Source organism: Streptomyces niger (genome assembly GCF_000718305.1).
GTDB lineage: Bacteria > Actinomycetota > Actinomycetes > Streptomycetales > Streptomycetaceae > Streptomyces > Streptomyces niger.
The window spans coordinates 113,949-171,403 of sequence record NZ_JOFQ01000007.1; the positions used below are offsets into that span (position 1 = coordinate 113,949).

Annotated in this window: 46 protein-coding genes, 1 other RNA gene, 1 pseudogene and 1 riboswitch (2 of these 49 cut by a window edge); of the genes and pseudogenes, 27 read left to right on the top strand and 21 right to left on the bottom strand. The window is 73.6% G+C overall.

The genetic code is table 11. From position 1 onward, the window contains the following. From IF20_RS14830 to IF20_RS14845, 4 genes are all read right to left on the bottom strand, one after another. Positions 1–282 carry the beginning of an energy-coupling factor transporter transmembrane component T gene (locus IF20_RS14830; protein ID WP_052865625.1) on the bottom strand. It extends 900 nt beyond the left edge of the window, so the window shows 282 of its 1,182 coding nt (coding positions 1–282); it begins with the start codon at positions 280–282; its stop codon lies off the left edge, out of view. Next, the gene (locus tag IF20_RS14835) at positions 279–983 is read right to left on the bottom strand and encodes an SCO2322 family protein (RefSeq protein WP_052865626.1); all 705 of its coding nucleotides are present in this window, start codon (positions 981–983) and stop codon (positions 279–281) included. The genes IF20_RS14830 and IF20_RS14835 overlap by 4 nt, the downstream gene beginning before the upstream one ends. Continuing rightward, entirely contained in the window at positions 980–2,233 is a 1,254-nt protein-coding gene (locus tag IF20_RS14840) for a prenyltransferase/squalene oxidase repeat-containing protein (protein WP_052865627.1), read from the bottom strand. Before IF20_RS14840 ends, IF20_RS14835 begins: the two co-directional genes overlap by 4 nt. 177 nt (positions 2,234–2,410) lie before the next feature. After that, positions 2,411–2,550, bottom strand: a riboswitch (cobalamin riboswitch). 80 nt (positions 2,551–2,630) lie between these two features. Then, positions 2,631–3,707: an MBL fold metallo-hydrolase gene (locus IF20_RS14845; RefSeq protein ID WP_052865628.1), complete on the bottom strand. Its 1,077-nt coding sequence runs from the start codon at positions 3,705–3,707 to the stop codon at positions 2,631–2,633. Between the two features lie 153 nt (positions 3,708–3,860). Here IF20_RS14845 and IF20_RS14850 point away from each other — a divergent pair, with 153 nt between their 5' ends. The 5 genes from IF20_RS14850 to IF20_RS39940 all read left to right on the top strand — a co-directional run bounded on the left by IF20_RS14850 (position 3,861) and on the right by IF20_RS39940 (position 14,309). After that, a complete protein-coding gene (locus IF20_RS14850; protein WP_052865629.1) occupies positions 3,861–5,312 on the top strand; it encodes an aldehyde dehydrogenase in 1,452 nt (483 codons plus the stop codon). 4 nt (positions 5,313–5,316) lie between these two features. Beyond that, the gene (locus IF20_RS14855; protein WP_052865630.1) at positions 5,317–5,550 is read left to right on the top strand and encodes a ferredoxin; all 234 of its coding nucleotides are present in this window, start codon (positions 5,317–5,319) and stop codon (positions 5,548–5,550) included. A gap of 142 nt (positions 5,551–5,692) precedes the next feature. Further along, a complete protein-coding gene (gene lanKC / locus IF20_RS14860; RefSeq protein ID WP_052865631.1) occupies positions 5,693–8,326 on the top strand; it encodes a class III lanthionine synthetase LanKC in 2,634 nt (877 codons plus the stop codon). Between the two features lie 410 nt (positions 8,327–8,736). Beyond that, complete coding sequence (locus IF20_RS40710; RefSeq protein WP_324605568.1) at positions 8,737–11,574, top strand: ATP-binding cassette domain-containing protein; 2,838 nt, start codon at positions 8,737–8,739, stop codon at positions 11,572–11,574. A 131-nt stretch (positions 11,575–11,705) separates the two neighbouring features. Beyond that, positions 11,706–14,309, top strand: a complete 2,604-nt coding sequence (locus IF20_RS39940; protein WP_234426658.1) for an ABC transporter ATP-binding protein — start codon at positions 11,706–11,708, stop codon at positions 14,307–14,309. 66 nt (positions 14,310–14,375) lie between these two features. Here the strand turns inward: IF20_RS39940 and IF20_RS14875 are convergent. Continuing rightward, a pseudogene (locus tag IF20_RS14875) lies at positions 14,376–14,759 on the bottom strand (response regulator transcription factor); the annotation flags it as partial. Between the two features lie 789 nt (positions 14,760–15,548). Next, positions 15,549–16,172, bottom strand: coding sequence for a TetR family transcriptional regulator (locus IF20_RS14880; RefSeq protein ID WP_052865632.1), 624 nt, complete (start codon positions 16,170–16,172; stop codon positions 15,549–15,551). A 237-nt stretch (positions 16,173–16,409) separates the two neighbouring features. On the opposite strand from IF20_RS14880, the gene IF20_RS14885 reads away from it, so the two are divergent. The 4 genes from IF20_RS14885 (at position 16,410) to IF20_RS14900 (ending at position 20,574) form a co-directional block, all read left to right on the top strand. Further along, the gene (locus IF20_RS14885; RefSeq protein ID WP_052865633.1) at positions 16,410–17,795 is read left to right on the top strand and encodes a glycosyltransferase family 4 protein; all 1,386 of its coding nucleotides are present in this window, start codon (positions 16,410–16,412) and stop codon (positions 17,793–17,795) included. Positions 17,796–17,894: 99 nt separating this feature from the next. Beyond that, positions 17,895–18,659: a class I SAM-dependent methyltransferase gene (locus tag IF20_RS14890; RefSeq protein ID WP_052865634.1), complete on the top strand. Its 765-nt coding sequence runs from the start codon at positions 17,895–17,897 to the stop codon at positions 18,657–18,659. Then, positions 18,656–19,726 (top strand): prenyltransferase/squalene oxidase repeat-containing protein, encoded by a 1,071-nt coding sequence (locus IF20_RS14895; RefSeq protein ID WP_052865635.1) that lies wholly within the window; start codon positions 18,656–18,658, stop codon positions 19,724–19,726. The genes IF20_RS14890 and IF20_RS14895 overlap by 4 nt, the downstream gene beginning before the upstream one ends. Positions 19,727–19,782: 56 nt before the next feature. Then, complete coding sequence (locus IF20_RS14900) at positions 19,783–20,574, top strand: maleylpyruvate isomerase family mycothiol-dependent enzyme (protein WP_052865636.1); 792 nt, start codon at positions 19,783–19,785, stop codon at positions 20,572–20,574. Between the two features lie 19 nt (positions 20,575–20,593). Here IF20_RS14900 and IF20_RS14905 read toward each other — a convergent pair whose 3' ends face one another. The 4 genes from IF20_RS14905 to IF20_RS14920 all read right to left on the bottom strand — a co-directional run bounded on the left by IF20_RS14905 (position 20,594) and on the right by IF20_RS14920 (position 24,469). After that, positions 20,594–21,604, bottom strand: a complete 1,011-nt coding sequence (locus IF20_RS14905) for an LLM class F420-dependent oxidoreductase (RefSeq protein WP_052865637.1) — start codon at positions 21,602–21,604, stop codon at positions 20,594–20,596. A 124-nt stretch (positions 21,605–21,728) separates the two neighbouring features. After that, positions 21,729–22,580, bottom strand: a complete 852-nt coding sequence (locus tag IF20_RS14910) for a hypothetical protein (protein WP_052865638.1) — start codon at positions 22,578–22,580, stop codon at positions 21,729–21,731. A gap of 193 nt (positions 22,581–22,773) precedes the next feature. Then, positions 22,774–23,709, bottom strand: coding sequence for an N-acetylmuramoyl-L-alanine amidase (locus tag IF20_RS14915; RefSeq protein ID WP_052865639.1), 936 nt, complete (start codon positions 23,707–23,709; stop codon positions 22,774–22,776). 109 nt (positions 23,710–23,818) lie between these two features. After that, positions 23,819–24,469: a class I SAM-dependent methyltransferase gene (locus IF20_RS14920; protein ID WP_052865640.1), complete on the bottom strand. Its 651-nt coding sequence runs from the start codon at positions 24,467–24,469 to the stop codon at positions 23,819–23,821. A gap of 226 nt (positions 24,470–24,695) precedes the next feature. On the opposite strand from IF20_RS14920, the gene IF20_RS14925 reads away from it, so the two are divergent. The 5 genes from IF20_RS14925 (at position 24,696) to gcvH (ending at position 31,268) form a co-directional block, all read left to right on the top strand. Continuing rightward, positions 24,696–26,885, top strand: a complete 2,190-nt coding sequence (locus tag IF20_RS14925) for an acyl-CoA dehydrogenase (protein WP_052865641.1) — start codon at positions 24,696–24,698, stop codon at positions 26,883–26,885. Positions 26,886–26,896: 11 nt separating this feature from the next. Further along, positions 26,897–28,111 carry a lipid-transfer protein gene (locus IF20_RS14930; RefSeq protein WP_052865642.1) on the top strand — a complete coding sequence of 405 codons (1,215 nt, stop codon included), beginning with the start codon at positions 26,897–26,899 and terminating at the stop codon, positions 28,109–28,111. Positions 28,112–28,213: 102 nt separating this feature from the next. Next, complete coding sequence (locus IF20_RS14935) at positions 28,214–29,677, top strand: MFS transporter (RefSeq protein ID WP_052865643.1); 1,464 nt, start codon at positions 28,214–28,216, stop codon at positions 29,675–29,677. 322 nt (positions 29,678–29,999) lie between these two features. Next, a complete protein-coding gene (locus IF20_RS14940) occupies positions 30,000–30,800 on the top strand; it encodes an SDR family NAD(P)-dependent oxidoreductase (RefSeq protein WP_052865644.1) in 801 nt (266 codons plus the stop codon). A gap of 87 nt (positions 30,801–30,887) precedes the next feature. Next, entirely contained in the window at positions 30,888–31,268 is a 381-nt protein-coding gene (gene gcvH, locus IF20_RS14945) for a glycine cleavage system protein GcvH (RefSeq protein ID WP_110944176.1), read from the top strand. A 241-nt stretch (positions 31,269–31,509) separates the two neighbouring features. Here the strand turns inward: gcvH and IF20_RS14950 are convergent, their stop codons facing one another. From IF20_RS14950 to IF20_RS14965, 4 genes are read right to left on the bottom strand one after another with little or no spacing between them, the layout of a single operon-like run. Then, positions 31,510–32,115: a response regulator transcription factor gene (locus IF20_RS14950; RefSeq protein ID WP_052865645.1), complete on the bottom strand. Its 606-nt coding sequence runs from the start codon at positions 32,113–32,115 to the stop codon at positions 31,510–31,512. Further along, positions 32,112–33,365, bottom strand: a complete 1,254-nt coding sequence (locus IF20_RS14955) for a sensor histidine kinase (protein ID WP_407702509.1) — start codon at positions 33,363–33,365, stop codon at positions 32,112–32,114. Before IF20_RS14955 ends, IF20_RS14950 begins: the two co-directional genes overlap by 4 nt. A 22-nt stretch (positions 33,366–33,387) precedes the next feature. Next, positions 33,388–34,116: an ABC transporter permease gene (locus IF20_RS14960; RefSeq protein ID WP_052865646.1), complete on the bottom strand. Its 729-nt coding sequence runs from the start codon at positions 34,114–34,116 to the stop codon at positions 33,388–33,390. Next, positions 34,113–35,066 carry an ABC transporter ATP-binding protein gene (locus IF20_RS14965; RefSeq protein ID WP_052865647.1) on the bottom strand — a complete coding sequence of 318 codons (954 nt, stop codon included), beginning with the start codon at positions 35,064–35,066 and terminating at the stop codon, positions 34,113–34,115. The genes IF20_RS14960 and IF20_RS14965 overlap by 4 nt, the downstream gene beginning before the upstream one ends. Before the next feature lie 528 nt (positions 35,067–35,594). Here IF20_RS14965 and IF20_RS14970 point away from each other — a divergent pair. The 3 genes from IF20_RS14970 to IF20_RS14980 all read left to right on the top strand — a co-directional run bounded on the left by IF20_RS14970 (position 35,595) and on the right by IF20_RS14980 (position 38,761). Further along, positions 35,595–36,479 (top strand): MaoC/PaaZ C-terminal domain-containing protein, encoded by an 885-nt coding sequence (locus IF20_RS14970; protein WP_052865648.1) that lies wholly within the window; start codon positions 35,595–35,597, stop codon positions 36,477–36,479. A gap of 216 nt (positions 36,480–36,695) precedes the next feature. Next, on the top strand, positions 36,696–37,772 hold the full coding sequence (locus IF20_RS14975; RefSeq protein WP_052865649.1) for a Zn-dependent alcohol dehydrogenase: 1,077 nt from the start codon (positions 36,696–36,698) through the stop codon (positions 37,770–37,772). Between the two features lie 53 nt (positions 37,773–37,825). Continuing rightward, entirely contained in the window at positions 37,826–38,761 is a 936-nt protein-coding gene (locus IF20_RS14980) for a 3-oxoacyl-ACP reductase (RefSeq protein WP_052865650.1), read from the top strand. A 133-nt stretch (positions 38,762–38,894) separates the two neighbouring features. Here IF20_RS14980 and IF20_RS39185 read toward each other — a convergent pair whose 3' ends face one another. Then, complete coding sequence (locus IF20_RS39185; RefSeq protein ID WP_199896604.1) at positions 38,895–39,053, bottom strand: hypothetical protein; 159 nt, start codon at positions 39,051–39,053, stop codon at positions 38,895–38,897. Between the two features lie 151 nt (positions 39,054–39,204). Further along, on the bottom strand, positions 39,205–40,605 hold the full coding sequence (locus IF20_RS14985) for a hypothetical protein (RefSeq protein ID WP_407702510.1): 1,401 nt from the start codon (positions 40,603–40,605) through the stop codon (positions 39,205–39,207). Between the two features lie 234 nt (positions 40,606–40,839). Between IF20_RS14985 and IF20_RS14990 the strand changes: the two genes are divergently transcribed. The 3 genes from IF20_RS14990 to IF20_RS15000 are packed head-to-tail and all read left to right on the top strand — an operon-like array spanning position 40,840 to position 43,782. Next, positions 40,840–41,721: a Nif3-like dinuclear metal center hexameric protein gene (locus tag IF20_RS14990; RefSeq protein WP_052865651.1), complete on the top strand. Its 882-nt coding sequence runs from the start codon at positions 40,840–40,842 to the stop codon at positions 41,719–41,721. A 15-nt stretch (positions 41,722–41,736) separates the two neighbouring features. Then, positions 41,737–42,480, top strand: coding sequence for a CT398-like coiled coil hairpin domain-containing protein (locus IF20_RS14995; RefSeq protein ID WP_110944177.1), 744 nt, complete (start codon positions 41,737–41,739; stop codon positions 42,478–42,480). Between the two features lie 6 nt (positions 42,481–42,486). Then, the gene (locus IF20_RS15000; RefSeq protein ID WP_052865653.1) at positions 42,487–43,782 is read left to right on the top strand and encodes a bifunctional RNase H/acid phosphatase; all 1,296 of its coding nucleotides are present in this window, start codon (positions 42,487–42,489) and stop codon (positions 43,780–43,782) included. A 100-nt stretch (positions 43,783–43,882) separates the two neighbouring features. Here IF20_RS15000 and eda read toward each other — a convergent pair whose 3' ends face one another. Next, a complete protein-coding gene (eda, locus tag IF20_RS15005) occupies positions 43,883–44,539 on the bottom strand; it encodes a bifunctional 4-hydroxy-2-oxoglutarate aldolase/2-dehydro-3-deoxy-phosphogluconate aldolase (protein WP_234426661.1) in 657 nt (218 codons plus the stop codon). Between the two features lie 75 nt (positions 44,540–44,614). Continuing rightward, a complete protein-coding gene (gene yaaA, locus IF20_RS15010; protein WP_052865655.1) occupies positions 44,615–45,415 on the bottom strand; it encodes a peroxide stress protein YaaA in 801 nt (266 codons plus the stop codon). Between the two features lie 145 nt (positions 45,416–45,560). On the opposite strand from yaaA, the gene IF20_RS15015 reads away from it, so the two are divergent. Beyond that, the gene (locus IF20_RS15015; protein ID WP_234426662.1) at positions 45,561–47,045 is read left to right on the top strand and encodes an RNB domain-containing ribonuclease; all 1,485 of its coding nucleotides are present in this window, start codon (positions 45,561–45,563) and stop codon (positions 47,043–47,045) included. A 13-nt stretch (positions 47,046–47,058) separates the two neighbouring features. Here IF20_RS15015 and IF20_RS15020 read toward each other — a convergent pair whose 3' ends face one another. Continuing rightward, the gene (locus IF20_RS15020) at positions 47,059–47,745 is read right to left on the bottom strand and encodes a hypothetical protein (RefSeq protein ID WP_199896605.1); all 687 of its coding nucleotides are present in this window, start codon (positions 47,743–47,745) and stop codon (positions 47,059–47,061) included. Then, a complete protein-coding gene (locus IF20_RS15025) occupies positions 47,742–48,551 on the bottom strand; it encodes a MerR family transcriptional regulator (protein WP_052865657.1) in 810 nt (269 codons plus the stop codon). The genes IF20_RS15020 and IF20_RS15025 overlap by 4 nt, the downstream gene beginning before the upstream one ends. A 145-nt stretch (positions 48,552–48,696) precedes the next feature. Between IF20_RS15025 and rnpB the strand changes: the two genes are divergently transcribed. Continuing rightward, positions 48,697–49,098, top strand: an RNA gene (rnpB, locus tag IF20_RS16485) — RNase P RNA component class A. A 456-nt stretch (positions 49,099–49,554) separates the two neighbouring features. Here the strand turns inward: rnpB and IF20_RS15030 are convergent. Beyond that, positions 49,555–49,842: a WXG100 family type VII secretion target gene (locus tag IF20_RS15030; protein WP_052865658.1), complete on the bottom strand. Its 288-nt coding sequence runs from the start codon at positions 49,840–49,842 to the stop codon at positions 49,555–49,557. 245 nt (positions 49,843–50,087) lie between these two features. Between IF20_RS15030 and IF20_RS15035 the strand changes: the two genes are divergently transcribed. The 5 genes in view from IF20_RS15035 to IF20_RS15055 are tightly spaced (at most 49 nt apart) and all read left to right on the top strand, a layout consistent with a single transcriptional unit that may run on beyond the window. Next, complete coding sequence (locus IF20_RS15035; protein ID WP_052865659.1) at positions 50,088–54,806, top strand: FtsK/SpoIIIE domain-containing protein; 4,719 nt, start codon at positions 50,088–50,090, stop codon at positions 54,804–54,806. Positions 54,807–54,855: 49 nt separating this feature from the next. Further along, positions 54,856–55,170 (top strand): hypothetical protein, encoded by a 315-nt coding sequence (locus tag IF20_RS15040; protein ID WP_052865660.1) that lies wholly within the window; start codon positions 54,856–54,858, stop codon positions 55,168–55,170. Positions 55,171–55,173: 3 nt separating this feature from the next. After that, positions 55,174–56,466: a putative T7SS-secreted protein gene (locus tag IF20_RS15045; protein WP_199896606.1), complete on the top strand. Its 1,293-nt coding sequence runs from the start codon at positions 55,174–55,176 to the stop codon at positions 56,464–56,466. A gap of 37 nt (positions 56,467–56,503) precedes the next feature. Continuing rightward, the gene (locus IF20_RS15050; protein ID WP_199896607.1) at positions 56,504–56,935 is read left to right on the top strand and encodes a hypothetical protein; all 432 of its coding nucleotides are present in this window, start codon (positions 56,504–56,506) and stop codon (positions 56,933–56,935) included. Continuing rightward, a protein-coding gene (locus IF20_RS15055) for a hypothetical protein (RefSeq protein WP_199896608.1) crosses the window boundary here: on the top strand, positions 56,932–57,455 show its 5' portion. The gene runs 160 nt beyond the window's last position; only the first 524 of its 684 coding nucleotides appear in the window; its start codon is at positions 56,932–56,934; its stop codon lies beyond the right edge, outside the window. The genes IF20_RS15050 and IF20_RS15055 overlap by 4 nt, the downstream gene beginning before the upstream one ends.

Sequence of the window (57,455 nt, forward strand, 5' to 3'; positions counted from 1 at the left end):
GCCGGGGACGGGCGAGCCGAGCACGAAGGCGAAGACCAGCCGGATGGCGAGCACGACCAGGCCGAGCTTGACGAAGGCGCCGTAGGAACGGGCCCAGGGCGCGTCGGTGCGGCGGGCCGCGACCACGTACCCGGCGACGCCGATGAGCAGCCCGAGGAGGAGCGGATCGGTGGTGCGGGACGCGGCCGTGGCCAGGCCCAGTGCCCACAGCCACCACGCGCCGGCGTGCAGCGTGCGCCCCCGCGTGGCGAGGGGCGCACGCAACCGGCCGGGGGCGGTCATCGGCGCCGGCGGCGGGCCTGCCAGACCGCGGCGGCGCCGAGCACGGCGACCGCGGCGATGCCGCCGATCAGGCCGGCTGAGGGCCCGCCGGCGTCGGTGTCCCCGTCGGACGCGTCGTCACCGGCCGCACCGGCGCCGGGCGAGGCCGGGTCGGCGGACGCCTTCCCCGGCCCGCCGGCCTGCTCGGCGCAGCCCTTCTGCGGGAAGCCGGAGATCGCGCACAGCAGCGCGGCGGAGTTGTACCGCAGGGGTGCGGCGACCGCGGCGAGGGCTTCGCCGGCGCTCGCGTCCGCGGGCACCCGCGCGCACTCCTTGCGCGTTGCGGGCGGTGTCTCGCCCTTCGGGGCGTCGGCCGCCGTGCCGAAGTCGATGACGACGGCGACCCGCTTGCGGCCGTCGGCCGCCTTCGTACCGCCGCAGACCGCGTCGAAGTCGACGGCGGCGCGCGGGGTCGCGGCGCGCGCGGAGTCGGCGCTGACGGTGAAGCGGAAGCCGACCGTGCCGCCGTCCTCGGGGCGGGCGGTCGAGGGCCCTTCGGTGGCGTACGACCAGGCGTGCTCGCCGTGCGCCGCGGCGTCCGCCGTCCAGAAGGACCAGTAGCGGTACTCCTCGGCGTGCGCGGGCGCGGCGGCCAGGCCCGTGGCCGTACCGGCCAGCAGCAGGGCGCCGGCGCCGCGGGCGATCCGGGCGGCGTGTCTCACAGCTGGTTCTGCTTCCTGCGGCCGCTCAGCAGGAAGCCGATGCCCGCGCCCACCGCGAGGCCGACGAGCACGACCCACCACACGGAGATGGAGCCGTCGTCCTGCTTCTTGTCCTCCTGGCTCTGCGCGTTCTGCTGCGCCGCCGGCTTCGGGCCGGTCGCGTTCAGCTTCGCCACGAGGTCGGTACCGCCGAAGTCGCGCGGGTCGGCGCCGGTGGCGTACGCGGCGAGGATCAGCTGGGCGTACGCGGCGGGGCCGCTCTGCTTCGCCCAGTCGACGGAGTGCGCGCGGAGCCACTCCAGCGGCTTCTTCGCGTCGTCCGGCCGGCCGGCGGCCGCCAGCGCGACCACGGTGTCGGCGGTGTTGCCGACGTCGGGCTGGTCCTCGGCGCCGGGCATGGCGGACATCAGGTGGTGGCCGTGCGCGTCCATGACGGAGACGAGGCGGTCGGCGCCGGAGTCCGCGGCTCCCTGCGCGTCCTCGGCCGCCTTCTCGCAGGACGTCTCCTGCGCGGCGGGCCCGCCCGGTTCGACGACGAAGCCCTTGCCCATGGCGCCGGTCACCGCGGCCGCCGTCGCGTCGTCGTTGGCGTCGAGCCTGCCGTCCTTGGGCTGGAACGCGAACGCGCCGCGGTCCGTCTTCTTCGCGTCGCAGCCGAGCCGGAAGGAGAGCAGCGCGTCGTACGGCGACTTGCCGCCCTTCTCCGGCATGGCCGACGTCTTCGTGCCGGTCGCGGCCAGCGCGCCGATGACCACGGAGGTGGAGTTGGCGTCGCTCGGGGCGCCGGCCGCCGAGCCCCAGCCGCCGTCGTCGTTCTGCGCGGACCTCAGCCAGGAGACGCCCTTGCGGACCGCGTCGGAGTGCCCGCCGACCGCGGCCAGCGCCTGGACGGCGGCGGACGTCTGGTTGGTGTCCCGCATCGTCTTCGCGTCACAGGCCTGCTTCGGGTCGGCCCGGTACGCGGTGAACGCGCCGTCGGCGCACTGCTGCCCCACGAGCCAGTCCACCGCCTCGTCCGCCGGGCGCACGCCCGTGGTGTCCTGGGCCAGCAGCGCCAGCGACTGCCGCCAGACGCCGTCCCACTTGGGGTCCGTACTGCCGTACAGCCCCTTCGGGAGCTTCGGGGAAGCGCTGGGGGAGGGCGCGTCGGCGAACGCGGCGGGGGCAGCGGCCGCGCACAGCACGGCGGCGGCCAGGGCCGCGGCGCAGCGGCGCGCCGGGGCGGCGAGGGAGCGGGCCGTGATGGCCATGGGGTCGGTGCCTCTCGGTCGGTTCGCGGGGTGCGCGAGGTGGGAGGTCTCGTAGCCGCACTCCGCCGCACCACGTCCGCGCGCACGCGCGGCGCGGTGGCACCGGGCTCAGCTCCGTATACCTCGACGGTGCCGCGCGCCGGGCGGCCGATGAAGGGCGGCCGTACGGTGCGCGGGAGCCTTGGGTGTGCCCCGCCGGGTGTTCCGGCTCGCTCCGGCGCGCTGCTGCGCGCCAGGGCTCACGGCTGCGGGTCAGCGCCGGATTTCCACCGGCTTCCCCCGGTCGGGCACGAATGAACTTGTCGCAACACTTTAACCGGCGGGTAGCGGCCGGCTCCCGGCACGTACGGGACGGGTACGGCGGCCCGTACGCCAGGCGTCCGGAAAGACGCCCGCCTCACACCGCCACGTACGCCACCGGGTCCGACCCCGGCACCGGCTCGGCCAGCCCCCGCTTCACCAGGCGCCGCAGATGAGCCTCGGCCTCGGAGAGCGCGATGGTGCGCGAGCCGTAGGGGATCCGCTCCCAGGGACGGTTCCACTCCATCGCCTCGGCGAGCTGCCACGGGGTGCGCTCCGTACGGAGCAGGGCGCGCAGCCCGCTGAGCCGTTCCTCGTGGTGGGCGAGGAGCTCGGTCACCCGCTCCGCCGCGCCGGTGAAGGCGTGCTGGTGCGCGGGCAGCACCTCGGCGGCGCCGAGCCGGCCGATCCGCTCCAGGGAGTCCAGGTAGTCGCCAATGGGGTCTCCCCTGCTCGAGCGAAGCCGAGAGCTTGGGGAAGGGGCGGCATGAAGCGCCTCGTCGGGGTCCTCGTAGAGGCCGACGTGCGGGCTGATGCCCGGCAGCAGGTGGTCGCCGGAGAAGAGGCGCCCGTTGCCGGGGTGCGCCGCCGGGTGCGCCTCCTCCAGGTGCAGGCAGACGTGGCCCGGGGTGTGGCCGGGTGTCCAGATCGCCCGCAGCCGCCGCCCCGCGAGGTCCAGCAGCTCGCCGGGGACGATCTCGCGGTCCGGGAGTGCGGGGCGGTTCTCGGGGAGCGCGCTGGTGCGCCCTTCGGCGCGGGCCGCGTACAGGGGCGCGAGGTGGTCCTCGGGCGCGCCCGCCGCGGTGAGCTTGTCGATGAGATACGACAGCCAGCTGCCCGGCTCGGCCTCACGAGTACGTCGGACGACCGCGGCGTCGGCGGCATGCATCGCGATCCAGGCGCCGGACGCCTCCCTGACCCGCGCGGAGAGCCCGTGGTGATCGGGGTGGTGGTGCGTGACGAGCACCCCGTGCAGGTCGGTGACGGCGGTGCCGCAGGCCTCCAGCCCGGTGGTGAGCGCGTCCCAGGAGTCCGGGTCGTCCCAGCCGGTGTCGATCAGCACCGGACCGCGGTCCGTCGCCAGCAGATGCACGAGGGTGTGCCCCAGCGGGTTGTCCGGTATGGGGACGGCGATGCTCCAGACTCCGCCCCGATGGTCGATCACGTGCGGCATGCCATCGCCCCTCTCGGCCCGCACGCCGTCGCGTGCATTGCTCACTATAACTAGAACTGGTATCAGTTCTGATGCAGCGTCAGGTAGTGGTGCCGGATTGCCGTGTCGAGGCGACGGGCGTCCGGTGACGGCGGCCCGCGGGAGGCGGAAACGATGACTGGCCTGATCGAGCACGGACAGCTCTACATAGGTGGTGAGCTGGTCGATCCGGCCGGCCGGGAGACCATCGAGGTGGTCTCCCCGCACACCGAGCAGGTCATCGGGCGGGTGCCGCACGCGTCCCGGGAGGACGTGGACCGCGCTGTCACGGCCGCCCGTGCCTCCTTCGACTCCGGGGTGTGGGCCGACGCCCCGCTCGACGAGCGGATCGCGGTCGTCACGCGGATCAAGGACGCGTTCGCCGTGCGCAGCGAGGAGTTCGCGCGGCTCATCAGCGCGCAGAACGGCACCCCGTACACCGCGGGCCTCATGGTGCAGTCGCTGGCCGCGATGATGGCCTGGGACGCGGCGATCACGGTCGCCCGCGACTTCTCGTACGAGGAGCGGCGGCAGGGCGTGCTCGGGCCGCTGCTGGTCCGCCGCGAGCCGGTCGGCGTGGTCGCGGCCGTGGTGCCGTGGAACGTCCCGCAGTTCACCGCCGCCGCCAAGCTCGCGCCCGCGCTGCTGGCGGGCTGCTCGGCGGTGCTGAAGGTGTCGCCGGAGACGCCCCTGGACGCCTATCTGCTGGCGGAGATCGCCGCCGAGGCCGGGGTGCCCGCAGGAGTGTTGTCGATCCTCCCGGCGGACCGCGAGGTCAGCGAGTACCTGGTCGGGCATCCGGGGGTGGACAAGGTCTCCTTCACCGGGTCGGTCGCGGCCGGTAAGCGGGTGATGGAGGTGGCGGCCCGCAACCTCACGCGCGTCACGCTGGAGTTGGGCGGCAAGTCGGCGGCGGTGATCCTGCCGGACGCGGACCTGGACGCGGCGGTCGCCGGGATCACCCCCTTCGCGTGGATGATCAACGGGCAGGCGTGCGTGGCGCAGACCCGCATCCTCGCGCCGCGCTCGCACTACGACGAGATCGCCGAACGCTTCGCCGCCGCGGCCTCCGCGCTGAAGGTCGGCGACCCGCTGGACGCGGCCACCGAGGTCGGCCCGCTGGTCGCCGAGCGGCAGCGGCGCCGCTCGCTGGAGTACATCGCGTCGGGGCAGCGGGAGGGCGCCAAGGTGCTGGCGGGCGGCGGCCGTCCGGCGGACCGACCCACGGGGTGGTACGTCGAGCCGACGCTCTTCGGCGACGTCACCCCCGGCATGCGCATCGCCCGCGAGGAGATCTTCGGGCCGGTGATCTGCCTGCTCCCCTACGAGGGCGAGGCGGAGGCGGTGCGGATCGCCGACGACTCCGACTACGGCCTGTCGGGCTCGGTGTGGACGGCGGACGTCGAGCGGGGCATCGAGGTGGCGCGCCGGGTGCGCACCGGTACGTACTCCGTGAACACCTTCAGCCTCGACATGCTCGGGCCCTTCGGCGGCTACAAGAACAGCGGCATCGGGCGGGAGTTCGGGCCCGAGGGGTACGGCGAGTACCTGGAGCACAAGATGATCCATCTCCCGGCGGGGGCGTGAGCGCATGGGCGACCGCTGGCAGGTGGCGGTGGACCGCGGCGTCTGCATCGGCTCCGGGCTGTGCGCGAGCACCGCGCCGGACGGATTCCGGCTGGACTCCGCGCGCCAGTCCCACCCGGTGACGGACGAAATGGCGGCCCAGGAGGCGGTGTTGGCCGCCGCCGAGGGCTGTCCGGTCGAGGCGATCGTGATTACGGAGGCCGACTCCGGGGAAGCACTCTTCCCGCCGGAGGAGTAACGCCGGGCGAACACGCGTGCGACCAGCAGGTTCGTACTTAGAGTTACTCATGCGTTCCTCACGGTGACCTCATGACGTCTGTGACTGTCCGCCCCTCTCCATACGTGGAAATCTCTGTTCCACGCCGCCGAGGGGGGAGACGATGGACAAGCGGTACGAGGTGTACTGCCTAGCCGGCAGGTATTTCTACGAAACCCCGGACCGTTTGTCCGTCGGGGAGGATGCCGCAGCGGACGACAGTGCGGTGTACGAAGCGGCGCAGCGCGCAGTCCCCGAAGGGTGGCGCTGTTTCCTCTCCGGGGACTGGCTCCACGTGAATCCCGTGGACAGCGAGGGGAACCCGCGTCCGGGCAGGCCGGCCCAGGGGTGGAAGGTACAGGTGTCGGCCTGCCCGGACAATGCGGAAAAGATCGCCTCCAAGGTCTGGGACTACTGCGTCTCCCATTCCATTCCCTTCAAATTCGTGCCCGGCCCGCGCCCGCTGCGGCTGCGCAATTCCCGCTACGCGGACCGGACGGCCGGCGGCAAATTCGCCACCATTTACCCGGCGGACGAGAAGGAATGCCACCGCATTCTGGAGGAGCTGGGCTCGCTGCTGGACGGCGAGCCGGGCCCCTACATCCTCAGCGACCTGCGGTGGCACGACGGCCCGCTGTACGTGCGGTACGGCGGGTTCACCAAGCGGTACTGCGTCGACGGCACCGGGGCGCTGGTGCCCGCCATCGAGAACGCCGAGGGCCGGCTGGTCCCCGACCGCCGCGAAGCCGCCTTCCGGCCGCCGGAGTGGGTCGAGCTGCCCGGCTTCCTGGCCCCGCACCTCAAGGCGCGCAACGCCACCACCGTCGCCGACCTGCCGTACGCCGTCGAATCGGCGCTGCGCTTCGCCAACGGAGGCGGCGTCTACGTCGGCCGCGACCGGAGCACCGGGGAACGGGTGCTCCTCAAGGAGGCCAGGCCGCACGCCGGGCTCGCCGCCGACGGCGCCGACGCGGTCACCCGGCTGGAGCGCGAACGCGCCGCGCTGCGGCGGCTCTCGGGCCTCGGCGTGGCCCCGGAGGTACGCGACTGGGTCACCGTCGGCGACCACCGCTTCCTGGTCGTGGACCACGTCCCCGGCAAGACGCTGCACGCCTGCCTCACCGAGCGGCACCCGCTGCTCACCGCCGACCCCGAGCCGGAGGCGCTGACCTCCTACACCGAGTGGGCGGTGGGCATGCACGCCGCCGTCGAGCAGGCCGTCGCCGCGGTGCACCGCCGCGGCCTGGTCCTCAACGACCTGCACCTGTTCAACGTGCTGGTCGCGCCCGACGAAATGAGCGTCACCCTGCTGGACCTGGAGTCCGCCACCGACGTCGACGACCCGGCCCGGCAGTCCCTCGCCCACCCGGCCTTCACCGCCCCGCGCGACCGCACCGGCTACGACATCGACCGGTACGCGCTGGCCTGCCTGCGCCTCGCGCTCTTCCTGCCGATGACGGAGCTGCTGGCGATCGAGCGGGACAAGGCGACCGACCTGGCCGAGACGATCGCCCGCGAATTCCCCGGCGTACCGCCCGGGTTCCTGGAGGACGCCGTGCGCACGATCTGCGCGCCCCAGCCCGTCAAGGCGCGGATCCGGCGCCCCGCGCAGGCCCGCCACCTCGTCGCGGTCGACACCCGCGAACCGTACGTCTGCGACCCGGCCGACTGGCCCCGCAGCCGCGAATCCATGGTCCGGGGCATCCTCGCCTCGGCCACGCCCGAGCGCACGGACCGCCTGTTCCCCGGCGACGTCGCCCAGTTCGCCGAGGGCGGCGGACTCGGCATCGCCCACGGGGCGGCCGGTGTCCTGTACGCGCTCTCCGAGACGGGTGCCGAGGGGTTCGAGGAGGGTGAGGAGTGGTTATTGCGGCAGACCACTCCGCCTCCCCTCGGCACCCCCCTCGGGTGCTACGACGGACTCGCCGGCATCGCCTACGTCCTGGACCGGCTCGGCCACCGCGAACGCGCCGACGAGCTGATCGAGCGGGTGCTCGCCGAGAAGTGGTACCGCCTCGGGCCCGACCTGTACGGCGGACTGGCCGGCATCGGCCTCACCCTGGACCACCTGGCGCGCGAGCGCGGCGCACGCGAACTGCGCGACCGGGCCCTGGAGGCGGCGGGGCACGCCGCCGACCGGCTGGAGAGCTGCGCGAACCGGGCCGGCCTGCTGCGCGGCGCGAGCGGCCCCGCGCTGCTCTTCCTGCGCCTGTACGAAGGCACCGGCGACCCCGGGCTGCTGGACCTCGCGGCGCAGGCGCTCCGCAGCGACCTCGCCCGGTGCGTCCGCAACGCACGCGGCACGCTGCTGGTGGACGAGGGCTGGCGCACCATGCCCTACCTCGGCGCTGGCTCGGTGGGCATCGCGATGGTCCTCGACGACTACCTCACGCACCGCGCCGACGCGGAGTTCGAGGAGGCGCGCATGGCGATGCTGCCGGCCGCGCAGGCCCGCTTCTACGCGCAGCCGGGCCTTTTCAGGGGCCGCGCCGGCATGGTCCTGCACCTGGCGCGCACCACGACGCCCGACCCCGAGGTCGAGGCCGCGCTGGCGTCGCAGATCGCCGACCTGAGCTGGTACACGATGCCCTACCGAGGTGAACTCGCCTTCCCCGGCGACCAGTTGATGCGGCTGTCGATGGACCTGTCCACCGGCACGGCCGGTTGCCTGCTCGCCCTCGGTTCGGCGCTGCACGAGGAGCCGGTGCAACTGCCGTTCCTCCCGGCGCTGCCCGAACCGAACGCGTTGCGCCACTGACCGGCGCACCGCCCCCGATCAGGTTCGTTCCGGAACCTGTCGGCCAGGGACCGTGAGGTGATACAGGCCGGCGACGGCACGGGAGGTGGCCGTACCCGTACCGGACCGTGAGGTCCGGTCCGGTGCGGCGCGGCACTCCGCCCGTGTCGGCCGGTCTGCTCCGGCAAGGCCGATCCGACCCGGTACGGACCGGTGTGCGTGCGGCTCACACGAGCCGCACGCACACCATTTCCCCGCATCACCCGCGTGGTCGGCGGCTGCGTATGGGGCTGTCAGGTACAGCTCAGCAGCTCGTCGGCGGCGCGGCATCCCAGCTCGTCCACTGCACCGCTCGCTCCGCTCCATCCGCTCGCTCCGCTCCAACTGCTCGTCAGCTCACCAGCTCGTCAGCTCGTCCGGGAGGAAGATCCGTGACCGCCAAACCCGCCGACCGGCTGCTGCTCGGCGCCCTGCGCCACAGCGCCCCCCGGGCCTCGGCAGTCCTGCTGCTCACCACCGGCGGCGCCGCGGTCGGTCTCGCCCTCCCCGTCACCCTCGGCCACACCCTGGACCTGCTGCTCGACGGCCGCCCCGCACAGTCCTGGCTGGCCGCCTGCGCCGGACTGTTCGCGCTGCTCGTCCTGCTCGGCGCGCTCGACGGCCTGCTCACCGGTACGACGGACGCCCGCGCCACCGTCTGGCTGCGCCGCCGGGCGCTCCGCGGCGTACTGGCCGCCGGGCCCACCGCCACCGAGCGGTACGAGAACGGCGATCTGGTCGCGCGGGTCGTGGGCAACGCCGCCACCGCCGGCACCGCGCCCACCGCGCTCGCCGCCACCGCGGCCACGGCGCTCACCCCGATCGGCGCGCTGGTGGGGCTGGCCCTGCTCGACCCGTGGACCGCGGCCGCTTTCGTCTTCGGGCTGCCACTGCTGGCGCTGCTGATGCGTGCGTTCGTCCGCGAGACGGGGGACTGCGTGGCGCAGTACCAGCGGATCCAGGGCGACATCGCCGGGCGGCTGCTGGAGGCCATTGGCGGCGCCCGCACCATCGCCGCCGCCGGCAGCCACGAACGCGAGGCCGCCCGCATCCTCACGCCGCTGCCCGCCCTCTCCCGCCAGGGCCACCGCATGTGGCGGGTGCAGGGCCGGTCCACCGCCCAGGCCGCGGCCCTGGTCCCGCTGCTCCAGCTGGCCGTGTTCGCGGTCGGCGGGCTGCGGCTGCTGACCGGCGCCCTCACCCTCGGCGACCTGCTCGCCGCCTCCCGGTACGCGGTGCTCGCGGCCGGCGTCGGCACGCTCGTCGGCCACCTCAACGGCCTGGTCCACAGCCGCGCCGCGGCCCGCCGCCTCACCGCGCTCCAGGACCTCCCCGCGATCGAATACGGCGACGTGGAGGCGACGGAAGGGCGCGCCGCGGAGACGGGCTCCTCGGCGGAGTCGGGCGCCGGGGTGGACGCCGGCGGTGAAGGGGGCGCCGCGGCGTGCACGGGGGCGCTGGAACTGCGCGGCATCACGGTACGGAAGGCCGGCCACACCGTCCTGGACGGCCTCGACCTGACCGTCCCCGGCGGCTGCACGATGGCCGTCGTCGGCCGCTCCGGCACCGGCAAGTCCGTCCTCGCCGCCGTCGCCGGGCGCCTGATCGAACCCGACGCCGGCGAAGTCCTGCTGGACGGCGAACCGCTGCGCCGGCTCAGCCACTACGCGCTGCGGCGCTCCGTCGGCTACGCCTTCGCACGGCCCGCGCTGCTGGGCGACACGGTCCACGACACCGTCGCGTACGGGGTGTACGAGCCGGGGCCGGGCGACGTGGAGGCGGCGGCGCACGCGGCGGGCGCGGCGTCCTTCATCCGGCGGCTGCCCGAGGGGTACGCCACGCCCTGCGCCGACGTGCCGCTGTCGGGCGGGGAGATCCAGCGGCTGGGGCTGGCCCGCGCGTTCGCGCACGCCGAGCGGCTGCTGATCCTCGACGACGCGACGTCCAGCCTCGACACGGTCACCGAACTGCGCGTCGGCCGTGCGCTGCTGCGGGACGTACGGGCCGGCACCCGGCTGATCATCGCGCACCGGGCCGCCACCGCCGCCCGCGCGGACCTGGTCGCCTGGCTCGACGCGGGCTTCATCCGGGCGCTGGCGCCGCACGCGACGCTCTGGGAGGACCCGCGCTACCGGGCCCTGTTCGGGCAGGACGAGCCGGCGCCGCCGGCGGAGGAGAGCGGGCAGCCGCCCCACCGGTGGCAGGTACCGGTCGCGGCGGAGGACGGGACGGCGGAGCAGGACCGGACGACGGCCAGGCTCCCGGTGCGCAGGCGCCCGGCGGACGGCCCGGCGGTGGAAAAGCCGCCGGCCGGCGGTCCCGGCCCCCGCCCGCGCCGGGCCATCGGCCACGGCGCGGCCACCGCCCAGCGGGAGGGGGCAGGAGCCGGCGCGCCGAACGGCGGCCCCGCGGACGCCGGGCCCGCGAACAACGGCCGGTCGGACGCGGGCGGTTCGGATGCGGGCGGTTCGGATGCGGGCCGACCGGGGCGCGGGGCCTCGCGCGGCGGCTCGTCGGGCCGGGACTTCCCGGGGCGGGGGGCCCGGCGGATCGGGGGGCCCGCCGGTGCGCGGCCGGCCGATGCACGAGGGGAGGGGCTGACGCCCGTGGAGGCGCAGTGGTCGCCCTCGTCGCCCGGCGCCGCGGACGTGCCGGACATCCCGAACGTGCCGGACATCCCGAACGTGCCGAGCTGGGCCCACGGCCGGCGGGCCCCGGGCGGCGAGGCGCAGGCACCCGAGGGGAGGCCGGCGTCGGAGGGGAGGCCGGTACCCGGCGGGTGGCCGGTGCCGGAGGGCATCCCGATACCGGAGGGCATGCCCGTCACGCAGCGCCGGCGCCGTGCCCTGGCGGACCTGCTCTCCCAGACCGGGCCTCAGCCGCCGGCACCGGCCCCACGGGTCGCACGCCCCGGACACCGCCCCTTGGGCCACGGACACCGGCCTGCGGGGGAGAGCCCGACCCCGACGCCGACCCCGAATCCGACTCCGCCCTCGGCCCCGGCCCCGCCCCCGACTCCGCCCTCGGCCCCGGCCCCGGGGCCGGACGTCTCGACCGCCGGTCCGAAGGGGCAGTCCGGCTCGGCGACTTCGTCCGGCCCGGCGGCACCGGGGCCGGAAGGGGGCGCCCCGGCGCCTTCCGGGCGGCCGGTGGCCGGGCCTGAGATGACCGCCGCCCGGGTCGTGGCGCTCGGCGAGCGGTGGGCCGTGCAGCGGCGGGGGAACCAGTGAGCGCGGACGGTGCGCGGGTCGCCGGTGAGGAGCGGTCCGCAGTGGGTTCCGCGGCGGACTCCGCGGCGGAATCCGCGGCGGAATCCGCGGTGGAAGAGATACGGACGGCAGTGACCGGTGGGAGAACGGCAGTGACCGGTACGAACGGGAGCGACAGCGGAGTGCGCGGCGAAGCGAGAAGAACGGACGGCGAGGAGCGGTTGCGGGACGGGGCGCGGCGGTTCCTGGGCCGGCGGCGGGCCGTCGTGGCGCGGCTGGCCGCCTGGTCCGTCGCCGAGGCGGCCCAGACGTTCCTGCTCGGCTTCGCACTGGCCAGGGCCGTCGACGACGGCTTCCTCGCCGGCCGATCGACCGTCGGGCTCGGCTGGCTGGCCGCCGCCGCGCTGGCCGTCGCGGTCGGCGCGTACGGTACGGGCCGGGTCTACCGTTCCGTCGCCGACCTCGTCGAACCGCTCCGCGACGAGCTGCTCCGACGGGTCGTCACCCGTGCGCTGCGGGAGGCCGACCACGGTGCGGTGTCCCGCGCCGCGCATCAGGTGGAGATCGCGCGCGACACCTTCGGCGGATTGGTCATGGTGGTCCGGGGCTTCGTCTTCACCGCCGCCGGCGCGCTGATCGGCCTGCTGTCGCTCGCCCCGGTACTGCTGCTCGTCGTCCTGCCGCCCCTCGTGCTCGGCCTGGGGCTCCACGCGTTGACGCTGCGTCCGGTGACGCGCGGCCAGGAGACGTACCTGGCGGCCGACGAGGCGATCGTCCACTCGGTGGGCGTAGCGGTCGGCGGCCTGCGCGACGTGACGGCGGGCGGTGCCGAGGAGCGGGTGGCGCGCGAGGTGGGGGAGCGGTTCGACGCCGAGTGGCGGGCGTCCCGCACCCTCGCCCGCTGGCACGTCTGCCGGCACCTCGCGCTCGGCGTGGGCGGGCGGCTGCCGGTGGTCCTGCTGCTGGTCACCGCGCCCTGGCTGCTGGGCAACGGGGCGACTCCCGGTGCGCTGGTCGGCGCGCTGGCGTACCTCACGCAGTCGCTGCTGCCCGCGTTGCACGCGCTGCTGCAGGGGCTGGGTACGTCCGGTACGCGGCTGGCCGTCGTCCTGCGCCGGCTGACCGGGGCCGGCCGGAGCGTGGCGGTGCCCGACCCCGCCGCCCCGGCCACCTCGGGGCAGCCGGCGGCCGGAGCGGCCGGGGTGATGGAGATGACGGAGGCGACGGCGGCGCCGGAGGCGGCCGATGCGCTTCCGGCCCCGCGGCCACCCGGCCCCGTCGGCCCCGGCCTCCCCGTCGTCGCGCGGCCCGCGCTGCCGAGCGGTACCGGTGCGCAGAGCTGGTTCGCGCTCCCGCCCGTACCCGAACTCCCCGCCCTCCCCCCGGTCCCGGGCGCGGGGGCCCAGGGCGTCCCGGCTCCGGGCGCTACGGCCTCGGGCTTCCCGGCCCCAGGGGCTCCAGCCCGGCCGCCCGTACCGCCGATGGCCGTACCCCCGGCGACCCCGCAGCCGCCGGCCGGCCCGGCGCCGGCGGCCCGCCCGTCCGCCGCCCCGCCCGCGACCGCTCAGCCGCTGGTCGGTTCCCCGCCGACCTCTCAGCTGCCGCCCGGCCTGGCGCCGATACCCCGCCCGCTGTCGAATCCGACGCCGCCCGCGCAACCTGCGGCCACCCGGCCGGCCGAGTCCTCGGTCGCCCCCGCGACCCGTGGTGGCGCGCGGCACGCCAAGCGGCCGCGGCACGCGCTGCCCGCCAAGCGACGGATGCTCCCCGGCGGGATCCCGGTACCGGGCCGCACGGCCGGCAACCGCACGACCCGTGCGGCGACCGAGCTCTCCGGGAGCGGGGCGCCCGCGCTGCCCGGTGGCGGGACGACCCGACACGCGCGGGGCGAGGCAACCGGGTACCTCGGATCCGAGGTACCCGGGTACGCCGCGTACTCCGCTCCTGAGGAGTCCGCCGCCCAGCACTCCCGGGCCGCGACCGATACCCCCGTCCCCCTCCCCGCCTGGGCGACGCCGCCCGCCGCCAGTGGGCTGGCGGTGGAGGCGCGGGGGGTGTCCTTCGCTTACGGGGAGCATGCGACGCCCGTGGTGCAGGGGTTGGAGCTGACCCTGCCGGTCGGCGGGCACCTGGCCGTCGTCGGGCCGAGCGGGATCGGCAAGTCGACCCTCGCGGCGCTGCTCGCGGGGGTGCTGGTCCCCGATCGGGGAGAGATCCGGCTGGGCGGGAACGGCGCGGGGTCCAGGCGCGTTCTCGTACCGCAGCAGGCCTACGTGTTCTCCGGGACGCTCCGGGAGAACCTGCTGTACCTCTGCCCGCGCCCCGAGTCGGTGCCGGACGCCGCCCTGCGGGCCTCGGCCGTGGCGGTGGGCGCCGCCGAACTGGTACAGCGGCTCGGCGGGTTCGGCGCGCGGGTCACGCCCGGCACGCTCTCCGCGGGGGAGCGCCAGCTGATCGCGCTCGCCCGTGCGCATCTCGCGCCCGCCCCGCTCGCCCTCCTCGACGAGGCCGGCTGCCATCTGGACGCCGCGACGGAGGCCCGTGCGGAACGGGCCTTCGCCGCCCGGCCGGGCGGCTCGCTGATCGTCGTCGCGCACCGCATCAGCTCGGCGCTCCGCGCGGACCGCGTGCTGGTGATGGACGGTACGTACGCGCTGTGCGGGCGCCACCGCGATCTGCTGCGGCGCTCCGCGCTCTACCGCGACCTCGTGGGGGAGTGGGCGGACGGCGGTGCGCGGCCGGCGCTCGCGCGCTGACCGGACCGGGCCCGGGCCGCGCCCCCCTGCGTGGGGCGCGGCCCGAGCCGTTGCCCGGTGCTCCGGTCACAGCCAGCCCTCCCCCTGGGAGATGCGGATGGCGTCGATCCTGTTGCGGGCGCCGGTCTTGCGGGTGATCGCGGACATGTAGTTGCGCACCGTGCCGTTGGACAGGTGCAGCGTGCCGGCGATCTCGGCGACCGAGGCCCCCTCCGCCGCGAGCGAGAGCACGCTCAGTTCCCGCTCGGTGAGCGGCATCTCGGCGGCCTGCAGGAAGCCGAAGCCGAGCGAGCCGTCGATGAAGCGCCGGCCCGCCGCGACCTGCCGGATTCCGGCGGTGAGCTGCCGGGGCGAGCCCTCCTTGTCGACGAAGCCGAGCGCGTCGGCCTCGAACGCCCGGCGCAGCGGCCCCGGCCGGCCGGCGGAGCCCAGTACCAGCAGCGCGGGCCCCCGGCGCGGTGCGGCCGCCGCCTCCCGAGCCCCGCCCGGCGCGCACTCGGCACCGCAGGGCGCGGTGTCGGCCGCCCCGTGCGCCGGGTGTTCGCGGCATCTGGTGGCCTGCTGCGGGATGTGCGCGATGGGGCCGCGGCCGGGCACGCCGTGCCCCGGGAGGGGGTGGTCGCCGTACGCGTCCGGCACCACCTGCGTGGTGCCGGCCGGGGCGCCCCTCCCGTTCGCCCCTCTGCCGTTCACCGCGCCGTGCGCGCCGGCCGTGGTTCTCGCCGCCCGGCCGTTCCGGTGCGGCTCGACGGTTCGATACGCACCGTCACCCCAACCGGAGTCCTCCCTCGAATATTTACCTTCGGCATGTGCCGTTGGCGCGCCCCCACTGTCCGATAGCTTTCGCAACGCATTCAGTCCGATCGGCACGGCGGAGTCCACATCGACCACGCAGACGTCCGGCTGCAACGCGCGCACCCGGCTCACCGCGCCATCCGGCGTGGACACCGCCACCTCTATGTCGTTTTCCCTGCTGAGCACCTCGGCCAACGCCCATCGAAACAGGCAGACGTCGTGCACCAGCAGCACCCGGATCACTTCAGTCCCCCTCCAGACCCCCGTGTACCGGCATATTTGTCAACCACCCCGAATTCATACCTGTAATGCGCGCTTCGTGGGGCCGCAGATCAGGCCAAGAGGGGGCAAGGGGGCGCACGGGTGCACGGCAGGATGCATGTATGCACGCCGTGAGGGGGTGCGGTCGGCCGCGGGAGAAGGGAACTGCCGGTACGAAAGAGGTTATTCCGGGCGCTGGGGCGACGTCAGCTCGATGAGTCGGCACACCGTCTCGATGTCGATCTTCACTTGCGCAATCGAAGCCCGCCCCGACAGCCAGGTGATCAACGCGGAGTGCCACGTGTGCTCGATCACTCGCACGGCCGAGAGCTGCTCGGGCGTGGCGGCCGAATCCAGCCCCATGGCGTCCAGGATGATCGCCGTCGTCAGCCGGGAGACGGTGTCCACCTCGGGGCTCACCGACCGGTCGGCGAAGGTGAGTGCGCGCACCATGGCGTCCGCGAGGTGCGGCTCGCGCTGCATCGCACGGAAGGCCCGCATCAGCGTCTGGGCCACCCTCGCCCCGGGATCACTCTCCGTCGGCGGGCGTTTGCGCAACGTCGCGTGCATGTGCTGCAGCTGGTCCTGCATGGTCGCCACCAGCAGATGGATCTTGGAGGGGAAGTAGCGGTACAGCGTCCCCAGGGCGACGTTCGACAGCTCCGCGACCTCGCGCATCTGCACGGCGTCGAAGCCGCCGCGCCCGGCAAGCTGCGCGCTGGCGTGCAGGATGCGGCGGCGGCGCGCTTCCTGGCGCTCGGTCAGCGCGTGACTGGCGGGAAGCGCCGGCCGGTGTTCGGAAGTCATGTGTCCCATTCCGTGGCGGTCCGTCCGTGCTGCGGGGTACGTCGAGCTGCTGATCGGGTCAGCATGGCAGGGGGTGGGTCGTGGTGCGAATCACCTGGTGCGGCTCTTTTCGTCGGTGCCCCGCCCGGTAGATTCGAGCTGTGTGAACTCGTCGGTAACCGATCCGTTCTGTAACTTGTTCTAGATTAGCGCCAGCGGTTACGCTCCGGCGAAAGTCCAGTGAGAGAGGGGCCGAGAGTGTCCGCTGAGGCCGTCCAGGCAGCCGCCGCTCGCCCCGCCGAGGCCACCGGCGACCGCCCCCTTCGGATCGCCCTGCTCACCTACAAAGGGAATCCGTTCTGCGGCGGCCAGGGCGTCTACGTACGCCACCTCTCCCGCGAACTGGCCGGGCTCGGCCACTCCGTCGAGGTCATCGGCGCCCAGCCCTACCCCGTCCTCGACGGCGCGGACGCCTCCCGGACGGGGGCCGGGGAAGTGTCGCTGACCGAGCTGCCCAGCCTGGACCTCTACCGGCAGCCGGACCCCTTCCGCACGCCCGGACGCGACGAGTACCGCGACTGGATCGACGCCCTCGAAGTGGGCACGATGTGGACCGGCGGCTTCCCCGAGCCGCTCACCTTCTCCCTGCGGGCCCGCCGCCATCTCGCCGCGCGCCGCGGCGACTTCGACGTCGTCCACGACAACCAGACGCTCGGCTACGGCCTGCTCGGCGACCTCGGCGCGCCGCTGGTCACCACGATCCACCACCCCATCACCGTCGACCGGCAGCTGGACCTGGCCGCCGCCGACGGCTGGAAGCGGCGCGCCTCGGTCCGCCGCTGGTACGGCTTCACCCGCATGCAGAAGCGCGTCGCGCGCCGGCTGCCCTCGGTCCTCACCGTCTCCGGCTCCTCGGCCCAGGAGATCACCGACCACCTGGGCGTCCGTCAGGACCGCATCCACGTCGTGCACATCGGCGCCGACACCGACCTCTTCTCGCCCGACCCCGCCGTCCCCGAGGTGCCAGGGCGCATCGTCACGACCTCCAGCGCCGACGTGCCGCTCAAGGGCCTGATCCACCTGGTCGAGGCGCTCGCCAAGGTCCGCACCGAGAACCCCGAGGCGCACCTCGTCGTGGTCGGCAAGCGCGCCGACGACGGCCCTGTCGCCGCCGCCATCGAGCGGTACGGGCTCGGCAGCGCCATCGAGTTCGTCAAGGGCATCAGCGACGCCGAGCTGGTCGACCTCGTACGCGGCGCCCAGGTCGCCTGCGTGCCCTCCCTCTACGAAGGCTTCTCACTGCCCGCCGCCGAGGCCATGGCCACCGGCACCCCGCTGCTGGCCACCACCGGCGGCGCGATCCCCGAGGTCGCCGGGCCCGACGGCGAGACCTGCCTCGCCGTGCCGCCGGGCGACGCGGGCGCGCTGGCCGCCGGCCTGAACCGGCTGCTGGGCGACGCCGACCTGCGCCGCCGGCTCGGTGCCGCGGGGCGCGAGCGGGTGCTCGCCCGCTTCACCTGGCGGCAGGCGGCCATCGGCACCGCCGAGCGTTACCGCGAGGCCATCGCCCGCCAGGCGGAGCGCCGCCCGCAGACCGCACGCCCCGCCGCCGTCCCGGCCGCCGAGCCCGCCGCACGCGCCTAGACCAGCTCCACCCCTGCCCGCCGAGACCGCCGTGACCGCCATACCGTCCCCGCCGTCCCCGTGCGGCCGGGACACCCCCAGGACGAAAGCTGAGAGGCCGTGCTGACCGTCGACTTTTCCCGATTCCCGCTCGCACCGGGCGACCGCGTGCTCGATCTGGGGTGCGGCGCGGGCCGGCACGCCTTCGAGTGCTACCGGCGCGGCGCGCAGGTCGTCGCCCTGGACCAGAACGCCGAGGAGATCCGCGAGGTCGCCAAGTGGTTCGCGGCGATGGAGGAGGCCGGCGAGGCCCCGGCCGGCGCCACCGCGACCGCCATGGAGGGCGACGCGCTCGCGCTGCCCTTCCCCGACGACTCCTTCGACGTCGTGATCATCTCCGAGGTCATGGAGCACATCCCCGACGACAAGGGCGTGCTCGCCGAGATGGTCCGGGTCCTCAAGCCCGGTGGCCGGATCGCCGTCACCGTCCCGCGCTACGGCCCCGAGAAGGTCTGCTGGGCGCTCAGCGACGCGTACCACGAGGTCGAGGGCGGCCACATCCGCATCTACAAGGCCGACGAACTGCTCGGCAAGATGCGCGAGGCGGGCCTGCGCCCGTACGGCAGCCACCACGCGCACGCGCTGCACAGCCCCTACTGGTGGCTGAAGTGCGCGTTCGGCGTGGACAACGACAAGGCGCTGCCGGTCAAGGCGTACCACAAGCTCCTGGTCTGGGACATCATGAAGAAGCCGCTGGCCACGCGGCTCGCCGAGAACGCGCTGAACCCGCTCATCGGCAAGAGCTTCGTCGCCTACGCCACCAAGCCGCACGAGCCGAAGGCCGCCGCCGCGCCGCACGACGAGCCCGCGCGAGCCGCCCTGTGACGAGCCCCGGGCGCACCGAACGACTCGTCCTGCCCGGAGTGCTCACCGCCGAGCAGGCCGCCCGTACCGTCGCCGGCATCCTCGCGGCCCAGCGCGCGGACGGCGCCATCCCGTGGTTCCGGGGCCACCACCTCGACCCCTGGGACCACACCGAGGCCGCGATGGCGCTGGACGCGGCCGGCGAGCACGAGCGCGCGGAAGCGGCGTACCTGTGGCTCGCCGAGCACCAGCTCCCCGACGGCTCCTGGTACGCCGCGTACGCCGACGGGGACGCGGAGCGGCCCACCGACCGGGGCCGGGAGACCAACTTCGTCGCGTACCTCGCCGTCGGCGTCTGGCACCACTACCTCTCCACCGGCGACGACACCTTCCTGGACCGGATGTGGCCCACCGTCTACGCCGCGATCGAGTTCGTGCTCGCGCTCCAGCAGCCGGGCGGCGAGATCGGCTGGAAGCGCGAGGACGACGGCACGCCCGTCGCCGACGCGCTGCTGACCGGCTCCTCCTCCGTCCACCAGGCGCTGCGCTGCGCCCTGGCGATGGCCGAGCAGCGCGGTGAACCGCAGCCGGACTGGGAGCTGGCGACCGGCCGGCTGGGCCACGCCATCCGGCACCACCCCGAGCGGTTCCTCGACAAGTCCCGCTACTCGATGGACTGGTACTACCCCGTGCTCGGCGGCGCGCTGCGCGGCCAGGCCGCCAAGGAGCGCATCGAGGCGCAGTGGGACGACTTCGTCGTGCCGGGGCTCGGCGTCCGCTGCGTGCTGCCCAACCCCTGGGTCACCGGCGGCGAGAGCGCGGAACTGGCCCTGGCCCTCTGGGCGATGGGCGAGTCCGACCGGGCCGTGGAGATCCTCCGCTCGATCCGGCACCTGCGCGCCGAGGACGGCATGTACTGGACCGGCTACGTCTTCGACGACGACGCCATCTGGCCGCGCGAGCTGACGACGTGGACGGCGGGCTCCCTGCTGCTGGCGGTCGCCGCGCTCGGCGGCGACGAGGCGACCACGGCCGTCTTCGGCGCCGAACGCCTCCCGACGGGGCTGGAACCGGACTGCTGCCGTTGACCGTCCCGCCCCCGAATTCGGGGGCGGGCGCCAGGAAAGCGCACTAGTGTGCGGGTATGACACGCCTTGGGCACGAGAGGTACTGCGAAGAGATTCTGGTGCAGACCGGACTGTTCCGGGAGGTACTGCGGGGGGCGGACCTGAAGGCGACGGTTCCCACCTGCCCGGAATGGACGATCGGCGAGCTGACCCGGCACCTCGGCGGAGCGCTCCGCTGGATGGGGACGACGGTACGCACCCGGGCACAGGACATGGTGCCCGACGAGGCCGTACCGGACTTCAAGGGGCCGGGGGACGAGGACCCGGCGGCGCTGGACGCCTGGTTCGGTGCGGGCGCGGCGGCGACCGCCGCCGCGCTGCGGGAGGCCGGCCCCGACGCCCGGGTGTGGACCTGGACCGACGCACGGGCCGCGGGGTTCTGGGCGCGGCGCGCCGTGCACGAGACCGTGATCCACCGGGCGGACGCGGCGATCGCGGCGGGGGCCGAGTACCGACTCGCTCCGGACGTCGCGGTGGACACGCTGGAGGAGTGGCTGGAGATCGGCACCGCGCCGCAGGCCCTGGAACTCCGGCCGGAGCTGAGGCGGTTGCTCGGCCCGGGCCGCACCCTCTGTCTGCACGCCACGGACATCGGGCAGGGCGGCTCCCGCTGGATCATCGACATGACCGGCGACCGGCTCACCTGGCGGCGGGCCGGCGCGGACGAGCGGGCCGCCGCCACGCTCAGCGGCCCGCTGACGGACGTCCTGCTGGTCTTCTACCGGCGCCTCCCGCCGGAGCACCCGACGGTCACCGTCCAGGGCGACCGCGACCTGTTCGACGAGTGGATCGGCCTGGTGTCCTGGTGACGGGCGACGGCCCGGCGCGCTAGGAGTTGAGCTCGGCGAGTACGCGCAGGGTGTGCGGGTCGGGCGCGGTGACCAGCAGGTCGGTGACCGGCCCGGCGCGCCACGCCGCCAGCCGCTCGGCGATGCGGGCGCGCGGCCCGACGAGGGAGATCTCGTCGGCGAAGGCGTCGGGGACGGCCAGGACGGCGTCCTCCCGCCGCCCCTGCCGGAAGAGGTCCTGGATCCGCCGGGCCTCCTCCGCGTACCCCATGCGGGCCATCAGGTCCGCGTGGAAGTTCTTGGTGGCGTGGCCCATCCCGCCGATGTAGAAGCCCAGCATCGCCTTGACCGGCCACAGCCCCTCGGCGACGTCGTCGCAGACCGCGGCGCGGGCCATGGGCGCGATGCGGAAGCCGGCCGGCGTCCCGTCGAGCGAGGCCCGGTAGACGTCGGTGCGCTCCGGTGACCAGTACAGCGGCAGCCAGCCGTCCGCGATACGGGCGGTCTGGGCGATGTTCTTCGGCCCCTCGGCGGCGAGGAGGACGGGCAGGTCGGCGCGGAGCGGATGGGTGATCGGCTTGAGCGGCTTGCCGAGGCCGGTGCCGTCCGGGCCGCGGTACGGATGGGTGTGGAAGCGGCCGTCCAGCGTCACCGGCCCCTCGCGGCGCAGCACTTGGCGTACCACGTCGACGTACTCGCGGGTCGCGGTCAGCGGGCTCTTGGGGAACGGCCTGCCGTACCACCCCTCGACGACCTGCGGGCCCGACAGCCCCAGCCCCAACAACACCCGGCCGCCGCTCAGATGGTCCAGGGTGAGCGCGTGCATCGCGGTGGCGGTGGGGGTGCGCGCCGCCATCTGCGCGATGCCGGTGCCCAGCTTGATCCGGGAGGTGTGGGCGGCGATCCAGGTGAGCGCGGTGAACGCGTCCGAGCCCCAGGACTCGGCCGTCCACACCGAGTCGTAGCCCAGCGCCTCGGCGGTGCGGGCCAGTTCGAGGTGGCGTGGGTCGGGGCCGCGGCCCCAGTAGCCGAGCGCGAGTCCGAGCCGCATGCCGATCCTTCCTGACGTACCGTCAGAGCCGGGTGCGGCGACTGTACGAGGCGGGTGCGGACATGGCAACGGCCCCGCACCCACTCGTGGGTGCGGGGCCGCGTGCCGCCGTCGGCGCGCGGACTCAGCCGCGCTGGATGCCGGTCGTGTCCTGCAGGACGCCGCGGCGGCCGTCCTGGGTCTGCGCGATCAGCGCCTGACCGCGCTGCTCGACCGCGAGGTACCAGGTGCCGGGCGCCAGTTCGGCGATCGGCGTCGGGCTGCCGTCCTCGCCGTACAGCGGGCGGGCGACCGGGACCGCGAACCAGAACGGGGCGAACTCGGCCGCCGGCGCGCCGGCCTGCTGGTCGGTCGCGGCGGGCGCGGGCTGCGCCGCCTGGCCGCCCTGCGTGTGCTGCGGCTGGCCGCCGTACGAGGGCTGGCCGCCCTGCTGCGGGCCGCCCGGGTAGCCGTAGCCCTGGCCCGGCGCCTGCTGCGCACCCGGGTAGCCGTACCCGGCGTTGACGCCGGTGTTGTACGGCGACGGCGAGGCGGCGGGGGCGGTGATGAGCTTGGCCTGCAGCGCGGGGACGAGCGGCGTGGCGAGGGCCGCGCCGGCGAGGATCAGCGTGGCGATGAGGCCGATGATGATGCCGGGGCCCGCGCTGCCGACGCTGATGATGGTCCAGAACGCCGTCCAGGCCGCGAAGAGGGTGAGCGCGACACCGAACTGGCCCAGGTCCAGGCCGGCGATCTTGCGCGGCTGCGGCAGTGCGCGGCTCACGATGATGAGCACGGCGGCGATGACACCGGCCAGGTAGATGCTCATGACGACGGAGAGCGTGTCCCAGGCGTTCACGGTGTCGGCCTCGGCGCAGTATTTGGCCAGCTCACCCGAGCAGTTGGCGCCGGTGAAATCGAGGAACGAGGCGATGAACAGCAACACCGCTGCTCCGATCACCACGCCGTCGCCTCGTGTGAGGGATCGGATGTTCACGTAAGGAGTCCTTTGCCGTTTTTCGTCGTAGGTCGTGCTGTCGCCGATTGCGCACGGTGCGAGGCGCGGGGGTGGCCCCTATCGTAAGGGGGAACTTACCGCCCCATCCGCTGGGTCGTCTCGTCCCCTTATGAACGCGGTCCGGGCCGCCGGACGGGCCGGTCAGGCGCGTGCTGCCGACGCGGGCCGGCCGTCAGCGGCGCAGGAAGCCCGTGAGGCCCTCGGCGATGCCGGCGGCCGCCTTCTGGCGCCACGCGGGGTCGGTGAGGTGCGCCGCGTCCTGCGCGTCGCGCATGTTGCCGCACTCCAGGAACACCTTCGGCACCCGGGAGAGGTTGAGCCCGCCGAGGTCGGTACGGGTGTCCAGGCCCTTGCCGTCGTTGATGTAGTTGGCCGGCGCGCTGCCGGTCGCCGCGACGAAGCGGCCCACGATGTGGTCGGCGAGGTCGCGCGACGGACCGGTGATCTTCCGGGTGTCCGCGCCGCCGGCGTGCACCACGCCCGGACGGATCACGTGGAAACCGCGGTTCCCCGCGCCGGCGCCGTCCGCGTGGATCGAGATCGCGGCGTCCGCGTGCGCCGTGTTGCCGATCTCGGCGCGCTCGTCCACGCACGGCCCGTACGGCTTGTCACCGTCCTGGGTGAAGACGACCCGCACGCCTTCCTTCCGCAGCAGCGTGCGGGCGCGGCGCGCCACGTCGAGGGTGAAGTCGGCCTCCGCGTACCCGGCATCGGTGGACGTGCCGGTCGTGTCGCACTCCTTGCGGGCGTTACCGACGTCGACCTGGCGCGCGATTTCCGCGGTGTGGTCGCGGTTGGTGGGGTTGTGGCCGGGGTCGATCACCACGACCTTGCCCTTGAGCGGGCCGCCGCCGGCCGCCGTGCCGCGCTCCCGGCTCCCGTCCTTGCTCGCCGTGTCGTCGTCCGGCCCCGCCTTCGGGGTGTGCTGCCCGGCAGCGGCGGGCCGGTCCGGGCCCGACCCGCCCTCGGACGCCGTACCGCCACCGAGGGCGCCGCAGCCGGCGCAGCCGAGAGCGGCCAGCACGGCGAGCACGGCCGGTGCGGTCGGCGCGGGGCGGAACGTACGGGCACGGCGGCGGGACGCGGGGGGAGTACTGCCGTTCGACACGACGCGATCGTAACGTCCGACGGCCGGAAGCCGACGTTCCCGCCCGTGGCGCGTCCGGCACCGGGCCCGATCGGGCCCCGCCCGCCTCCCCTCGTCGGTCGGTCGTCCCTCAGATGCCCTCGCCCGTCCGCCGCAGGACGCGCAGCGACCCGTGCGCCGAGACCTCCGTGAACGCGCCGGACTCCAGCGCGCGCAGGTAGATGCGGTACGGGGCCTGGCCCGTCCACTCGTCGACCGGGTCGGGGAACACGTCGTGGATCACCAGCAGGCCGCCCGGCGCCACGTGCGGCGCCCAGCCCTCGTAGTCCGCCGTGGCGTGCTCGTCGGTGTGGCCGCCGTCGATGAAGACCAGGCCGGCCGGGGCCCGCCACAGCGCCGCGGCCTGCGGGGAGCGCCCGACGAGCGCGAGGACGTGGTCCTCCAGCCCGGCCGCGTGCAGCGTGCGGCGGAAGGCGGGCAGGGTGTCCATCCGCCCGACCTCGGCGTCGACGACCTCCGGGTCGTGGTAGTCCCAGCCGGGCTGCTGCTCCTCGCTGCCGCGGTGGTGGTCCACGGTGACGGCCGGCACCCCGGCCGCCCGCGCCGCGTCGGCCAGCAGCAGCGTGGAGCGCCCGCAGTACGTGCCGATCTCGATCAGCGGCAGCCCGAGCGCGCCCGCGTCGGCGGCCGCCGCGTAGAGCGCCAGCCCCTCGTCGACGGGCATGAACCCCTTGGCCGCCTCGAACGCGGCGAGCGTCTCCGGCGGGGGAGCGGCGGTCATCGGATACCTCCTGGTGGCGGGCGCCGGAGACCCGTTACCGGCGCGTACATCCCGCTCATCGTGGCGCACCCCGCCCGCCTCGGCGCGCGCGGGGGTCCACCGACGCCCGCGTGTCCGGTGCGGGACCGGTGCCGGGCGCCAGGCCATCGGCCCGGCGGCGCCCGCCCCCGATAGAATTGACTAACCGTCAGTTCTGGTCTTCCGCCCGACTGAAACCTGTTCTACCGTGCCCGGCACGGGCATCGGAATCACGCGGGACCACCACGAGTTGGCCGCTGCGGTGCGCGGGTGGGCGACCCGCGCCGTGCCGCCCGAGGACCGGCGGAAGCTGCTCGACGCGGCGCCGGCACGGGCCGGCCGGCCCGCCTGGTGGCAGGAGGCTGCCGCACAGGGACTGCTCGGCCCGCAGCTCCCGGCCGAGTACGGCGGCGGCGACGGGGAGCTGCTGGATCTCGCGGTCGTCCTGGAGGAGACCGGCCGGGCCGCGCTCCCCGGGCCGTACCTGCCGAGCGTGCTCGCCGCCGAACTGCTGCGGCGCGGCGCCCGCAGCGAAGCGGTACGCACCCTCGTACGGGAACTCGCGGCGGGGGAGCGCGTCGGAGCCGTGGCGTTGGCGCCCGACGGGCTGACCGCGACCGCGTCCGGAGGCGGGTACGTCCTGGACGGCACGGCCCCGCCGGTCCTCGGCGGCGGGGAAGCGGACGTGCTCGTGCTGGGGGCCGCCGCGGAGACCGGGCCGGTCTGGCTGGCCGTCGACGCCGGGGCGCTGGACATCCGGGTACCGGCCGGGGCCGACCCCACCCGACCGGCCGCCGAGGTCACCGCCGCCGGGACCCGCGTCCCCGCCGACCGCGTGCTCGCGCTCGACCCCGGACTCGTACCGGACCTGGCCGGGACCCTCTTCGCCGCCGAGGCGTGCGGCACCGCCGCCTGGGCGCTGCACACCGCCACCGCACACGCCACGGTCCGCGAGCAGTTCGGGCGGCCCATCGGACAGTTCCAGGCGGTCAAGCACCTGTGCGCCGAGATGCTCGTACGGCTCGAACAGGCGCGGGCGCTCGCCTGGGACGCCGCGCGGGCCATGGACGAACCCGCCGAGGTACGCGGCCTGGTGGCCGCGCTGGCCACGGCGACCGCCCTGGAGACCGCTTTCACCTGCGCCAAGGACTGCATCCAGATACTCGGCGGCACCGGCTTCACCTGGGAACACGACGCGCACCTGTACCTGCGCCGGGCGATCGTGGCCCGGCAGCTGCTGGGCGGCCCGGCCGGGCACCGGCAGCGCGCGGCCCGGTACGGCGCCGCGGGCGCCCGGCGCGAGCTGCGCATGGAGCTGCCGGCCGCGGCGGACGCCTACCGCGCCGCGGCCCGGGAGGCGATCCGGCAGGCCGTGGGGCTCGACCCGGCCGCCGCGCGCAGGAAGCTGGCGCCCACCGGATACGCGGCGCCGCACCTCCCCGAGCCGTACGGCCTCGGCGCCGGCCCGCTGCACCAGCTCGCCGTGCAGGAGGAACTGCGGGCCGCCGGGGTGAAGGTGAGCGAGCTGGGGATCGCCACGTGGGTGGTGCCGTCGCTGATCAGCTACGGCACGCCCGCGCAGCGCGACCGTCACCTGCCGCCCACCCTCCGCGGCGAACAGCTGTGGTGCCAGCTGTTCTCCGAGCCGGAGGCCGGATCCGACCTGGCCTCCCTGCGGACCCGCGCCGAGCGGACGGCGGACGGCGGCTGGCGGGTCAACGGGCAGAAGGTGTGGACGTCGGCGGCGCAGTGGGCGCGGTACGGCATCCTGCTCGCCCGTACCGACCCGGAAGCGCCCAAGCACAAGGGGCTCAGCTACTTCCTCGTCGACATGCGGACACCGGGCATCGAGGTCCGGCCGCTGACGGAGATCACCGGGGACGCGCTCTTCAACGAGGTGTACTTCGACGACGTGCTGCTGCCGGCCGACGCGGTGGTGGGGGAGCCCGGGGACGGCTGGCGGGTCGCCCGGCACACCCTCGGCAACGAACGCGTGCACATGGCCGACCAGATGACCTTCGACACCGGCCTCGAAGCGCTGATCACACGGGCGGGCACGGCCGAGGCCGACGGTGCCCTGTGCGCCCGCGTCGGCGAGCTGGCGGCCGAGGCGCACGCGCTCGGCTGCATCGGACTGCGCACCACCCTCCAGCAGGTCGACGGCTTGGAACCGGGTGCCGGGGCCAGCGTCCGCAAGCTCGTCCAGACCCGCCACCAGCAGGCCGTCGCCGAGCTCGCACTCGAACTGCTCGGCCCGGCGGGCGCCGTGCGCGAGGGCGCGGGGGAGCGGGCGCTGCACGGCTTCCTGATGTCCCGCTGCCTGACCATCGCGGGCGGCACCACACAGGTGCAGCTCAACGTCGTCGCGGAACGGCTGCTCGGGCTGCCCCGCGACTGAAGGGACCCCCCATGAAGGCGTACGTCATCGGTGTCGGCATGACCAAGTTCGAGAAGCCGGAGACGCGGGACCAGCAGTACTGGGACATGGCGAAGGAGGCGGGCGGCGCGGCGCTCGCGGACGCCGGGGTCCGGTACGAGCAGGTCGAGCAGGTGGCCGTGGGCTACTGCTACCAGGCGTCCACCGCCGGGCAGCGGGCCGCGTACGAACTGGGTCTGACCGGCGTCCCCGTCTACAACGTCAACAACAACTGCGCCACGGGGGCGACCGCGCTGATGATGGCGCGGCAGTTCGTCGAGGGCGGGGCCAGCGACTGCGTGCTCGCGCTCGGCTTCGAGAAGATGAAGCGCGGCGCGCTCGGCGGCGGCGCGGACGGCGGGGCCCGTGGCGGAACCACTGATGAGCACCTCGCCACGTCCCCCGTGGCCCGGCACTACGGGGTGATGGCCGCCCGGCACGGCTTCGAGCGGACCCCGCCCACCGCCCAGATCTTCGGCAACGCGGCCCGCGAGCACATGCAGCGGTACGGCACGACGGCCCGTCAGTTCGCGGCGGTCGGCGCGAAGAACCACCGGCACTCGGCGGACAACCCGTACGCCCAGTTCCAGGACGTCTACACCGTCGAGGAGATCCTCGCGGCCAGGACCGTCCACCGGCCCCTCACCAAGCTCCAGTGCTCGCCGACCTCCGACGGGGCCGCCGCGGCCGTCGTCGTCTCCGAGCGATTCGTCCGCGCACACGGCCTCCGGAACCGCGCCGTGGAGATCGTCGCGCAGGCCATGACCACCGACACCGAGGAGTCCTTCGCCTCCGGCTCCTGCATCGACGTCGTCGGCCGGCCGATGTCGCGCGCCGCGGCCCGGCAGGCGTACGAGGCGAGCGGGCTGGGCATCGAGGACGTCGACGTCGTCGAGCTGCACGACTGCTTCTCCGTCAACGAACTGCTCACCTACGAGGCGCTGGGCATGTGCGCGGACGGCGCGTCCGGCGAGCTCGCCGAGGAAGGGGCGACCACGCACGGCGGGCGGTGGGTGGTGAACCCCTCCGGCGGCCTCATCTCCAAGGGCCACCCGCTCGGCGCCACCGGCCTGGCCCAGTGCGCCGAGCTGACCTGGCAGCTGCGCGGCGAGGCGGGCGCCCGGCAGGTACCAGGCGCGCGGGTGGGGCTGGCGCACAACATCGGGCTGGGCGGCGCCGCGGTGGTGACGCTGCTGCGCCGGGCGTAGCGCGCACGCCTGCCGTCCCCGTACGTCCCATGGTCCTAGGCCCTTCGGACCGGGATCGCTGGGCCGATAATCCGATGCCCAGGGCATCCATCTGATGACACGATGACCACCATGCCCCCGCTCATGACCACTGACCAGCCCTCGTCCGGCACCACAGCGCGCAAGGCACCGCCCGCCTGGGCGGTGATGCTCGCGGTCTGCGCGGGACAGTTCCTCGTGGTCCTCGACGTCTCCGTGGTGAACGTCGCGATGCCGTCGATGCGGTCCTCGCTCGGCCTGAGCGAGCTGGGCCTGCAGTGGGTGGTCAACGCCTACGTGATCACCTTCGCCGGGTTCCTGATGCTGGGCGGCCGCGCCGCCGACCTCTTCGGACGCAAGCGGATCTTCCTCCTCGGCCTCGCGCTGTTCACCGCGGCCAGCCTGGGCGGCGGACTCGCCCAGGAGTCCTGGCAGCTGATCGCCGCGCGGACGGTGCAGGGCGTCGGCGCCGCCGTGCTCGCCCCCGCCACGCTCACCATCCTCACCACCTCCTTTCCGCAGGGCCCCGCGCGCACCCGGGCCGTGGCCACCTGGACCGCGGTCGGTGCGGGCGGCGGCGCGGCGGGCGGCCTGGTCGGCGGGCTGCTCACCCAGTTCCTGTCCTGGCGCTGGGTGCTGCTGATCAACGTGCCGATCGGCGCACTGGTCCTGGCCGGCGCCGCGTACTGCCTCACCGAGAGCCGGCAGGAGGGGCGCCGCCGGCTGGACGTACCGGGTGCGCTGCTGGTCACCGGCGGCCTCGCGCTCGTCGCCTACGGCATCGTGCAGACCGGCGAGCGCGGCTGGACGGCCGCCGGCGCACTGCTGCCGCTGCTCGCCGGGCTGGTCGTGCTCGGCGCCTTCGTGCTGGTCGAGGCCCGCTCGGCGGCGCCGCTGATGCCGCTGGGCGTCTTCCGGCCGCGGTCGGTCTGGGCGACGACGTCGGCGATGGTCGTGGTCGGCGCCGGGATGTTCTCCATGTGGTACTTCCTCTCGCTCTACACGCAGAACGTCCTCGGCTACAGCGCGCTCCAGGCGGGCCTGGCCTTCCTCCCGCACTCCTTCTCCATCGTGCTCGGCTCCAAGGTCGCGCCCCGGCTGATGGCGCTGCCCCGCATCGGCGCCAAGACCGTGGCCGTGGTGGGCGTACTGCTCGCCACCGTCGGCATGGCCTGGCAGTCGACCATGGGCGTGCACGGGACGTACCTCGGCACGATCCTCGGCCCCGGCATCACCATGGCGCTGGGCGCCGGGCTCTCGGCCACCCCGATCGCCGCGATCTGCACGGCGGGTGCGGCGGCCGGCGACGCCGGGCTGGTCTCCGGGCTGATCAACACCTCGCGGCAGATGGGCGGCGCGCTCGGCCTGTCGATCCTCTCGACGGCGGCGGCCGGGGTCGCGGGCAGTGGCCGGGTCGCCCTGGCCGACGGATACGCGTTCGCCTTCCGCGTCGCCGCGGTGGTCCTGCTGGCCGGTGTCCTGCTGATGCTCTTCTCCCTGCCGGGCCGCACGAAGGAGACCGGCGCGGAGAACGGGGCTCAGTCCTGAGGTCCTGAGGTCTTGAGGTCCGTGGGGGAGCGGGGCCGGGAGTTGGGGTTGGTACCTCCGATGCGGGCTGACGTCGGCCGGCTGGCGCCTTCGGTCGGGCTGACGCCGACCGGCTGGTGCCTCCGATGCCGGCTGGCGCCTCCAATGCCGGCTGGCGCCTCCGATGCGGGCTGGCGCCGGCCGGGGTGCGGCGAGCAGCCGTTCGGATGTGGGCTGACGCCGGGCGGTTGGTGCTTTCGGTGCGGGCTGACGTCGGCCGGGGCAGCGGGCAACCGCCGACGCCCGGTCCGCCACCGCGCAGGCCGTGCGAGAGGATGTGATCATGGCTGACACCGCAGCGACCGCGCCCGCAGCGACCGCGTTTCCCGCCACCGGCCGTCGCGTCCTGGTCAGCGGGGCCTCCCGCGGCCTCGGCCGGGCCGTCGCACTCGCCTTCGCGGAGAACGGCGACCGGGTCGCCGTGCACTACGGCTCGCGCCGGGCGGACGCCGAGGCGACCCTCGCCGCGCTGCCCGGCGACGGCCACGCCCTGCTGCACGCCGACATCGGCAGCCCCGAAGGCGCCGCCGAGCTGGTCGCCGCGGCGGACGCCGCACTCGGCGGCATCGACGTCCTGGTGAACAACGCCGCGGTCAACACCCCGCACCCGCCCGCCACCACCTCCTACGCCGACTGGACCGCCGCCTGGCAGCAGCACGTCGCGGTCAACCTGCTCGGCACGGCGCACCTGAGCCACGGCGCGGCCCAGCGCATGATCGAGCAGGGCACCGGCGGGCGCATCGTCAACGTCGGCTCGCGCGGCGCCTTCCGCGGCGAACCGGACCATCCCGCGTACGGCGCGACCAAGGCAGCGGTGCACGCTCTCGGCCAGTCCCTCGCGGTCGCGCTCGCGCCGCACGGCATCGCGGTGGCGTCCGTGGCGCCCGGCTTCATCGACACCGAGCGGGTCGGCGACCGGCTGGCCGGCGCGCAGGGTGCCGCGATCCGCGCCCAGAGCCCGTTCGGCCGGGTCGCCGAGCCGGCCGAGATCGCGGCCGCCGTCCGCTGGCTGGCCTCTCCCGAGGCGCAGTGGAGCTCGGGCACCGTGCTCGACGTCAACGGCGCCTCCTACCTGCGGACCTGAGCCCCCGCGCCCGGCCTGCCACGGCCGGGGCCGGCAGCCCGGTTTCCGCCTTGTCGGTCCGCCGGCGGGAGTGCCACCGTCATCGGCATGGTGAAAATCCCCGCGGACCTGTCGTACAGCAAGGACCACGAGTGGCTCCGCCTGGACGGCGACCGGGCCACGATCGGCATCACCGACCACGCCCAGCGGCAGCTCGGCGACATCGTCTACGTCGAACTGCCCAAGACGGGCGAACGCTTCGACGCGGGCGACCCCTTCGGCTCGCTGGAGTCGGTCAAGGCCGTCAGCGAGGTCTATCTGCCCCTGGCGGGCACGGTGGTGGCGGTCAACACCTCGCTCATCGACTCCCCCGAGCAGGTCAACGAGGATCCCTACGGGGACGGCTGGCTGGTCACCTGCCGGTTCAGCGGCAGCACCGACGACCTGCTCACCGCGGAACAGTACGAGGCGTACCTGCGGGAGGAGTGACGACCGGCCCACCCCGCATCCGGCCGTCGCGGGGCCTGTACCTGCAGTCGGCCGTCGCGCCGGGCCGTACCTGCAGTCGGTCGGCGCGTGATGCCCCGCCCAGCGGTCGGTCGTTGTGCTGGTTGTTCCCGCAGATGGTTGGTGCGTCGGGACGCCTTGAAGACAGCCGTTGCGTCGGGTCGCTACTACACCGGTCGGTGTGTCGGGCCGCTGTTACAGCCGGTCGGGGTGTCGGGCCGGCCTACAGCCAGCCGTTGCGGCGGGCCGCGCGTACCGCTTCCATGCGGTTGCGCGTACCGGTCTTGCCGATCGCCGCTGAGAGGTAGTTGCGCACGGTCGCCTGCGAGAGGTGCAGCTTGCCCGCGATGTCGGCCACCGTCGCGCCGTCCACCGCGGCGGTCAGCACCTCCTGCTCGCGCGGCGTCAGCGGATTCGGCCCGGCGCTCAGCGCGGCCGCCGCCAGCCCGGGGTCGATCACCCGCTCTCCGGCCAGCACCCGCCGGATCGCCGCGGCCAGCTCCTCCACCGGCCCGTCCTTGACCAGGAAACCGCAGGCCCCGGCCTCCATCGCGCGGCGCAGGTACCCCGGCCGCCCGAACGTGGTCACGATCAGCACCTTGCACTCCGGCAGCGCCTCGCGCAGATCCGCCGCCGCGTCCAGGCCGCTGCGCCCGGGCAGTTCGATGTCCAGCAGCGCGATGTCCGGGGAGGTCTCCAGCGCGGCGTCGACGATCCGATCCCCGGCCGGTACCTGGGCCACCACCTCCATGTCCGTCTCCAGGTTCAGCAGCAGCGCCAGTGCGCCGCGCATCATCCCCTGGTCCTCGGCCAGCAGGACCTTGATCACTCGGGTCTCTCCTCCGCGTCCGCCAGTACGCCGTCCTCGGGCAGTTCGGCCACCAGCCGGAAGCCGCGCCGGCCGTCGGGCCCCGCGTCCAGCGTGCCGCCGGCCGCGGCCAGTCGCTCGGCGAGCCCGGTCAGCCCCGTGCCGCCGCTGCCCCCGGCGAGCGCCTCGGAGCTTACGGGACCGCGGCCGTCGTCGGTGATTGTCAGCCGGGCCCGACCGCCGTCGACGCGGACCTCGATCTCGCAGCGGGCGGCGCCGCTGTGCCGTACCGCGTTGGTGACGCCCTCCCGCACGACCCAGCCCAGCAGCGCCCCCGCCTGCGGGGAGAGCGGCGGGCCCGACTGGCGCACGACCGGCTCGATACCGCCCGCCTCCAGCGCCGAGCGGGCCCGGTCCAGCTCGGTGGCCAGGCTGCCCTGGCGGTACCCGGTGACGGCCTCACGGATCTCGGTGAGCGCCTGCCGCCCCACCGCCTCGATGTCCGCGGCCTGGGCCAGCGCCGCGTCCACGTCCCGGGGCGCCAGCCGGCGCACCGCCTCCGCCTTCACCACGACCACCGAGAGGGTGTGCCCCAGCAGGTCGTGCAGGTCGCGCGAGAACCGCAGCCGCTCCTTCTCCACCGCCGTACGGGCCAGTTCGCCCTCGGTGGCCCGCAGCCGCCGGTTGGCCTCGAAGAGGCCGAGGACGGCCGAGGTGACCATGCCGGAGATGAAGGTGCCGTAGCCGATGGTCGAGGCGTCCCACGGGTCACCGCTGCCGTGGCCGGCGAGCGAGCCGGCCGAGGCGCTGGCGATGAACAGCGCCACGAACAGCGGCCGTCCGCGCAGCAAGGTGCCCGCGGCCAGCGTCATCAGGGGGAAGAACATCGTCCAGGCCCCGCCGTAGGCGATCGCCAGCGTGTAGGTCACGGCCGCCAGCGCGGCCAGCAGGCCGTAGGGCACCCAGGTCTCGCGGGCCCGGGGGTTGAAGGCGGTGCGCACGACTCCGACGTAGAGCGAGTTGAAGACCAGCAGAGCGGCCCCGGCCACCCAGGGGTTGCCGGCCTTCCCGTTGATCGTGTTGGAGATCGCGCCCACGCCCAGAACCAGCCAAGGCATGAACGTGGCGGGCGTGGGGCCCTTCCCGAAGGTGATGGGCCCACCCTTCCGCGTCCCCCCGTTCACCCAGAAGCGCCGTCCGCTGTCGCAGCCCTTCGTCGGGGCCTCGTCCCGCTCCGCCATCTCGTCCTCGAACTCCGGGACCCGCGCCATCGCGGCACCGCCTCGTCCCACCTCAGGCCGTCCGCGCCGCGCGCCGGTACGCGTACACCGCGTAGGCGCCGAACGCCGCCAGCCACGCCACCAGCACCAGGACCGTACCCGCCGACGGGCCGTGCCCCGCGGTGACGCTCCAGCCGAGGTCCGCGAAGCGGTTCGACGGCGTCCAGCGGGATATTTCCTGCAGCCAGCCGGGGAACGCGGCGGCCGGGAACCACAGACCGCCGATGATCGCCAGCACCATCATGCAGCCGGCGTTCACCATGCCGGCGGCCTGCGCCGAGAGGCGGTAGCCGTTGCCCAGGCCCAGCAGCGTGAACGGCGTGGTGCCCAGCCACAGCAGTACCACCAGGCCGATCCACTGCCAGGCCGCCAGGTGTATGCCGTTGACCAGCGCGCCCAGCAGCAGCACCACGATGATCGCGGGCAGCACCGTCACCGAGGCGCTGAGCCCGCGGCCCACCACCACTCGGGCCGGGGACAGCGGCGTGATCCGCAGCTGCCGTAGCCAGCCGAGCTTCTTGTCCTCGGCGAGGCCGTTGCCGGTGCCGAGCGCCGCGCCCAAGGCGCCGTACGACGCCATGCCGACCATGGCGGTGACCTTCCAGGCCTCGGCTTCCTTGCCCGAACTCCCGGCGAGGTTGGTCAGGAGCAGGTACATCACCACCGGCATCCCGATGCCGAAGACGACGAAGCCCTTGTCGCGGAGGGTCCTGCGGACTTCGAGACGGATGTAGTCGATCATCGCAGGGCTCCTTCGCCGACCGCCGCGGCGCCTTCCGAGGCACCGGTACCGCTGACCGCAGGGCCGCCGTCCGCGGCGTCCGTACGGGAGGAAGTGAGGGTGAGGAACGCGTCCTCCAGGCTGGCCGGGGCCACCTGCAGGCCCCGTACGAGGCCCAGCCGTGCCAGTTCGAGCACGGTCGCGTCGGAGTCGGCGGACCGCAGCAGCGCCCGGTCGCCCCGTATCTCCAGGGAGGTGACCCCCGGCAGCTCGGTCAGCCCGTCACTGGGCCCGCCCGCCAGGTCGAAGGAGACCAGCGCGCCGCCGACGGCGCGCTTGATCGTCTCGCCGCTGCCGTCGGCCACCACCCGGCCGTGGTCCACGACCACGATCCGGTCGGCGTTCTCATCGGCCTCGGTGAGGTAGTGCGTGGAGAACACCACGGTGTTGCCGCGGCGCGCGTACGCCCGCATCGCCTGCCAGAAGTCCCGGCGGCCCTCGACGTCCAGCGCGGTGGTCGGCTCGTCCAGCACGACCAGGTCCGGATCGCCGGCCAGCGCCACCGCGAAGCGGACCCGCTGCGCCTGGCCGCCGGAGAGCCGGTCCACCCGCTGCCCGGCCAGCTCCTCCAGGCCGGCCAGCGCCAGCGCTTCCGACACCGCCATCGGCTTCGGATACGTGGCCGCGACGAAGGTGATCAGCTCCCGCACCGTCACGCGCGGTATCGGCCGGCCGTCCTGCAGCATCGCGCCGATCCGCCCCTGGCGTACCGCCTGTTCCGGCGTGCCGCCGAACAACCGCACCTCGCCGGACGTGGGCGGCAGCAGGCCGAGCAGCATGCTGATCGTGGTCGATTTGCCGGCGCCGTTCCGCCCCAGCAGCGCGACGGTCTCGCCGCGGTCGACCGTGAGGTCCAGCCCGTCGACGGCCCGCACCTCACCGTAGGTCTTCACCACGCCCGAGAACGCCACCGCTGTGGCATCCCGCGCGCTCCCACTTGACCCCGTCGTCCCCGTCGTTCCCGCCGTCTTCGTCGTTCCCGCCGTCTTCGTCGTCCCCGTCGTCTCCGTCGCCCCCGTTGTCCCCGTTGTCCCCGTTGTCCCCGTTGTTTTCCTCATGCCCATGAATCTACGGAGAACGGGGGCGTTCCGGGTAGAAGAGAATGTCGTCGGCCGGGCAGGACAAATGTCACGGGTGCGACGGCCGGGGTGTGCGAGGCCGAATCCGACGGCTCACCTGACGGTGCGTCAGGGGGTTCCGGGTCGAGCGTGGATCGGCTATACATGGCCCATCGGTAGAACGCGTTCTAGTGCGGGTGCGCGGGGTGTGCTGCGCCGTGTCGCGCGGTGTCGCGCGTCGCCCGCCCCGGCGCGTCACCGACCGCTGACGACCCCGGCCGGCCGACGGTGCGGACGCCCGGCCGGGGTCTTGCCGACCGCTGCTTCCGCCCTCCGCACGCCCCGTACGACACCCGCACCACGGCGAAGGAGCCCCGCCCCATGCCCATCGACGCCGCCAAGGCCGTTGCCGCCGAGCCGCGCACCTCCGACCTCGCCTGGGACCACAAGGACGTCCAGCTCTACCACCTCGGCATCGGCGCGGGCGCCGCCACGGAGGAGCGGCCCGGCGCCGCCACCGACCCCGACGAGCTGCGCTACACCCTGGAGAGCCGGCTGCACGTCCTGCCCAGCTTCGCGACCGTCGCCGGCGGTGGCATGGCCGTGGTCGGCGGGCTCTCGTCCCCCGGCATCGACGTGGACCTCGCGGCCGTCCTGCACGGCGCCCAGAAGATCACCCTGCACCGGCCGATCCCCGTCAAGGGCGCGGCGCACCAGACCTCGACCGTCCCCGCCGTCTACGACAAGGGCAAGGCCGCGGTCATCGTGCTGCGTTCGGAGACCGCCGACGAGGACGGACCGCTCTGGACCAGCGACACCCAGATCTTCGTCCGGGGCGAGGGCGGCTGGGGCGGCGACCGCGGCCCGTCCAGCCGCCTGGAGCTGCCGGAGCGCGCCCCGGACCACACGGTGACCCGGCTGATCCGGCCCGACCAGGCGCTGCTGTACCGGCTCTCCGGCGACTGGAACCCGCTCCACGCCGACCCGGAGTTCGCCGCGCTCGCCGGCTTCGACAAGCCGATCCTGCACGGCCTGTGCTCGTACGGCGTGACGCTCAAGGCGGTGGTCGACACGGCGCTGGACGGCGACGTCGGCCGGGTCCGCAGCTACGCCACCCGGTTCGCCGGCGTGGTCTTCCCCGGCGAGCCGCTGCGCATCCGTATGTGGCGCGACGCCCCCGGCCCCGGGAGCGTCCAGGTGTCGGTGACCGCGCCGGACCGGGAGGAGGCGCCCGTACTGGCCGACACCGTGGTCGAACACGCCTGATCGGCACCGTGGCCGGTCACGTCTGTTCCCGCTCATCGTGGTCGGACACGTCTGATCCGGCTCACCGTGGCCGAACACGCCTGTTCCCGCTCGCCGTGGTCGGACACGTCTGTTCCCGCTCACCGTGTCCCGCGCCCGAGCGAGCCGCACGAGCCACCCCACGAGCCACCCGCACCACCGCACCTTCCGTACCGACCGTACGCAGAGGAGCCGCAGATGCGCGCAGCCGTACAGCACGAGACAGGGCAGGACAAGCTCGAAGTCCTCGACGACGTGGAGGCCGTCGGGTTCGGGCCGGGGAAGGTGCGGATCCGGATCAGGGCCACCGGGCTGTGCCACTCCGACCTCTCCGCGATGAGCGGCGTGCTGCCCCAGCCCGCGCCGTTCGTCCCCGGGCACGAGGGCGCGGGCGAGATCCTCGACGTCGGGGACGGCGTCACCGGGCTCGCACCGGGCGACCGGGTACTGATGTGCTGGCTGCCCGCCTGCGGCAGCTGTCCGTCCTGCCGGCGCGGCCAGACCCATCTGTGCCTGGCCGGCTTCATGAGCGCCGGCACGCCCAACTTCAAGCGGCCCGGCGGTGACGTCTTCGGCTTCGCGGGCACCGGCACCTTCGCCGAGGAGGTCGTGGTCGCGGCCAACTGCGCCGTGCCGGTGCCCGACGACGTGCCGTACGACATCGCCGCGCTCATCGGCTGCGGCGTGACCACCGGGCTCGGCGCCGCGCTGAACACCGCCGAGGTGGTGGCCGGTTCGTCGGTCGCCGTCATCGGGTGCGGCGGCGTCGGCATCTCCACCATCCAGGGCGCGCGGGCGAGCGGCGCCGCGCAGATCGTCGCCGTGGACCCGGTGGCGGCGCGCCGCGAGGCCGCGCTGCGCTTCGGGGCGACGGAGGCGATCGCCCCCGACGAACTGGGCGACGCCAAGCAGCGGATCACGGCAGGAGAGGGCTTCGACTACGTCTTCGAGGTCGTCGGCAAGTCCGCCACCGCCCGCACCGCCTACGAGGCGACCCGGCGCGGCGGCACGCTGTGCATCGTCGGCGCGGGCGCGATGGACGACTTCTTCCAGGTCAACATGTTCGAGCTGTTCTTCGATGAGAAGCGCATCCTGCCCTCGCTCTACGGGGGCGGCGACGTGGTCCGGTCGTACGAGCGCGCCATCGCCCTCTGGCGGGCCGGCCGCATCGACCTGGAGAACCTCATCACCCACCGGGTGCCGCTCGCCGGCATCAACGACGCGCTGGAGCAGATGCGCACCGGCACCGCGCTGCGCACCTGCATCGAACTGTGAGGCGCCCGGCCGGGGAGCGGACCGACGGGAACCACGGACAACGGGAGGCACGGATGGTGCTGCACGGTAGGACGGCCGTCGTCACCGGCGCGGGCCGCGGCCTGGGGCGGGTCGAGGCGCTCGAACTCGCCCGGCTCGGCGCCAACGTGATCGTCAACGACTACGGGCAGCCGGGCCGGGACGGTTCCGGCGAGGCGTCGGCGGCACCGGCCGAACAGGTGGCGGCCGAGATCAGGGCCGCGGGCGGAGAGGCCACGGCCCACCTCGGGGACGTCGCCGACTTCGACACCGCACGCGCCCTCGTGGAGCTGGCCGTCGAGCGCTACGGAACGCTGGACATCCTGGTCAACAACGCGGGCATCCTGCGGGACCGGATGGTCTTCTCGATGTCCGAGGACGAGTGGGACGCGGTCCTCCGTGTGCACCTCAAGGGGCACTTCAACATGACGCGCTTCGCCGCCGCCCACTGGCGCGAGCGGTCCAAGGCGGCCGGCGCCCCGGTCCACGGCCGGATCGTCAACACCTCTTCCGAGGCGTTCCTCGCGGGCTCGGCCGGGCAGCCCAACTACGCGGCTGCCAAGGGCGGCATCGTGGGCCTGACCACCTCCACGGCGGCGGCGCTGGGCAAGTACGGCGTGACCGCCAACGCGATCTGCCCGCGGGCCCGCACCCGGATGACCGAGGACGTCTTCGCGGGCTTCGGAGAGCCGGGCGAGGGCGAGCCGGACCCGCTGGCGCCCGAGCACGTCGCGCCGCTGGTGGGCTACCTCGCCGGGCCCGCCGCCGAACGCGTCAACGGGCAGGTCTTCGTGGTGCACGGCGGCTTCGTCGCGCTGCTCGAACGGCCCAAGGTGGCCGCGCAGTTCGACACCGCCAAGGACGTCTTCACGTACGAGGAGCTGGACGCGGTGCTGTCGCCGTACTTCGCCGCCCGGGCGCCGGGGGACAACTTCGCGGCGACGGAGGTGCTGGGCCTCAAGAAGCGCTGAGTCCCTGCCCTTCTCTATGCACCGGGTGTCTGCCCTTCGGGGGCGGCGGTTCGGGACGCACGACGGCCGTGGCCGCCACGGGAGATCCCTCTCGTGGCGGCCACGGCCGTCTCGGTACTGCCCGGGCTTCCGCTCAGGCGTTCCGCTGGTTCGTGGGCCGGCGGTGCCGCCCGGCGCTGGACGCCGCCGCGTCCTCGCTCGCTGCCGGGCCGCGGTGCTTGCCGGAGCCTGCGGCCGGGGCGGAAGCCTGCTGCGGGCGCGCCTCGGTCGTTTCGGTTCGGGCTTCGGACATGGAAAGTGTCACTCCGTCAGATCGCTTACAGGTGTACGCGTCGGGACCTCCCCCAGCTCCGCCGGGCACACCCCCGGGCGTCACCGTCGGTGGCCGGGTCAACCGGCTGCGTAGCCCCTTACAAAATTCTAACGGGGTGCTCTTTGACGCTCTACCGGGCCTCCCGGGCCGCCAGTGGTGCCTGTTGCAGCGGCACTGGCCTGCATTGTTGAGGATGCGCCGCACTTTCGTACGGTTCCCGCTCCGCCGTGCTCGTTTGTGTGGATGTTGTGCAGCCGTTCGGAGGCGCCAGGGAGGTCGTGCGGATTCCGGAAGTGGGCGGCAGCGCGGCCGAGGTGTTCCAGGCGAACCGTCTCAGTCGTTGCGAGTGCGATGCGGGGGCGAGCGCCCCGGCCGGTACGGGGAGGGCGGCCGGCAGGGGCGCAGGCGAGGCGTCCGGCGCCGGCGCGCCGGCTTCCGCCTCCCACACCACGCTCGCCCGCGCGACGCCGCACGGGGCGGCCCGCGTCGCGTACGGCAGGCGGAGCTCGCCCTCCGGCGTCCAGTGGCCCGTACCGGGCAGCCAGCCCGCCGGCGCGGCCGACCGCCGCAGCCGCTTCGTCGCGGGGCGCCACACGGCGAGCCAGGTGCCGGCCGCCCCGTCCACCCGGAAGGCGACCGCGCAGCTCTCGGGGGCCAGCGTCTGGCCCGGCTGCATGGCGAAGGGGGTCAGCGCGGCGTCCGCGGCGTGCAGCGCCTCGGGGAACCGCACCGGGCGCGTGCTGCCCAGCACACCCCAGCCCATCCGGTCGTACCCGGGCGCGTCCGACCGCAGCAGCACCAGGCCGCTGTCGGGATCGGCCAGCAGCAGCCGGTCGTTGCTCCGCTCGGTGAGCTCCAGCAGCGGGCTGACGCCGCCGCCCCGGCCGAGGTCGACCACGACGGTCTTGGTCAACCCGTCCAGCTCGCGGTCCAGCGCGAGCAGCCGCCCCTCGCGGTCCAGCCAGACGCCGCCGGTGCAGCGCCCCGGAACGAGCGCGACCCGTTGCGGTTCGTCGCCGCCGTGCAGCAGCCAGACCGCGGTGGCCCGGCGCGCGCCGTCCCCGCCCACGGGGGCGAGGGCGTGCACCAGCGTGCCGCACGGGGCGGGTGGCAGCAGCGTCAGCTCCTCGGTCTCCACGCTGCCGAGCGGGAGTTCACCGGTGCCAGGACCGGTGGGGTACAGGAGGGCGACCGTGCTGTGGCCCGCCGCGCGGCGCACGATCAGCACCCGGCCGTCCGTGAGCGGCAGCAGCGCGCTGTCCGGGCGCTCGGGCCGGCGGCCGGGGAGCGGCACCGCGTACGGCTCGCAGCCGTCCAGCGTCCAGCGCTCGGGGAACCAGCCGCCGCCCGACGTGGGAACGAGCCGTGCGGCGTACGAGCCGTCGGCGGCGAGCGTCAAGGGAGCGGGGCGGTGGGGCAGCCCGGTGAGCCCCCTCGGCCCGGTGGGCCGAGGAGGGCGGGCAGGGGTGTTTTCCGTGACGTCCTCGAAGTTCCCGTCGGTTCTGACGCGCTCAGTTGCACAGGCTGTCATTGAGTGGTCACCTCCAGTCACGAAGAAGCTAGTTTTCGCACTTCCTACCGATCAACGGCTGATGGACCACTTCACGCGTATGAGTGGCTGTTGTCCTGTTCGCCTGCGGCGGTGCGGCGGATGTGCCAGTGGGGCCGGTCCGGCCGCCCCGCGCGACGCCCGGGAGGGGGCGACCGGCATCGCGCGGTCACCGCGGCTGGGCGGTCAGCCGCGGGTGGGAGGTAACCTTCCCCCGTGCCCGCACTGTCTGAAGTCCTCTCCGCCCTCGACGCCCTGTGGCCCGCCGAGCGGGCCGAGGCGTGGGACGCCGTCGGCACCGTCTGCGGCGACCCCGAAGCCCCTGTGCGGCGCGTGCTCTTCGCCGTCGACCCGGTGCAGGAGATCGTCGACGAAGCCGTGCAGCTCGGCGCCGACCTGCTCGTCACCCACCATCCCCTGTACCTGCGGGGGACGACGACGGTCGCGGCGGCCACCTTCAAGGGCAAGGTCGTGCACACGCTGATCAAGAACGACATCGCCCTGCACGTCGCGCACACCAATGCCGACACCGCCGATCCCGGCGTCTCCGACGCCCTCGCCGGCGCCCTCGACCTGCGCGTGCTGCGCCCCCTCGTGGCGGACGCGAGCGATCCCGCGGGCCGCCGCGGCCTCGGCCGGGTCTGTGAGCTCGCGCACCCGATGCCGCTGGGCGACTTCGCCCGGTACGCCGCCGAGCGGCTGCCGGCCACCGCGCAGGGCATCCGGGTCGCCGGCGACCCGGAGCGCACCGTCCGTACGGTCGCGGTCTCCGGCGGCTCCGGCGACAGCCTCTTCGACGAGGTGCGTGCGGCGGGCGTGGACGCCTTCCTCACCGCCGACCTGCGTCACCACCCGGCCTCCGAGGCCACCCAGAAGAGCCCGCTCGGGCTGCTGGACGCCGCGCACTGGGCCACCGAGTGGCCGTGGTGCGAGCAGGCGGCCGCGCAGCTCGACGAGATCTCCGACCGGCACGGCTGGGACCTGCGCACGCACGTCTCCCGTACGGTCACCGACCCCTGGACCGCCCACGCGGCATCCTCCCACCCGTCGCCCACCACCACCCTTCAGTCGAGCGCTTCGCGCGCTGCATCCGACTAACCTTGGAGCCCCCAACTGAACGCCGCGCCCGCAGACCAGATCCGCCTCCTGGACGTCCAGTCCCTGGACCTCCGTCTCAGCCAGCTCGCGCACAAGCGCAACAACCTGCCCGAGCTGGCCGAGCTCCAGACCCTGGAGGGCGACCTCACGCAGCAGCGCGACCTGCTCGTCGCCGCGCAGACCGAGGAGAGCGACACCGCTCGCGAGCAGACCAAGGCCGAGCAGGACGTGGACCAGGTGCGCCAGCGCGCCGCCCGCGACCAGCAGCGGCTCGACTCCGGCGCGATCACCTCGCCGAAGGACCTGGAGAACCTCCAGCGCGAGGTCGCCTCGCTGGCCAAGCGCCAGGGCGACCTTGAGGAGGTCGTCCTGGAGGTCATGGAGCGCCGTGAGTCCGCGCAGGAGCGCGTCGCCGAGCTCTCCGACCGGGTGGCCGCCATCCAGGCCAAGGTGACCGACGCCGTCGCGCGCCGGGACGCCGCGTACGCCGAGATCGACGGCGAGGCCGCCAGCGTCACCAAGGAGCGCGAGCTGACCGTCGCCGACATCCCGGCGGACCTGCTCAAGCTGTACGACCGGCTGCGCGAGAAGCAGGGCGGCGTCGGTGCGGCGCGGCTCTACCAGCGCCGCTGCGAGGGCTGCCGCCTGGAGCTGGACATCACCGAGCTGAACGACGTGCGCGCTGCCGCGGCCGACAAGGTCGTGCGCTGCGAGAACTGCAGCCGCATCCTGGTCCGCACGCCCGACTCGGGCCTGTAAGCCACGATGCCGCGCACGTTCATCGTCGAGGCGGACGGCGGGTCGCGGGGCAATCCCGGGCCCGCCGGGTACGGTGCCGTGGTCATCGACCCCGAGACCGGCGAGACGCTGGCCGAGGCCGCCGAGTTCCTCGGTACGGCCACGAACAACGTCGCCGAGTACAAGGGGTTGGTGGCCGGGTTGCGCGCCGCCCACGCCCTCGACCCGGAGGCGGAGATCCGGGTCCGGATGGACTCCAAGCTCGTCGTCGAGCAGATGTCGGGCCGCTGGAAGATCAAGCACCCGGACATGCAGCCGCTCGCGGCCACCGCCAAGGCCGTGTTCCCGCCGGACCGGGTCACGTACGAGTGGATCCCGCGCAAGGAGAACAAGCACGCCGACCGGCTCGCCAACGAGGCGATGGACGCGGGCGCGGCGGGCCGTCAGTGGGAGCCGAGCGCGTCGGGCGCGGCGCTCGCCTCGGGGCCGCGACGGCCCGCGGGCGCCACGGCCTCGGACACCGCGGTCGCGGACGCGGAGCTCGCGGGTGCGGATGCGGAGATCACCGGTGCGGACGCGGAGCTCGCCGGTGCGGACGCGGAGATCGCCGGCCCCGCGGGAGCCCGTGCCGCCGGGGCGCAGGGCGCCGGCACCGCCACGGCCACCCCGCCGTCCGGCTGGGCCGTGCCCGCCGACCTGGGCGCGCCGACCACCTTCGTGCTGCTGCGGCACGGTGAGACCCCGCTGACGCCGGAGAAGCGGTTCTCCGGCAGCGGCGGCTCGGACCCCGAACTCTCCGCCGCCGGCCGCCTGCAGGCCCGTGAGGCGGCCGCCGCGCTCGCCGTACGCGGCACGGTCCAGGCGATCGTCAGCTCCCCGCTGCGCCGCTGCCGGGAGACCGCCGAGACGATCGCGGCCCGGCTGGGTCTGGACGTACGCATCGAGGACGGGCTGCGCGAGACGGACTTCGGCGCGTGGGAGGGCCTGACCTTCTCCGAGGTGCGCGAGCGCCACCCGGCCGACCTGAACGCCTGGCTGGCCTCCGACAAGGCGGAACCGACCGGCGGCGGCGAGTCGTTCGCGGCCGTGGCCCGCCGGGTCGAGCTCACCCGCGACAAGCTCAGGGCGCGGTACGCGGGGAAGACGGTCCTGCTGGTCACCCACGTGACGCCGGTCAAGACCCTGGTACGGCTGGCGCTGGGCGCCCCGCCGGAGTCGCTGTTCCGGATGGAGCTCTCCGCGGCCTCGCTGTCGGCGATCGCGTACTACGCGGACGACAACGCGTCGCTGCGGCTGCTGAACGACACGTCGCACCTGCGGTGAGCTGAGCCGACGCGGCTACGGGGGTGCGGTCCACCGTCCGTGGCCGACTGCCGCGCCGTCGTGGCTGCCCGCGCAGTTCCCCGCGCCCCTGAAGCGCCTTTCAGGCGCCCAGGGCGGAGGCCTCCGTCGCCAGGCGGGCGATCCGGTCCCAGTCCTTGGTGCGGACGGCGTCCGCCGGGAGCATCCACGTGCCGCCCACGCACGCCACGTTGGGGAGGGCCAGGTACTCCGGCGCGTTGGCCGCCTTGATCCCGCCCGTCGGGCAGAACCGGGCCTGGGGGAGCGGCGAGGCGAGCGACTTCAGGTACGCCGTGCCGCCCGCGGCCTCCGCCGGGAAGAACTTCAGCTCCGTGACGCCCTCCTCCAGCAGCGTCACGACCTCGGACGTCGTGGAGACTCCGGGCAGGAACGGCACGCCGGAGTCCCGCATCGCGCCGAGCAGCCGGGGCGACCAGCCCGGGCTCACCAGGAAGCGGGCGCCCGCCGCGACCGCCTCGGTGACCTGTGCCGGCGTGATCACCGTGCCCGCGCCGACCACCGCGTCCGGGACCTCGGCCGCGATCGCCCGGATGGCGTCCAGCGCCGCCGGGGTCCGCAGCGTCACCTCGATCGCGGGCAGGCCGCCCGCGACGAGCGCGCGGGCGAGCGGTACGGCGTCGGCGGCGTCCTCCAGGACGACGACGGGGACGACGGGGGCGAGCCCGAGGACGGAGCCTTCGGAAGCGGGAGCGGGGGAAGCGGAGGCAGCACTAGTCACGCGTTCATAGTGCGCCTCGGCCGCATACTTCGCAACGAGCATTGCGTATGTTGCAACGCTGGACGAGGTGTGGGCTCAGAGCTCGGTGACGATCACGTCCAGCGCCCACGGCTTGCCGGCCTTCGCCGGGGCCTGCGCCTCGACCGTGTAGCCCAGCCCGCGCAGTGCCTCCAGCAACTCCTCGGGGCCGGCCGGCTCCAGTCCGGCCGAGAGCAGGTCACGGACCATCCGGCCCTTGGTCGCCTTGTTGAAGTGGCTGACCACGGAGCGCTTCTCCACTCCGTTCACGATCTTCGACTGAAGCACCCGCACCGTCGCCGTCCGCTCGGCGACCTCGCCCTTCGGCTTCCAGGCCGACGCGTACGCGGACGACCGCAGGTCCAGCACGAGCCGGTCCCCGGCGGCGGCCGGCAACACCTCGGCCATCGGCCCGCGCCAGTAGGCGCCCAGCGCGCCCAGGCCGGGCAGCTTCACGCTCATGGAGCAGCGGTAGGACGGGATGCGGTCGGCGATCCCCACCGCGCCCCACAGCCCGGAGAAGACCAGCAGCGACCGCTCCGCCAGCTGCCGCGCCTTCTGATCGAGCGTCGCCAGGCCGAGCGCGTCGTACAGCACGCCGGTGTAGATCTCGCCCGCCGGGCGGGTGCCGGCGGTGCGCAGCGCGGCGTTCTTCGCGACCTCGCCCTTCAGCCCCTCGCTCAGGCCCAGCACCTCCTGCGCCTTGCCGGCGTCCGCCGCGCACAGCTCGACCAGCTCGGTCAGCACGGCCTCCCGAGCGGGCGCGAGGCCCGGCAGCGACAGCGCGGCCACGTCCAGCGGGGCCGTGCCGTCCTGTCCGTCGGCCTTGCCTTCGGACGGCGGCAGCAGCGTGAGCACGGTCGGTCTCCTTACGGCGGTACGGGCACGAGAGCGGGCCGCACCGGACGGGGCGGCCCCCGTGCACCCTATGCCGTCGCCGCGACGGCCCTTGACGGTCCCTGGAGGGGATTTGTCCTAGTCTCGTGCCATGCCCCGTCGCCCGATGCGTGTGACCGACGAATCCCCTGAGGGCACCGCCCCGCTGGGCGGCGCGCTACGGGAGCTGCGGACGCGACTGGAGATCCCGGCGGAGTTCCCGCCCGAGGTCACGGCGGAGGCCGACCGCGCCGCGCGCAGCCCACGGATGCCGGCCGAGGACGCCACCGGCCTCCCGCTCTTCACCATCGACCCGCCCGGCTCCACCGACCTCGACCAGGCGCTCCACCTCGCGCGCCGGGAACCGGGCGGCTTCCGCGTGCACTACGCCGTCGCCGACGTCGCCGCGTTCGTCGCCCCAGGAAGCGCGCTGGACGCCGAGGCGCACCGCCGCGTGACGACCCTGTACTTCCCCGACGGGCGCGTGCCCCTGCACCCGCCCGCCCTCGGGGAGGGCGCCGCGAGCCTGCTGCCCGACCAGGACCGGCCCGCCGTCCTCTGGCGGCTCGACCTGGACGAGTACGGGGCGCTGGTCGGCACCGACGTACGCCGGGCCGTCGTCCGCTCCCGCGCCCGGCTCGACCACGAGGGCGTGCAGCGCGCCATCGAGTCCGGCACGGCCGCGGAACCCCTCTCCCTGCTCCGCGACATCGGCGAGCTGCGCGAGGAGCGCGAACGGGACCGCGGCGGCATCTCGCTCCACGTGCCCGAGCAGGAGATCGTGGCCCGGGACGGCCGCTACCGCCTCGCCCACCGGGCACCGCTGCCCGCCGACGGCTGGAACGCGCAGCTCTCACTCCTCACCGGCATGGCGGCGGCCGGCCTGATGCTCGACGCCGGCACCGGCATCCTCCGCACCCTGCCGTCCCCGCACCTCGCCACCCCGTTCGCGCCCGAGGAAGCGCCGCCCCCGGACGGCGCCGTCGGCCGGCTGCGCCGGACCGCCCGGGCGCTGGGCATCGACTGGCCGCACCACACCCCGTACGCGGAGCTGATCCGGGAGCTCGATCCGCGCCTCCCCGAGCACGCCGCGTTCCTCCAGGAGTGCACCTCCCTGCTGCGCGGCGCGGGCTACACGGTCTTCGACGGCACGCCGCCCGCGCCCGGCGACGCCCTGCACTCCGCCATCGCCGCCCCGTACGCCCACGCCACGGCGCCACTGCGCCGCCTCGTCGACCGGTACGTGGTCGAACTGTGCCTGTCAGCGGCGGCCGGGGAGCCGCCGCCGGAATGGGTGCGGGCGGCGCTGCCCGCACTGCCGGAGGAGATGGCGGCGGGCGGCCGGCGGGCCCACCGCGTCGAGCGGGAGTGCGTGGACCTGGTCGAGGCGGCCGTCCTGCGGGACCGGGTCGGCGACCTCTTCGACGGCTACGTCGTCGACGTCCACCCGGACCGGCCCCGCCGGGGGACCGTCCACCTCTGCGCCCCGGCGGTCGTCGGCCGGGTGGACGCCGCCCCCGACGCCCCGCCGCTGCCCCTCGGCCACCCCCTGCGCGTCCGCCTCACCGCCGCCGAACCGGGCCGCGAACCGGTCCGCTTCGTCCCGGCCTGAGGCGACCGGTGCCTCACGGGGCGGCCGGCTCCGGTGCGGCGTCCGCTTCCCGTACGGTCCCGGCTGCTGTCCGCGCTGTCTCCTCGGCCGCCTCCCGAGCGGCCTCGGCCGCCTCCCGCAGGGCCGTCACCGCCGCCCGCGAGTCGTCCGCGTGGAAGCGCACCGTGCGCACCTCCTCGGGCGCCCCCATGAAGCGCCGTACGACCGTGACCGGCGCGGACAGCTCCACCGTCACCGATGTCTGTCCGCCGGTGGCCGCCTCCAGGACGCCGGCGGGCGGCTTGCCGTTCGGGAAACGGAGGTCGCGCCGGACCGTGGCGACCAGCGCCAGGGGAATCACGGCGTCGAGCCGCGCGCCGTTCCGTACGCGCAGCACCCCGGCGCCCACCAGATGCGGCCGGGTGACCGCGGCGGCGTGCAGCCCGAGCGCCATCAGCACCGTGTAGACGTCCAGTACCAGCATGATCCCGTGGACGACGGGCCACTCCGCCAGCAGGAAGGACATCCCCACGGTCTCCACGAGGCACACGAAGGCGAAGCCGAGCACCAATGGGGCCTGCGCCCGTGCGTACCCGAAGGCATGCACGCCGCGCGCCGCCGGGCCCGCTCCGTCCCGCCGCCGTACCGCCCACAGCCCCAGGCTCGCCAGCCACCGCCCCTCGTGGGCGAGCAGGAGGCGCGCCGTGCGCCCCCGGCTCATCGTGCCTGCTCCGTGAAGAGCCGGATCGCCTGCCGGACGGCCGCGGCCTGGGCCGGGGCGAAGTGCGCGTAGAAGGCCCGCATCATGGTCCGGGCCGTTGTCGGGTCTCCCGCCCCGGCCTCTTCGGCGGCCAGCGCCTCGCGCGCCCCGGCGGCCAGCTCGGCCGGCATGCAGTCGCACAACGCTTGTGCCGCCGCTGCCACGCGCGGGTCGTCCACCTCGGCCTCCGCGAGCTCGTCCAGCATCGCGTAGACCTCGTACGCGCGGTCCATCGCCTCCGGCTCGTCCAGCGCCGAGCCGAGCACCGCCGTGAACTCCGCCGGCGCCGCGCCCATCGACTCGAACATGGCCATCAGCTCCCGTTCCTGCCGGGCCATCGCGGGCTCGGGGCCCGGGCGGGCGGCCGAGGCGCGGGCCATCCGTCCGAAGACATCCGCCAGTTCCTCGGACACCGGGCCCTCGGCGGGCAGGCCGCCGTGCTCCTCGGCCCGGCGCAGCAAGGCGCCCAGCCGGGCCCGCCGCTCGCGGATGTCCGCCTCCTGCCGCGCCAGGTCCGCGTCCAGCTCGGCCAGTACCTCGTGCAGGTCGCGCCCGGCGTCCTCGGCCAGTACGTCGCGCACCTCGTCCAGGCCCAGCCCCAGCTCCGTGAGGCGCCGCACCCGGGACAGCAGGACGGCGTCGCGCAGTCCGTACTCCCGGTAGCCGTTGGCCCGGCGCTCGGGCTCGGGCAGCAGCCCCAGGTGGTGGTAGTGGCGCACGGTGCGGGTACTGACGCCGGCCAGCGCCGCCAGCTCGCCGATCCTCATGCCGGCCGTCCGATGGGTGAGCTTCTTCCCGTCTCCATGGCGACAAGTAGAAACGTTGACGCTGCGGCAAGGTCAAGGAACGGCGCCGGACGGCGGCCGGGGGCGGGCGGTGGTGACGTGCAGGTAGCATGGTCGGCACGGCGGACGAGCCGGCCGGGCGGTCGCGTGGGGGTCTTCGGACCTCCCCGAGGAACGTCCGGGCTCCACAGGGCAGGGTGGTGGGTAACGCCCACCCGGGGTGACCCGCGGGACAGTGCCACAGAAAGCAGACCGCCGGTGCCGCAAGGCGCCGGTAAGGGTGAAACGGTGGTGTAAGAGACCACCAGCCTCCGAGGCGACTCGGAGGGCTAGGTAAACCCCACCTGGAGCAAGGTCAAGAGGGGCCGTCTTCGGACGGCCCTGCGCGGATGTTCGAGGGCTGCCCGCCCGAGTCCGCGGGTGGACCGCACGAGGCTGCCGGCAACGGCAGCCCTAGATGGATGGCCGCCTCCCCGCGGCCCGCAAGGGCCCCGGGAGACAGAACCCGGCGTACAGGCCGACTCGTCCGCCGCCACCGGCAGCAGCCGCGGCGCCGGCCCATTCGGAGGCCGGTGCGGATACGCGCACGGTCCCTCGAACTGCCGCTCAACAGTGCAGCTTTCGGCGTGCAGTTGCCTGTTTCGCTTCTTGCTCCCGACGGAATTCGCCACGACTGTGACCGGGGTCATGCGGGCCGGATCCACGAAATGCTCGACCGCTCACTGTGGTCGCGGCAACCCGTGTCATAACGGACAGAAGTGCTATGTATCGATTTGGCGGGCGAACCTCCGGTCTTTTCGTTTTCTCCGTGCTGGCGCTTGTGAATACTTTGTGACTGCACCGTAAGAGATGTAACGAAAATGGAGAGGAGTCGGACGCCGCAAACAACAAAAAGGGGTGAGGGTGGTGTCGGCCTATCCGGGCCGATACCACCCTCACCCCCGAGCGCTCTGCGCAAGCAGGCTCAACCGCGGCAGTCGCCGCCTTACTTGCCCAGTTCGAGGTCGAGGTTCTCGAAGGAGTCCGCGGCCTTCTCCAGGTACTGGGCCAGGCCGTCGAGACCCTCGTTGGTCTTCGACATACCCTGCTTGAACTCCTCGAAGTCGTGACCGAACTTCTTCGACGCCTGCCGGGTGACGAAGCCCTTCTCGAGCAGGCCGTCGATGTAGCTCTTGAGGTCGTGGAGCTTCTCCTCGATGCGCTCCTTCTCGCGGTTCATCTTCTTCGCCGCGGCCCGCATGTCCTCATATGTGACATCAAGGTCTTTAGCCATGACGTTCCCCTTCCCTCCGTTGATGACCGCGAGGTCCCCCTCCCGGCATGCGTTTGGCGCGCACCTCTTCGGCGCGCGCCGCTGAGTAGCCTAGTCGTTGACTCAGGCAGGTGCACACAGGTGCCGTCGCAAGGCTCATTGAACCCCAGCAAATCGGGATGTTGTTGAGACATACTGAGGTGCGTGGCCGAGTTGTCGGGACGATATTCTCTTCCTCGTAGAGAGGTATTTCGAGGAGGAGCTAAGTGCGTTTGAAGCTGACCGTTGTCGACCCCTATGCGCACGCCAGCAAAGACCTCGTCCTCGACGCCGACCCCGAGACCCGAATCGACGCCGTGGCCCGGGAGTTGGCGGCCCGGGTGCGGGGCGGTGCCGGCTCGCACGCCGGGCACCCCGCCCCCGCGCTCTACGTCGACAACTACGCGCTGGACCCCGCCCACACCGTCACCACCTCCCCGCTGCGCGACGGCGCGGTGGTGAGCCTGGACGACCCCTCGGGCACGCTGCCCGGCGAGCAGTCCGGTCTCATCGAGGTGCGGGTGGCCGGCGGGCCCGACGCGGGCGCCGTCTACCGGCTCGGCATCGGCCGGTACGACATCGGCTCCAACCCGAACTGCCAACTGGTCATCAGCGATCCGGAACTGCCGCAGCGCGCGATGACGCTCTACGTGGTCTCCGCGGAGGACCTCCGCCTGGTCGTGCACGGCGGTGAGCAGTCGGGCGGGCAGCCCGGCGGACAGCCCGGCGCGGCAACACAGGGGGACGCGCAGCCCGAGCTGGAGGTGCGCGTCGACGGCAAGCCGCTCGAAGGGCAGCAGCTGCCGGTCGGCTCCCAGCTCGCCGTCGGCAACACCCTGCTCGACGTCTCCCACTACCTCCCCCCGGACGCGGCCCTGAAGTGGTCCGACGACGGCTCGGCCCTCGACTACAACCGCCCGCCGCGGCTGCGCCCGCCGGAGCGCACCACCAAGTTCCGGCTGCCCTCGCCTCCGAAGGAGTACGAGGCCCGGCCGCTGCCCTGGCTGATGGCGGCGTCCCCGCTCGTCATGGCCGTCACCATGGCGATGGTGATGGGGCGTACGACGTACCTGCTGATGGCCGTCTTCAGCCCGCTGATCATGATCGGCAACTACTTCTGGGACAAGAAGCACGGCCGCAAGTCCCACGCCAAGCAGGTCGAGGAGTACGAGGCACACAAGGCCCGGATCGAGCGCGACGCACAGGAGGCGCTGGTCCTGGAGCGCGGTGACCGCCGCCTCGACCACCCGGACCCCGGCACCATCTGGGCCAACGCCACCGGCCCCCGCACCCGCCTGTGGGAGCGCCGCCGCAGCGACGCCGACCACCTGCTGCTGCGCGTGGGTACCGGCCGGCTGCCCTCCGCCGTCGTCCTCGACGACCCCGAGCAGGACGACCACCGGCGCCAGGTCACCTGGGACATCGCCGACACCCCCGTCGCCCTGCACCTGGGTCAGCTCGGCGTGATCGGCTTCGCCGGCCCCGACGAGACCGCGCGCAGCCTGGCGCGGTGGACGGTGGCGCAGGCGGCCGCCCTGCACAGCCCGCTCGACGTGCAGTTCTACGTGCTCACCGACGCGCACGCGCAGGCCAGTTGGGACTGGGTCCGCTGGCTGCCGCACGCCCGTCCGACGGCGCAGGACGCCAACGTCCTCATCGGCAACGACGCCGAGACCGTCGGCGCCCGGATCGGCGAACTCACCCAGATCCTCGACGCCCGGCAGAAGGTCGCCCAGGAGAACCGCGGTCAGGCGGGCTTCTCCGACCCCGACATCGTCGTGGTCTGGGACGGTTCGCGCCGGCTGCGCTCGATGCCCGGCGTCGTACGGCTGCTCCAGGAGGGCCCGGCCGTATCGATGTACGCGATCTGCCTGGACGCGGAAGAGCGCTTCCTGCCGGGCGAGTGCAAGGGCATCGTGATCGCGGAGCCGCGCAACGCCCGGCACGCCCGGCACGAGCGGCAGGCCGGCGGCGGCGCGAGCGACGCGTACGAAGCGCTGCGGCGGGCCGCCGAGGACGAGCAGCGCAAGAAGGAGGCGGCCGAGGCCGGCCGCTCGCGCCGCAAGGGGAAGGGCAAGCGACGCAAGTCGCCCGCCCCCACCAGTCCGGCACTGACCAACACCGCCGCCGTGATGCTCTCCCTCGACAGCCAGAGCGGCGCCCCCGTGGCCGCGATGCCCATGAACACGGAGCAGATCGACCCCTCCGTGCTGCGGCTGCGCGTGCAGCAGGAGGGCGCGGCCAAGATCCTCGGCGTCCGGCCCGACTTCGTCTCGCCGGCCTGGTGCGCCCGCGTGGCGCGGGCGCTCGCCCCGCTGCGCGACATCAGCGGCGAGACGACGGACAGCGCGCTGCCGGACGCCAGCCGGCTCCTCGACGTCATCGGGATGGAGCCGCCGACGTCCAACGCGGTGGCCGCCCGCTGGCAGACCGGCGGGCAGTCCACGCTGGCGATGGTCGGTGAGTCCTACGACGGGCCGTTCGGCATCGACATCCGCAAGGACGGGCCGCACGGCCTGATCGCGGGTACGACCGGCTCCGGCAAGTCCGAGCTGCTGCAGACGATCGTCGCCGCGCTCGCCGTGGCGAACACGCCGGAGAACATGACCTTCGTGCTCGTCGACTACAAGGGCGGCAGCGCGTTCAAGGACTGCGTCCACCTGCCGCACACCGTCGGCATGGTCACCGACCTCGACGCCCACCTCGTCGAGCGCGCCCTGGAGTCGCTCGGCGCCGAACTGCACCGCCGCGAGCACATCCTGGCCCAGGTAGGGGCGAAGGACATCGAGGACTACCAGGACCTGGTACGCCGTAACCCCGGCATGGCACCGCTGCCCCGACTCCTCCTCGTCATCGACGAGTTCGCCTCCATGGTCCGCGACCTGCCGGACTTCGTCACCGGCCTGGTCAACATCGCCCAGCGAGGCCGCTCCCTCGGCATCCACCTGATGCTGGCCACCCAGCGGCCGTCCGGTGTGGTCTCGCCGGAGATCCGGGCCAACACCAACCTCCGTATCGCCCTGCGGGTCACCGACGGCGGCGAGTCCTCGGACGTCATCGACTCGCCCGAGGCCGGCAACATCTCCAAGAACACCCCGGGCCGCGCTTACGTGCGTACCGGCGCGGCCTCCCTCATCCCCTTCCAGTCCGGCCGCGTCGGCGGCCGTCGCCCCGGCACCGTGGACCCGATGGCCATCGCCCCGTGGACCGGGGAGCTGGACTGGTCCGGCCTGGGCCGCGCCGCGCTGGCGAAGCCCGCGGCCGCCAAGAGCGAGGAAGAGGAGATCACCGACCTGAAGGTGCTGGTCGACGCCATCCGCGAGGCCAACGCGCACCTGCGCATCCCGCAGCAGCACAGCCCCTGGCTGCCGGCGCTCGCGGAGACCTTGCTGCCGGAGGACCTGCCGCCGGTGCAGGGACAGGGCGCGCTGCCCCCGGCGGCGTACGGCATCGAGGACCTGCCGTCGAGCCAGGCCCGCCGCGCGGTCGCGATCGACTTCGCCACCTTCGGCCACCTGCTCATCGCCGGTGCGCCGCGCAGCGGCCGCTCCCAGGTGCTGCGGACGATCGCGGGCTCCCTGGCCCGCACCCTCTCCTCCGCCGACGTCCACCTGTACGGCATCGACTGCGGCAACGGCGCGCTGAACGCCCTGACCAAGCTGCCGCACTGCGGCGCCGTGGTGGGCCGCAACCAGAGCGAGCGGGCCGTCCGCCTGATCCGCCGGCTGTCGGCGGAGGCGAGCAAGCGGCAGGAACTGCTCGCGGAGTACGGCTTCGCGGACATCGGCGAGCAGCGAGCCGGCACGCCGGAGGGGCAGCGGCTGCCGCACATCGTGCTGCTGCTCGACCGCTGGGAGGGCTGGATGACCTCCCTGGGCGAGCTGGAGCACGGCGAGCTGACCGACGAGCTGCTGACCCTGATGCGCGAGGGCGCGAGCGTCGGCATCCACCTGGTGATCACGGGTGACAGGACGCTGCTGACCGGCCGGATCGCCTCGCTGACCGAGGACAAGTACGCCCTGCGCCTCGCGGACCGTACCGACTTCTCGATGCTGGGCATCAACAGCCGCAAGGTGCCGGACGACATCCCGCCGGGGCGCGCGTTCCGCAACGAGGTGGGTACGGAGATCCAGTTCGCGCTGCTGAGCGAGGACGCCACCGGCCAGGGCCAGAACGCGGCCCTCGCGGCCATCGGCGAGGGAGCGGCCCGCCGGGACGCCCAGGTGCCGCGGTCCCTCCGCCCCTTCCGGGTGGACTCGCTGCCCGGCCGTATCACCTTCGACCAGGCGTGGCAGCACATCGACCCGGCGGCGTTCGCCTCGCCGCTGTGGGGCCTGGTGGGCGTCGGCGGCGACGACCTGACGGCCTTCGGTCCGGACCTGGCACAGGGTTCGTTCGTGATCGCGGGCCCGGCGAGGTCGGGCCGCTCCACGGTGCTGATGAACCTGGCGCGTACGTACGTCGGCCGCGGCATCCGCCTGGTCGTCGCCGCGCCGCGGACGTCCCCGCTGCGCGAACTGAAGGGCCTCGAAGGCGTGCTGGCGGTCTTCACCGGCAGCGACATCGAAGAGGACGAACTGCAGGAGGCCGTGGCCACCGCGTCCCCGCAGCACCCGATCGTCATCCTCATCGACGACGGCGAGCTGCTGGAGGACTGCGACGCGGAGGACGAGTTCAAGCGGCTGGCCGCGCGGGGCGCCGAACGCGGCATCGGCATCGTCATCGCCGGCGACGAGGACGACGTCTGCTCGGGCTTCAGCGGCTGGCAGGTCGACCTGAAGAAGTCCAAGCGCGGCCTGCTGCTGTCCCCGCAGGACACCTCGAGCGGCGACCTCATCGGCGTACGCCTCAGCCGCACCGCAGTAGGCGGCCCGGTCACCCCGGGCAAGGGCCTCCTGCACCTGGGCAGCGGCGAGGCCTTCACGGTGACTGTGCCGGTGGGCTGAGCGGCAACGCACAGCTGTCGACTACGTAAGCGCAAATGGAGGGGGACCAATGGGCGGCCACGATCGGCTGGTTGTCGACTACACGCTGCTGGAATCTTCGAAGAGCAATCTCCGGGACATCAAGAAGGTCCTCGGCGACATCGACAAGCACCGTGACGACATACGCGACATCTGGGGTCACGACAGCATCGCCGGAAAGATGGACGAGTTTGTCACCAACTGGGACAACTACCGACGCGAACTGCTCGACAACGTCGAGGACCTGGGCAAGCACGTCGAGGGAGCGCTCAAGAACTTCGAGAAGCGGGACCTCGATCTGAAGAACGCAACCGAGAAGAAGCACGGAAAAAACGGGGGAAAGTGACCGATGGGGACAGGTAGGGGCAGGCGCCGCCCGGCCGACTGGCATCCGCTGGCGGAGAAGGACCCGGTGCCCGGCGATCCGGAGGACATCCGGCACGAGGTCACCCGGATGAAGGACCTCGCCAAGACCCTCCGCGACCAGGCGCGCATCCTGCGCCAGGCCGAGGACGGCGATGCGCTGAAGGGTGCCTACGCCGACAAGATCCGTGAGAAGTCCGGCGAGCTGGAGAAGCACTTCCGCGAGACTGCGGCCCGCTACGAACGCGTGGTCGGCGACCTGGGCAACTGGGCCAACGATCTGGAAGGCTTCCAGGAGCGGGCGGACGGAATCCTCAAGGCTGCGAAGACCGCCGACGAGCACCATGCCGCCGAGATGAAGAAGAAGGCGGCCGAGGCGAAGAAGGACGACAAGAAGCCGCCGGAGGAGTCCGACCCCGACAGCCACCTGGCGACCTACCACAAGCAGCTGAACGACGTCATCTCCGACCGCAACACCCGCGCCGAGCACTACGCCGGGAATATCGGCGACGACATCTCGGACATCATCAAGGACAGCGGGTGGGAGAACTTCAAGGACTGGGTGCACGAGCACGCGGACACGATCAAGACCGTCATTGAAGTGTTGAGTTGGGCCGCAACGATCATCGGAGTCGTCGCCCTCCTCTTCACGCCGGTCGGATGGCTGGCGACTCTCATCACGGTGACCACCATCAGTCTCACGGCGCTTGTCGGCGTCGGGCACACGATGCTGGCCCTTTCCGGAGACGGGAACTGGGCGGACGTCGCCATGGACGTCTTCGCGCTGGCGACGCTGGGTGTCGGCAGCGTGGCGATGAAGGGCGTCAAGGCCGCATCGACCACTCTCAAGGCCACCACCAGGGCCGGGCGGTTCGAGCGGTACGCGAATCTGCGCAAGCTGCTCAACAAGAACGTCATGAAGTACGGCACCGACTCGGCCCGCGGCGCGAAGGCGGTTCGCGCCCAACGGGCGCTGCGCCAGATCGGGGCGAAGGAGACGACGCCCGGGACGACCCGACTGGACCGCCTGCTGAGCGGTGAGGGAGAGGTCGCCAGCGCGAGCAAGTTCGCCAAGGCGATGCGGGCCGAATTCGGCGGGAACCCCGAGGTGGTGAAGGCCGCCGATGCGATGGACAAGGCCGCACTGAAGTTCAAGCTGAACTACGGGGCCGCCACCACGGTGGACGTAGGGGACAAGCTCGGGGAGAAGGGCCCCTACGCGGACCAGTACGGCGACGCCAAGGATGTCCTGACCCGCGAGGTCGGGAGCCGCTGGTGACCACCCCTACGTAAGACGCGACCGGCGACGACCGGACATGGCGAAATCCGAAGCGAACCCTCCCAGGGAGTGGAAGACAGTGGCAACAATGCCGGCAAAAAGCTCGAAGGAATCCCGGGCCATAAAGTTCCTTGCTGCGTGCACATTGGTGCCGATCCTCTGCTTCGCTTTCCAGGACCTCGGCAGCAAGTACGGCGGCATGGACTGGCTCACCTACGATTACGCGGCGTGGCCGTTGATGATCGCACCGGTGCTGATGTTGGTCCTGTTCCTCATGAATCGGGAACTCGTCCGTAACCCGCGGACGGGTTCCAACTTCTCCCAGACGATCATGATCGTCGCCGGTATGTACCTGCTCTGGAACCTCATCGGGGGCATCGGCTACAGCTGGCTCGCGGTGATTTCGGTGCTCTCCTCCCTGGCGATCCTGGTGGGCGGCTGGCGGCTGAAGAAGCAGGCATCCGCGTGAACATGTCCGATCTGGCACAACAGCCCCCGCCCGTCGAGGGGACCACCCCCCGTGGTTACGAACTCGTCCTGCCGCCCGGATGGGCTCGCATCCCCTTGCGTGAGGGCACGAAGGAAGCACTCGAGAAGGTCCTCTTCTCGCACATGGGGCAGGTTCCGGAGGGCATCCCCCGGGATGATGCGATGCGCTTCCGGCTGGACATGCGCCGCCAGATCGAGAAGCAGGCCCGGGCCGCCAAGAGGAATGGCGGACTTGACCTCTACCTCCCCGTGCAGCCGCGCGGGGGAATCTTCCTCATGGCCTCGTTCATCGTTGCGGAAATGCCGATCGGCCAGGACCGTTCCGTCCCTCCGCAGGCAGTGATCGCTCAACTGGCCAGCGAGGACGTTCCCGGTGGAACGGCGAAGAAGGTCGAAGTGGCGCGGGCCCCCGCACTCCGCCGCTCCTACAAATCCGCTCCCGACGCCGAAAAACTGCAGTCGGCACCCGAGGCGGTCCGACAGACCGCTCTGCCGACCCA

Bases quoted from the DNA above. Each gene is read 5' to 3' on its own strand.
- IF20_RS14840 (WP_052865627.1), bottom strand. From the start codon at position 2,233: ATGGCCATCACGGCCCGCTCCCTCGCCGCCCCGGCGCGCCGCTGCGCC.
- IF20_RS14845 (WP_052865628.1), bottom strand. From the start codon at position 3,707: ATGCCGCACGTGATCGACCATCGGGGCGGAGTCTGGAGCATCGCCGTC.
- IF20_RS14850 (WP_052865629.1), top strand. From the start codon at position 3,861: ATGACTGGCCTGATCGAGCACGGACAGCTCTACATAGGTGGTGAGCTG.
- IF20_RS14855 (WP_052865630.1), top strand. From the start codon at position 5,317: ATGGGCGACCGCTGGCAGGTGGCGGTGGACCGCGGCGTCTGCATCGGC.
- lanKC (WP_052865631.1), top strand. From the start codon at position 5,693: ATGGACAAGCGGTACGAGGTGTACTGCCTAGCCGGCAGGTATTTCTAC.
- IF20_RS14880 (WP_052865632.1), bottom strand. From the start codon at position 16,172: ATGACTTCCGAACACCGGCCGGCGCTTCCCGCCAGTCACGCGCTGACC.
- IF20_RS14900 (WP_052865636.1), top strand. From the start codon at position 19,783: ATGACACGCCTTGGGCACGAGAGGTACTGCGAAGAGATTCTGGTGCAG.
- IF20_RS14905 (WP_052865637.1), bottom strand. From the start codon at position 21,604: ATGCGGCTCGGACTCGCGCTCGGCTACTGGGGCCGCGGCCCCGACCCA.
- IF20_RS14920 (WP_052865640.1), bottom strand. From the start codon at position 24,469: ATGACCGCCGCTCCCCCGCCGGAGACGCTCGCCGCGTTCGAGGCGGCC.
- IF20_RS14930 (WP_052865642.1), top strand. From the start codon at position 26,897: ATGAAGGCGTACGTCATCGGTGTCGGCATGACCAAGTTCGAGAAGCCG.
- IF20_RS14935 (WP_052865643.1), top strand. From the start codon at position 28,214: ATGACCACCATGCCCCCGCTCATGACCACTGACCAGCCCTCGTCCGGC.
- IF20_RS14940 (WP_052865644.1), top strand. From the start codon at position 30,000: ATGGCTGACACCGCAGCGACCGCGCCCGCAGCGACCGCGTTTCCCGCC.
- gcvH (WP_110944176.1), top strand. From the start codon at position 30,888: ATGGTGAAAATCCCCGCGGACCTGTCGTACAGCAAGGACCACGAGTGG.
- IF20_RS14955 (WP_407702509.1), bottom strand. From the start codon at position 33,365: ATGGCGCGGGTCCCGGAGTTCGAGGACGAGATGGCGGAGCGGGACGAG.
- IF20_RS14960 (WP_052865646.1), bottom strand. From the start codon at position 34,116: ATGATCGACTACATCCGTCTCGAAGTCCGCAGGACCCTCCGCGACAAG.
- IF20_RS14970 (WP_052865648.1), top strand. From the start codon at position 35,595: ATGCCCATCGACGCCGCCAAGGCCGTTGCCGCCGAGCCGCGCACCTCC.
- IF20_RS14975 (WP_052865649.1), top strand. From the start codon at position 36,696: ATGCGCGCAGCCGTACAGCACGAGACAGGGCAGGACAAGCTCGAAGTC.
- IF20_RS14980 (WP_052865650.1), top strand. From the start codon at position 37,826: ATGGTGCTGCACGGTAGGACGGCCGTCGTCACCGGCGCGGGCCGCGGC.
- IF20_RS39185 (WP_199896604.1), bottom strand. From the start codon at position 39,053: ATGTCCGAAGCCCGAACCGAAACGACCGAGGCGCGCCCGCAGCAGGCT.
- IF20_RS14985 (WP_407702510.1), bottom strand. From the start codon at position 40,605: ATGACAGCCTGTGCAACTGAGCGCGTCAGAACCGACGGGAACTTCGAG.
- IF20_RS15000 (WP_052865653.1), top strand. From the start codon at position 42,487: ATGCCGCGCACGTTCATCGTCGAGGCGGACGGCGGGTCGCGGGGCAAT.
- IF20_RS15015 (WP_234426662.1), top strand. From the start codon at position 45,561: ATGCGTGTGACCGACGAATCCCCTGAGGGCACCGCCCCGCTGGGCGGC.
- IF20_RS15020 (WP_199896605.1), bottom strand. From the start codon at position 47,745: ATGAGCCGGGGGCGCACGGCGCGCCTCCTGCTCGCCCACGAGGGGCGG.
- IF20_RS15025 (WP_052865657.1), bottom strand. From the start codon at position 48,551: ATGAGGATCGGCGAGCTGGCGGCGCTGGCCGGCGTCAGTACCCGCACC.
- IF20_RS15030 (WP_052865658.1), bottom strand. From the start codon at position 49,842: ATGGCTAAAGACCTTGATGTCACATATGAGGACATGCGGGCCGCGGCG.
- IF20_RS15040 (WP_052865660.1), top strand. From the start codon at position 54,856: ATGGGCGGCCACGATCGGCTGGTTGTCGACTACACGCTGCTGGAATCT.
- IF20_RS15045 (WP_199896606.1), top strand. From the start codon at position 55,174: ATGGGGACAGGTAGGGGCAGGCGCCGCCCGGCCGACTGGCATCCGCTG.
- IF20_RS15050 (WP_199896607.1), top strand. From the start codon at position 56,504: ATGGCGAAATCCGAAGCGAACCCTCCCAGGGAGTGGAAGACAGTGGCA.